Genomic DNA, 57,671 nt, shown 5'->3' with positions numbered 1-57,671 from the left:
GAGGTTCTGTTCGTGCCGCCGGTGTTCGCCTGACCGCCGTAAAGGTGCGCATGCAACGAACTTGCCGAAACGCGCTGCATCGAACCATGCACACTGAACAAACCACGCATTGAAGAAGGGAGTCACCCAGGTCATGTCGACCGATCACAGCTTTATCCTCAAACTGTCGTGCGCCGACCGGCCCGGCATCGTTCACGCCGTGTCGGGCTTTCTGTTCGAGCGGGGCAGCAACATTCTCGACTCCGCGCAGTTCGGCGACAGCCGCACGGGCGAGTTCTTCATGCGCGTGCATTTTCAGCAGGTGGGCGGCGATCCGGGTCTGGAGGCGTTGCGCACGTCGTTCGCGACGCTCGCAGAACAGTTCGGCATGCGCTGGGAGTTGCACGACGCGTCGGTCAAGCCGCGCGTGGTGATCATGGTGTCAAAGATCGGCCATTGTCTGAACGATCTGCTGTTCCGTTACCGCACCGGCCAGCTGGGTATCGAGATTGCGGCGATCATCTCGAACCACAAGGAGTTCTATCAACTCGCCGCCAGCTACGACATTCCGTTCCATCACTTCCCGCTGATGGGCGCCACGCCCGACGCGAAAGCCGCACAGGAAGCGCGCGTGCTCGAAGTGATCGACGAGCATCAAGCCGACCTCGTGGTGCTCGCGCGCTACATGCAGATTCTGTCGCCGAAGCTGTGCGAAGCGCTGGCCGGCCGCGCGATCAACATTCATCACTCGTTCCTGCCGAGCTTCAAGGGTGCGAAGCCGTATTACCAGGCGTTCGACCGCGGTGTGAAGCTGATCGGCGCGACGGCCCATTACGTGACGACGGATCTCGACGAAGGTCCGATCATCGAGCAGGAAGTGGAGCGCGTCGACCACAGCATGACGCCGGAGCAATTGACGGCGATCGGCCGCGACGTCGAATGCGTGACGCTCGCGCGCGCGGTGAAGTGGCACGTGGAGCATCGCGTCGTATTGAACGGCAGCAAGACGGTGGTGTTTCGCTAAAGCGGTTGATCGCTTTGCAGTAGAGGGTTGAGGGCAAATGGCGGCGGCCGGATCACTCCGGCGCCGCCATTTTGCCAACTAGGGTCGCGCCGCGGACCGGCCCGCATCCCGCGCGGCACCCGCGTTTTGCGCGGAACGGCGGCGCGCGTTCAGCTTCTTTAGCCAGATCAGCAGTCCGGTCGCGCTCAGCACGGCGACCGCAACGCCGACTGCACTAATCAGAATCCGTCCGCCGAGACCGAGGATACGTCCCGAGTGCAGCGGGAATTGCACCTGCAGGAAGACGTCGCCCGCCGTGCCCTTGCCGGGGATCTGCGCGGCGAGCTGCCTGCCGGTGGCCGCGTCCCAATACATCCACGGATTGCCGAGACCGATGTCGCCGTGGTCATTGCCGGTCGCGTAGAAACCGACGCCATACGCATGCATGAATTCAGCGTAGTAGATGCCGCCCGGCGCGACGCCGAGGTTCCGCGCTTTGCCGGCCTGCTCGGCCAATTGCACGATGCGCTCGCGGCTCAACACCGTGTCGCCGGGTTGCGGCGCGCGGCGGATTTCAGGGTTGTTGACCGGATCCGGCGTGAGCTTCGAGAACAGCGACACGATGGGGCGCACCACCGGCGCTGAAAGATTCATCGATATCGATGTCAGCGCAACGATCATCAGCAGGCCCCAGATCCATACGCCGCCTGAGCGGTGCAGATCGAAAGTGAGCGCATAGCCGCCGCGCCCAAAGCGGAACGCGAACGACTTGCGCCACACCTTGGCGCTCGGAAACGACAGCCACAGCGCGATCACGCTGTCGAACAGCCAGACGATGCCGACGATCCCCATCAGCCACGTACCGATATCGACGCCGCTCGTGAACGGCAGTTGCAGTGTGTAGTGGAGCTTGTAGATGAACGGGATCAGATTGAGCCGCGCGAGCGAGACGGCGCCCCATTCGCGGCGCCCCTGGATTTCGCCGGTGGCGGGGTCGACGGCGATCTGATTGAAGTCGAGCGGATAGGGTTGCCGCGTGGCCGGGTCGGTACGCGGCAGCACCATCATTTGCAGCGTGTGGCCCGGTTCGGCCGCGAGCGGCAGATAGGTCACCTGCAGACGCGGATCGGCGGCTTCCACGCGGCGCGCCAGTTCCAGGCCCGACAGCGCCGTGCCGGCGGTGCGCGCCTTGAAGAACGACGGGTTCAGCGCCGCATCGAGCTCATGGTCCCACGCGATGACCGCGCCGGTGAGGCCGGCGATGAACAGAAATAGCGCTGTGGCAACACCGAACCAGCGATGCAGGCGGACGAGCTGCCGCCTCATGGGCGAGCCGACGGAGCGGAATTCGAATGGCGTGTCACGATAGAGGCTTGATGTAAATGGGAATTGTTCGCATCTTATGGAATCATGCCACGCGCTGCAAGTTTGTCGTAAGTGCGGCGTAGCGACGCAACACTCCCCAAGCCTTGCGTTTTTCCAGGAGGTCCGGCCAGCAAGGCTTTCCTCACAGATAGGGCAAGCACATGCGACAAAATGTCGCATATCAAAGTTTACAATTCGCATAAATCTTCGGCATCATCGCGGCTCGGTGAATGGGAATTATTCTCATTTGATTGGGGATTCAGGGACTGCGGGGATCAGCGATGAACGTAGAAAACGGCCTGCGAGCGCCGAAGAAAAGAATGACAGTGCGACCATTGCAATGGGCGGCGTGTCTGGCATTTGCCGCGAGTCATGCGGCGTGGGCACAGCAGGCGTCGGGTACGCCGGTGTCGGAGCCGGCCGGCGAAGAAGCGCTGCCGGCCGTCAAGGTCACGGCGGCGCAAGACACCGCGCAGCATCTGAAGGAAGACGTCAGCAGCGGTGCGCTCGGCACGCGTTCCCAACTCGACACGCCGTTCTCGACCACTGTGGTTACGAGTGAAGACCTGCAGGATCGCCAGCCGTCCAAACTCGGCGACGTGTTCGCCACCGACGCTTCCGTCTCCGACAACGGCAACGCCTACAACGCATGGGCCACCTATCTGACGGTGCGCGGCATGCAGCTCGACTGGCAGTCGGGCTTCAAGATCGACGGCATGCCGTTCAACAGTTACGGCATCACGATGCCGTACGAACAGCTCGAGAAAGTGGAACTGCTCAAGGGGCTGACCGGATTCATGTACGGCTTCGGCGCCCCGGGCGGCGTGGTCAACTACGTGACGAAAAAGCCGCCGGTCTCGACGACGCCGGTGCGCAGCGTCGACATCGGCTATTTCACCGACGGCGTGTGGACCGAACATGCGGATCTCGGCGGCCGCGTCGGTCCGGCCGGCATGTTCGGCTACCGTCTGAACGCGACGCACGAAGAAGGCAAGACGTATAACGACGGCAACGTGCGGCGCGACTCGGTGTCGGTCGCGCTCGACGCGCGTATCACCCGCGACCTCACGGCCACATTCGGCGCGCTGTATCAGGAGCGTCATTCGAGCGGCATTACCGGCGCGATCTCGACGGCGCAATATCCGGGCACAGTCCTGCCGCATACGATGAGCGGCGGCACCGGCGACCTCTCCGGTCCCGACCAGCATCTGAACACGAACGTCCAGCTCTATACCGCGGGCTTCCAGTACAACCTGGGCCCGGACTGGACGCTGAATGCGAACTACAGCTACAGCAAAAGCTCACGTGATCGCAACGAGAGCACCTATTACCTTCAGAACAGCGCCGGCGATTACACCGACAGCCGCTTCGCCGGCAAGGAAGGGCATCAGTTGAGCTTGTGGCAAGTGTCGGCGCAAGGCAGCGTGAAGACGGGACCGTTCCAGCACCAGCTCGTGATCGGCGCGGCGTATCAGCGTCAAACGAACGACTACGGCGCGAACAGTTTCTTTGGTGACATCGGTAGCGGCAACCTCTATCAGCCGAACACCAATACCTTCTACAGCGTGCCGAACTACTACACCTATCGCGACAGCGACATCACGCAAAAAGCGCTGTTCGCGAACGATACGATCCAGTTGACGCAACGCTGGTCGGTACTCGGCGGCGTGCGTTACACGAACTACGAGCAGCACGGCTATTCCACCACTGGGGCGACCACGTCGACTTATAGCCAGAACGGCGTCGTGACGCCGACGGTGGCACTGATGTTCAAGCTCGCGCCGACCACGACGCTGTACACGAGCTACGTCGAGTCGCTGGAAGCGGGCACCGTGGTGGGCGACACGTACGCGAACCGCGGTGAACTGCTCAAGCCGTTGCGCAGCAAGCAGTACGAAGTCGGCATCAAGAGCGAGCATGAGCACTGGAGCGCGACGGCCGCGCTATTCCGGATCGAACGCGGCTCGGCTTACGCGAACAGCGCCAACGTCTATACGCAGGACGGCGAGTCGATTTTCCAGGGCGTGGAGCTCGGCGGCGACGTGCGCCTCGGCGCGAGCTGGAACGTCGGCGGCGATCTCATGTGGATCAACACCAGGTACGAGAAGGGCGCGGCCAATAACGGTAACCGTGTGGCCGGCGCGCCGCAGTTCGTGGTGGCGGGTCACGCAACCTACTCGGTGCCGTATGTGCCGGGGCTGCGCATCGGCGCCGACGCGAAGTTCACCGGCAACACCGGCATACGTCCGGCAGGCAATCTGGATGCGCCCGGCTACATGCTCGTCAATCTCGGTGCGAGCTACGCCACGCGTATAGGCGGCTACGATGTGACGTTCCGCGCGGCGATCGACAACCTGCTCAATCGCCGCTATTGGGAGTATCAATACGCGGATTATGTGACGCCGGGCGATCCGCGCACGTTGTCGCTGAATGCGCGCATCGACTTCTGAGCATGAAAAAAGCGGCACCGAAGTGCCGCTCTGGTTCGCCTGGCCGCTCCGCCTGCCGGCTCAAACCAGCCGCAAGTAGATCAATTCCCGCTTGATGTACGCATAGAAGATCGGCGCCGCGACCACGCCGGGAATGCCGAACGCCGCTTCCATGATGAGCATGGCGATCAGCAGTTCCCAGGCGCGCGCCTCGATCTGTCCGCCGACAATGCGCGCGTTCAGGAAGTATTCGAGCTTGTGAATCAGGATCAGGAACACGAGCGACATGACCGCCGCCGGAAAGCTCACCGAGAGCGCCACCGCGACGATGATCGTGTTCGAGATCAGATTGCCGACCACCGGCAGCAGGCCGACGATGAACGTGACCAGCACCAGTGTCTTCGACAACGGCAGCGTGTCGTGGAAGATCGGCAGGATCACCAGCAGGAAGATGCCCGTGAAGACCGCATTGATCGCGGAAATCTTCACCTGGGCGAACACGATACGGCGGAATGCATCGGCGAAACGTGTCACGCGCGTGACGAAGGCCGTGGACAGCGGCAGCCGCTGCATATGCTTTTGCGCGCCGACCGCAATGATCGCGCCGATGATCATGCCGATCAGGATATGCGTGAACGCGCGCGCCGCGGTCTTGCCGCTTTGCTGCAGCATGTTGGCGTGCGTCTGCATCAGCTCCGCCGCCTTGGCCTTCATCTGCTCGGTATCGACTGGCAGATAGTTGGCGACGAATTGCGGAATCCGGCCGCGCGCCTGGTCGATCAGCTGCATGGCCTGATCGAGCAGCTTCTGCACGCTCGGCACGTCGTTCTCGAAATGCTCGATGATGCCGAGCGTGAGCCCCGTCAGCGCGCCCACGATCACCGTGGCGAGAATGACCACTGCGAGCCAGCGTGCCCGCCTGCTCGACATGTGACGCTCGATGCGCGGCGCGATGGTGTGGACCAGCTGGAACACCAGCAGCCCGGCGAGCAACGCGCCGAGCAGTTTGAGTTCGATGACCGCCCACATGCCGAACAACATCACGACGTAACTGCCGATTTCGACTGCCGACAACCTCGGCAGGCTCATGTCGCTAGTCAGCCTGACCGGGCGTGGGCGCAGATCCTGCACTTGCCCGTCTTCGCTCGCCTGATTCCGCTTGGTCATGGCTTATTCCGTCCCCAACCCGAGTTGTGCCGCGTTACTTTTTGCTGGCCGCGCGTTTCAGCAGAGGCGCCAGGTATTTACCGGTAAAACTTGCTTTCGACTTCGCCACCTGTTCCGGCGTGCCTTGGGCAATGATCTGTCCGCCGCCCGCTCCGCCTTCCGGTCCGAGGTCGATGACCCAGTCCGCGGTTTTTATTACATCGAGATTATGCTCGATGATCACGACGGTATTACCCTGGTCCCGCAACCTGTGAATCACTTCGAGCAGCAGCGCGATGTCGTGAAAGTGCAGGCCGGTAGTCGGTTCGTCAAGTATGTATAGAGTGCGACCGGTATCACGCTTGCTCAGTTCCAACGATAGTTTGACGCGCTGCGCTTCGCCGCCGGAGAGCGTGGTGGCCGACTGGCCCAGCCGGATATAGCCCAGACCGACGTCCAGCAACGTTTTCAGCTTGCGCGCGACGACCGGCACCGGCTTGAAGAACTCATAGGCGTTCTCCACCGTCATGTCGAGCACTTCGCTGATGTTCTTGCCTTTGTACTGAACGTCCAGCGTTTCGCGGTTGTAGCGCTTGCCGTGACAGACGTCGCACGGCACGTACACGTCCGGCAGGAAGTGCATCTCGACCTTCAGCACGCCGTCGCCCTGGCAGGATTCGCAGCGGCCGCCCTTCACGTTGAACGAGAAGCGGCCGGCTTCGTAGCCGCGCTCCTTCGCCGCCGGCACACCCGCGAACAGTTCGCGGATCGGCGTGAAGAGTCCGGTGTAGGTGGCCGGATTCGAGCGCGGCGTGCGGCCGATCGGCGACTGGTCGACGTTGATCACCTTGTCGAAGTGCTCGAGACCCTCGATCGACTCGTACGGTGCCGGCTCCGTGGCCGAACCGTACAGGTGATGCGCGACCGCGTGATACAGCGTGTCGTTGATGAGCGTGGACTTGCCCGAACCGGACACGCCGGTCACGCAGGTCAGCAAGCCGACCGGCAGATCCAGCGACACATGCTTCAGATTGTTGCCATATGCCTCGACGATACGCAGACGCCGCTCGTCCGGCGCCTTGCGTTCGTCCGGGAACTCGATGTTGCGCGCGCCGGACATGTACTGCCCGGTCATCGACGCTGCGTTCGCCTGCACCTGTTTGGGCGTGCCTTCGGCGATCACCATGCCGCCGTGTTCGCCCGCGCCCGGTCCCATGTCGACCACGTAGTCGGCCATGCGGATCATGTCTTCGTCGTGTTCGACGACGATCACCGAATTGCCCAGGTCGCGCAGATGCTTGAGCGTGGCGATCAGCCGGTCGTTATCGCGCTGATGCAAGCCGATGGACGGTTCGTCCAGCACGTACATCACGCCGGTCAGGCCCGAGCCGATCTGCGAGGCGAGGCGAATCCGCTGCGCCTCGCCGCCCGACAGCGTTTCCGCGCTGCGCTCCAGCGACAGATAGTCCAGCCCGACATTGTTCAGGAACATTAGCCGCGCGACGATTTCCTTGACCACCTTGTCGGCGATCTCGCGCTTCGAGCCTTCCAGACGCAGCGTCTGGAAATAGCCGAGCGCGTCGCGCAACGGCCAGCCGCTGATTTCGAAGATGCCGCGCGCGTCGCCGTCCGTGCCGATCCGCACGAAGCGCGCTTCGCGGCGCAGCCGCGTGCCGGCGCAGGCCGGGCAGGGCTGGTTGTTCTGATACTTGGCGAGCTCTTCGCGCACCGCGACCGAATCGGTCTCGCGATAACGCCGCTCCAGATTCGGGATGATCCCTTCGAATACATGCTCGCGCACCGAAGTGCGGCCGCGTTCGTTGATATACGAGAACGGGATCTCCTGCTTGCCCGAGCCGAACAGCAGGATCTTGCGGACCTTCTCCGGCAGGTCTTCGACGGCGGTGTCGATATCGAACTCGTAAAACGCCGCGAGACTTTGCAGCATCTGGAAGTAGAACTGGTTGCGCCGGTCCCAGCCTTTCACCGCGCCCGCCGCGAGCGACAGCGACGGATGCGCGACCACCCGCTTCGGATCGAAGAAGGTGATCTGGCCGAGGCCGTCGCATTCCGGGCACGCGCCCATCGGATTGTTGAACGAGAAGAGGCGCGGCTCCAGTTCCTGCAGCGAGTACGAGCAGATCGGGCAGGCGAACTTCGAGCTGAACAGATGCTCCTTGTCCGTATCCATTTCGAGCGCGATCGCGCGGCCGTCGGCGAGACGCAGTGCGGTTTCGAACGATTCGGCGAGGCGCTGCTTCATGTCGGGGCGCACTTTCAGGCGGTCCACGACCACGTCGATGGTGTGCTTGTCGTTCTTCTTCAGCTTGGGCAGCGAGTCGACTTCATAGATTTTCGCGACGCCTTCATTGGCGGTGCCACCGCCCGAGCGCACACGGAAACGGATAAAGCCTTGCGCCTGCATTTCCTCGAACAGTTCGACGTGCTCGCCTTTGCGGTTCGCCACCACTGGCGCGAGGATCATCAGCTTCGTTTCATCCGGCAGGGCGAGCGCCGCGTCGACCATTTGCGAGACGCTTTGCGCTTCCAGCGGAATTTCGTGGTCCGGACAGTAGGGCGTGCCGACCCGTGCGAACAGCAGACGCAGATAGTCGTGAATTTCGGTGACGGTGCCGACCGTGGAACGCGGATTGTGCGAGGTCGCTTTCTGTTCGATCGAGATGGCCGGCGACAGGCCTTCGATCAGATCGACGTCCGGCTTCTCCATCAATTGCAGGAACTGGCGCGCATAGGCGGAGAGACTTTCGACGTAGCGCCGTTGTCCTTCCGCATAGAGCGTGTCGAACGCCAGCGACGATTTGCCCGAGCCTGAAAGGCCCGTGATGACGACGAGCTTGTGACGGGGTAGGTCGAGGTTGACGTTCTTCAGGTTGTGGGTGCGAGCCCCACGAATACGGATTTGTTCCACGGATTTATTCCATGAACTGGCGGAAAGAGGAAGAGGCTAAACCTGCTACTATAACGACTTTTCAAGACCGCCGTTACGGCTTCCTGACAGCCTGAAGAGGCGTCGAAGCGAGCTGTAAGGCAGCGATCCAGCGTCGCGGGCAAGGGGTCTAACTGGGGCCGTTTTCCGCGAGTACAAGGCACCGTGAGGCGTCAGCGGGAATGCCGGTCCGCCCGCCCAACGCCGCGCCGCATGCTGGCCCGCCGTCCTGCGGCAAGCCGCGCGGTCGTGGCCGCCTTGCCGCTGTGCCCGCCCGCGGTGTGCCGCCCAGCTCATTCAAAGAACGCTCCCGATGTCCAATCCGTCCGCCACTTCCTCACGCATGAGCGCGCCTGAACTGCGCGCGACCGTGTCGCTTGCCGCGATCTTCGCGCTGCGCATGCTGGGTCTGTTCATGATCATGCCGGTGTTCTCGATCTACGCGAAGACCATTCCCGGCGGCGACAACGTGCTGCTGGTGGGTATCGCGCTGGGCGCGTACGGCGTGACGCAGTCCATGCTGTACATCTTCTACGGCTGGGTCTCCGACAAGGTCGGCCGCAAACCGGTCATTGCGACCGGCCTCCTGATCTTCGCGCTCGGCAGCTTCGTGGCGGCGGGCGCGCACGATATGACGTGGATCATCGTCGGCCGGGTGATTCAGGGCATGGGTGCGGTGTCTTCCGCGGTGATCGCATTTATCGCCGACCTGACCGCCGAAGAAAATCGCACCAAGGCGATGGCGATGGTGGGCGGCAGTATCGGCGTGTCGTTCGCGGTGGCGATTGTCGGCGCGCCGATCGTGTTCCAGTGGGTCGGCATGAGCGGCCTGTTCACGCTGGTCGGCATCTTCTCGATTCTGGCCGTCGGCGTGGTGCTATGGATCGTGCCCGATGCGCCGAAACCGGTGCACGTGCGCGCGCCGTTCGCCGAAGTGCTTCACAACGTCGAGTTGCTGCGTCTGAATTTTGGCGTGCTCGTGCTGCACGCGACGCAAACCGCATTGTTCCTCGTCGTGCCGCGCATTCTCGAAGCCGGCGGCCTGCCGGTAGCATCGCACTGGAAAGTGTATTTGCCGGTGATGGGCCTCTCGTTCGTGATGATGGTGCCAGCGATCATCGCCGCGGAAAAGCGCGGCAAAATGAAAATCGTGCTGCTGTCGGCGATCGCTCTTATCCTGATCGGACAGTTGTTATTGGGCGTCGCTCCGCATACGATTCTGAGTGTGGCGGCGATCCTTTTTGTGTACTTTCTCGGCTTCAATATTCTCGAGGCTTCGCAGCCTTCGCTGGTGTCGAAGCTGGCGCCCGGAACCCGCAAGGGCGCGGCCGCCGGTGTGTACAACACCACGCAGTCGATCGGTCTTGCGCTGGGCGGGGTGGTCGGCGGCTGGTTGCTGAAAGCGGACGGTCAGAGCGCTGTGTTCTTCACTTGTTCGGGGCTCGTCTTTTGCTGGCTTATAATCGCCGCAAAGATGAAACAGCCGCCGCGCAAAGCGTAATACGGCGCATCCCGAACTCATCCAGAACTCACCCGGCGGCGGGCAGAGGCGCAGTTCCGGTCTCGGGCCCGCCGGCCCTGAAACGCGAACCGTGTATTGCCGCGCCGCCCGTAACGGAATCAACAGGAGAAACTCATGGCATCCGTGAACAAGGTCATTCTCGTCGGCAATCTCGGAGCCGATCCGGAAGTCCGTTATCTTCCGAGCGGCGACGCAGTGGCGAACATCCGCCTTGCAACGACGGATCGGTACAAGGACAAGGCGTCCGGCGAAATGAAGGAAGCGACTGAATGGCACCGTGTGTCGTTCTTCGGTCGCCTCGCGGAAATCGTGTCCGAATATCTGAAGAAGGGCTCGTCGGTGTACCTGGAAGGGCGCATCCGTACCCGCAAGTGGCAGGCGCAAGACGGCACCGACCGTTATTCGACCGAAATCGTCGCTGAGCAGATGCAAATGCTGGGTGGCCGCGGCGGCTCGATGGGCGGTGGCGGCGACGAAGGCGGTTACAGCCGGGGTGAGCCGTCGGAGCGTAGCGGCGGTGGTGGTGGCGGTCGCGCGGCGTCGGGCGGTGGCTCGCGTGGCGGCAGCGGTGGTGGTGCCGGCGGCGGCGCGAGCCGTCCGAGCGCGCCGGCTGGCGGCGGGTTTGATGAGATGGATGACGATATTCCGTTCTAAGCCTTTGCAGCCGAAGAACGTGAACATCAACCCCGCCTTCGTGCGGGGTTTTTTTTCTATCCGCTCAACACTCGCGGCAAGCGGGCTCGAACACCCCATCCAGCCATCGAACGCGTCGTCCTAACCGGTGTGCCTTCAATAAGCGTCCATCGGCGCCGCAAAACCACCCGCTTCTTCCGTCTCCGCCTCAGGCTCGCCGAGATAAGGACGGTCAGGGCGAATCCAGTGCGCGGCAATCGGTCCGAGCACGAGAAAGAACATCGACAGCGCAAACACCGGCTCCCATGAATGCATCGTATCGACCAGCCAGCCGACGAGCGGCGGCGAAACCGATGCCGCAATCCCAAGCCCGGTGTTCATGATGCTGCTCGACGTTGCCGCGTGATTGGGTGCGAGGTCCATCGCGACGGCCCACAGCGGCGCGGTCACGAGTTCGGAGAGAAACAGCGCGGCAGCCAGCGAGAACGCAGCGAGCGTCGACGACGGGTGCAGGAACATCGGCACGAAGAACACGATCGGTGCGAGAAACCCGATGGTGATCAGCGTCTGGCGCGATCGGCGGATGTTGCCGGTCTTCCTGAACATCAGATCGCTGAGCCAGCCACCCAGCGTGGTGCCGACAACGCCGCTCAGGAAAATTCCCGAACTGAAGACGGCCGAATGCCGGATATCCAGGTGATACGCCTGCGCAAAGAACGACGGCATCCAGTTCAGAAAGAACCACAGAATCCAGCCGTGACAGAAGCTCACCACAGTAGCCGGCCAAAGCGCGCGCAATAGCGGCGCCCAACGCATCGGCACGCGCGTCTTGCCGACCTTCGCGGGCAGCCGCGCAATATCTTCGGGCGTGATACCCGGATGATCGGCGGGATTGTCGCGGTAATACCAGACCCATAGGACGACCCACGCAAGACTCGCCGCACCGAGCAGGATGAACGCGATGTGCCACGAAAACGCGGTGATCAGGCCGGCGACGAGAATCGGCGTGGATGCGTTGCCGAGCCGGGCGCACGCATGCGTGATGCCTTGCGAAAATCCACGGCGCTCGGGCTCCATCCACGCGGTCAGCGCGCGGGCCGATGCCGGCACGATCGGGCTTTCACCCAGCCCGACGACGAAGCGCGCGAGCAGCAGCGTCGCCAGGCCGCCGGCGAAGCCGGTCAGGAGCGTGCCCAGACCCCACAGCACGCCGCACACCGCAAGCATCTTGCGGGCGCCGAGGCGATCGCCGATAAAGCCGCCCGGAATCATCGCGAGCGCGTAGGTCAGCGCAAAAGCGGAAAACACGACGCCAAGCTGCGAGTTGCTCAGATGCAGATCGCGACGGATCGCGAGTGCGGCAGTAGAGATATTCGTACGGTCCACGTACATCAGGAACGACATGATGCACAGGACAACCAGTACGCCTGTGGTCGCGGAAAAGCGGCTGCGCCGGCGGATCGATTCCATCGTGTCTCCTTCTTGCGACTACGCAACGACACGTGCCGTTGCGTCTTGTGTCGCGGCGTCGCGGGAATGGCGTCCGCGCCGCCGTACGTCGAACAGCTCGCTATGAATTGGTTTAATGCGAGCCGGAACGTCTTACTCGAGTACTTCGCCGTGCACGCCGGCCGCGAGCGTCTTCTTTTCCCAGCGCTGCATCGGCACGACTTCGGCAACCGGGCCGTTCGGCGAGCGGAACTTGACCGGCAGATGACCCGGCGCCGTGAGGATCTCGCCGCCGTTTTCCTTGATCTGCTCGATGAACGCGTCGAGGTCTTCCACTTCCATGCCGATGTGATGAATGCACGGCGCCGGACCGGCGAAATCGGCTTCATCGGAATCCGACGACTCATAGTGAATCAGCGTCAGATCCATATAGCCGTCGGTCAGGTGATGCGAAATGTGATCGCCGCTCTTGCCCTTGCGGCGCACCGTATTCACATGCTTGTAGCCAAACACGTTCTCATAAAACGCGCGCTCTTTCTCGACGTCTTCGACCTTGAATGCGATGTGCTTGATGAAATTCGGCATGGTCCATCTCCTTTGATGTAAGCGCGCGAGCCTGCGCGATGAAGATCAGTCTAGGACGACCCGCGTTTTCAGTCAATCGAATCATTCGAATGATTCGAATTAATGGATAGGTTCGGGTTGATCCCGATTGATTCCGATTGCCGCCGGGCGCCGCTTCCGATGGCGTCCCGGCACGGTCGCGGTGACGCATATAGGTGTCGATCCTGTATCCTTCGGAGAATTCGCCGTGCGGGCTGCGAATCGGGGCGGGGCGGCGCATGTCGTACGTGCGCTCGCGGCCATTTCATCGCGGTTCGAGCGGCTCGTTCCGACTTCTTTCTCTTCACTCTGACACTGACCTGAATGCCAGGATTTCGTACTCCGGGAGAGCAACCGCTCTATGAAATCGTCCGCGCCCGTATTCTCGAGCGCCTGCGTACCGGCCAATGGACGGCCGGCGACAAGATCCCCGCGGAGCCGCAACTGGCCGAAGAATTCGGCGTGGGCATCGGCACGATCCGCCGCGCCGTCGAAGAACTGGTGGCCGAGCGCCTGCTGATTCGCCGCGCGGGGCGCGGCACGATCGTCGCGAAGTTCGCCGACGAACACGCGTTCGACCAATACTTCAGCTTTGTCGATACGACCGGCGAGTTGATGAAGGTGACCGCGCGCCTGCTGCGCTTCGGCAAGGAGCGCGCGAGCCCGGCGCTCGCCTCGACGCTCAGGCTCGAGCGCGGCGCACGGCTTGCCACTGCGGATAATCTTCGGCTGCATGACGACGTTCCGGTCATGCTCGATCGCTTGTGGATGCCGCTCGACGTGTTTCCGGACCTCGACGCAGGAAAGTTCGAAGCGCGGCGCGGCTCCATCTACGGTTTTTACCAGGAGCACTTCGGGATTTCAGTCGTGCGCGTGGTGGAAGACCTGGGCGGCGCGGCCGCCGACGAAGAAGCGGCGCGCGCGCTCAACATCGAAGTGGGCGCGCCGGTGCTGCGCATCGAGCGCACGGCTTACACGTTCAAGGACCAGCCGGTCGAATTTCGCGTGCGCCTTGTCGATTCGAGCCGCTGTTCTTATCGGAACGTGCGCGGCTTGCAGGATTGATCGCATACGCGGCCCAGCCGCGTCGCGCGCATACAGGAACCGTCGCGCCTGGCAATCCGCGCGCGTCTCCACGCGCCTACTTCAGCGCGTCCGCGCCCGCCTTGCAGATATCCGCATCCTGATCGCCGCTGCCGCCGCTGCATCCGATCGCGCCGACGATCTTGCCGCCGATCACGAGCGGATAGCCGCCGGGCGAGGCGACCACCGAAGGATCGAGCGTCGCCGAATAGGTGTGGCCGGTTTCGAAGCCGTTATAGAACGTGCGTGTATCGCGGCGGAAGCGCGCGGCGGTCGCGGCTTTGCGCAACGCGATGTTCGGCGACGAGTTCTGCGTGTCGTCCATCTTCGCGAACGCGACGAGCTCTCCACTGGGATCGGTCACCGCGATGGCTTCGGGCCAGCCGTGCCGGGCGGCTTCGGTTTCGGCGGCTTCGAGCGCCTGGTTGGCGTTTTGCAGGCTGATCGGCATGCCGTATGGAATGTCGAACGGCGAGCGCGCCGGCAGGCCGCCGGCCGAAGGCTGCGAGGCGGGCGTCTGCGCGTTGGCTTCGCTGAGTGCCCCGCTCAGTGCCGCGCTCAGCGAGAACAGCGCGAGCAGCGAGGCTTTGATCATTCGCTTGGTGGTCATATCGGGTTTTCCATGTTGTGGCCGATCAGGCGTCGAGCGCATTCAGCAAGACGGCGGGTAACAACTTCGCCCGCTGTGTCCGGCACACCGGGCGAAGCGCGTCGCTCAGTCGAGCGAAGTCCAGCGCGTGCCCAGCGCGTCGGTAATGGCGGAGGCGTCGAAACGATACGCCATCAGCGCGGCAAAGCCACGCCGTCCGTCGATCGACGCGGCCGCGCTCGTGAACCCGTGCTTCGCGATCATCGCGGCTTCGAGCGCGTCCGCTGCGGCCTTGCCGATCTCGATCGCCTCCATCGCGTGGTCCGCATTGCGCGCGAGTCCCGCTGCCTGGGTTGCCGCGATGCCGAGCGCGTGACGCGTATGCGCTTCGTCGAGTCGCAGCAGGCGCGATACCGCCAGCACCGCACCCAGCAAGCCCACCGACGACGCCACGTTCCAGCGCGCGCGGAACTCGTCGCTATCGACCGCGGCGAGAATGCGCGTGGCGGCTTCGGTACCGATCGCGACGGCGGCGATCGCATCGCTTTCGGACGAACCGAGCTTGTCGCCGGTGGCGATCACGGCGGCGAGCACCGGCATTACCGGCGACGCGGCGGCCTGCGTCGCGAGCGATGTGCCGAGAATCCATGCGCGGGTGCGCGAGTCGGTCGCCGCGCTGCCCTGCGATTGCAGCAGCGCGGTGATCTGCGCGGTGGAGCGCGTCGCCGGATCGGTGAGCAGGCGGGCGTGCGTGAGCGCGTCGCGCGCGGCGCCGAGTGCAGACTCGGCCGAAGCGGGCAGCGCGGCGACGGCGAAGCCGGCGAGCGCGTCGGAGACGACGGAATGTTGAGCGGCGTTATGCATGATCAGTTTCCATTGCGAGAGCGTGTCGGCGCGCACAGGGCAAAGAGCGTGTCGAGATTGGCGGCGGTGTCCAGCGTCGCCACGGCGGCGGCAAGCTGCGCGGCGGTGCCGTCGCCCAATTGCGAATCCACCAGCAGACGGACCTTGTGCATCAGTTCGTCGTTGGTCAACGGGCGCGCAAGGCTGCCGCGCGCATGTTCGACGTGATGTTCGACGACCGTGCCGTCTTTCAGCGTCGCCGTGATAAAGACTTCGTCGCGGTTGACCGCTACGTCGGGCGCCAGCTTCGTCAGCGCGCGCACTGCGGTGACGTCGTCCCGCACCACGCGCGCGTCTTCGTATTGCGCGAGACCCACCTGGCCGTCGCACAGCGCGGCCGCCACGCCGTGAATCGCGCTGAAGCGCGCCTGCAGCCCGTCTTTCGGCTGCGGGTTGCCCATCAGCTCGGGCACGAGCGGATGGCAGCGCAGCGTGATCGACTGGATCGACTGCGCGTCGGCGATCCGCGGCGCGAGCGCGAGGCCCGCATCGATCGCCGGATGCGCGACGATCCCGCACGGATACGGCTTGTACGTGTTGAAAAGCAGTTCCCAGCGCTCACCGAACGCGCCGTTCATCAGATCGAAATCGACCTTGGTCGACAGCGAATGCGAATAGCCGCCGGCGGCTTCGAAAATGTCGGCGGCGGCGCGCTGGCCCTGCTGTGCGAGACGCGCGGCCGCAATGCCGTTCGCCGCCGCCTTGCCGGGGTGATAGGGCTTGGTCATCGTGCCGAACGCTTCGCGCTGGCCGACGAACATCGAGGCGGCGATCGACACCGCTTGCGCCAACTCCGCTTCGTCGAGACCGAGCAGCAGCGCGGCCGTCACCGAGCAACCGATCACGCCGCACGTGCCGGTGATGTGCCAGCCACGGTCGTAGTGTTCCGGCGAGATCGATACGCCGACCCGCAACTGCGCTTCGCAGCCGAGCGTGAACGCCGTCAACGCGGCCGCGCCGGTGGGCCGTGTTGACGGCGCGAGAGCAGTCAGCACGGCGAGCACCGAGGCGGCCGGATGGATGACGGTCGCGAGATGCGTGTCGTCGAAATCGTCGAGGTGGCCGGCAAAGCCGGTCGCGAGTGCCGAAAAATGCAGGTCGACCTTTTCGCTGCGGCCCGGCACCGGCGCGACCGGGGCCACGCCCAGTTCCGCGGCTGCGGCGAGGATCGCGTCGACCCCCGGATGCCGCGACGCACCGATCGAGGTGCCGATGACATTGATCAGCGAACGCCTGGCTTCCTCTGCGACCGGAACCGGCAGCGGACGCTGCGCCAGTGCGAAAAGGCCGTGCGCGAATGCGGCGGCGATGGAACTCATTGAGACAACTCCTCCAGACGAATGCCGTTGGTCTTCGGCCCTAGCAGCCCGACCATCACGACGATCACGAACATGGCTGACGAAATCAGCACGAACACGGCGGGCACGCCCGAATGCTTGAGCAATGCCGCCACCCAGAAACCGACGAAGATCGAACTCAGACGGCTCCAGCTAAACACGAAACCGACGGCGCGAGCGCGAATCCGGGTCGGATACAGCTCGGCCTGATAGGTGTGAAAGATGCCGATCAGCCAGTTGTTCGCGATGGTCACGGCGCTGCCGAACAGCAGGATCAACACCGGCTCGCGCACCATGCCGAACAGTACGCCGGCCACCGCCACGACGATCGCGCAGCCGACCAGTTGCCACTTGCGCTGGATGCGCTCGGCGCACGCCATCGCGCCGAGCGCGCCAAGCGGTGTCGCGAACGCGATCACCATCGTGTAGAGCAGCGAATGCGTGATCGTGATGCCCTTCGTGTACAGCAGCACCGGCACCCACGCGCCGAAGCCGTACACGCCGAAGGTCTGGAAGAAGTTGAAGAACGACAACATGATCGTGCGGCTCAGATAGCGGCCTTTCCACATCTCCGACCAGGAACCGCCGTGCTCTCCGGCCGGCGGTTGCGGCGCACGTTGCGCCGGGGCCTGTAACGCGCGGCCGGTTTCCGCGACCACGCGGGCTTCGATCGCATCGACGATCGAGCGCGCTTCGTCGAGCCGGCCTTTGCTTTCGAGCCAGCGCGGCGACTCCGGCAGGCCGCGCCGCATGAACCAGATCAGCACGGCGCCCGCCGAGCCGATGATCATCACCCAGCGCCAACCCTCGAGCCCGAGGATGGTGTGCGGCACGAGCAGAAACGACAGCACGGCGACGGTCGGCACGGAAGTCAGGATCACGAGGATGCTGAACGCGCTATATCGGCCGCGGGTGTGATGCGGCGTGAGCTCGGAAATATAAGTGTCGACAGTAATGAGCTGCACGCCGATGCCGAGGCCCGCGACGAAGCGCCAGAGATCCATCGCTTGAGGCGAATGCTGGAACGCGGCGGCGAAGGTCGCGACCGAATAGATCAGCATCGCGCAGGTGAACACGGCGCGGCGTCCGAGGCGGTCGGTGAAGCCGCCGAGCGCCACCGTGCCCACGAACATCCCCGCAAAAAACGAGCCGAGAAAACTGGCGAACCCGTCGACGTCGAACAGGCCGGCCGTGGTGGCGCGATACAGGCCGCTGCTGATGAGTCCCAGTGAGATATAGGCCGCCATGAACATTTCATAAAACTCGAACCAGCCGCCGATCGCAATGCGTGCGACGAGGCCGCTGAAATAGCGCGTCGGGGGCAGGCGGTCGAGCCGCGCCGAAACGCTCGCTTCCACGCCGGCGGTGCCGGCGATCTCCTTTTCCATATACATGCCGTCTCCTGGCTGGACTGATGTCCTATATTGATAGTGTCGACACTTTATGTAAGTGTAGGGCGAATGATCGATATATTTCAAGAGAAATTCAATTAACTGTACACACTTAGTGGAATTGAGCGGGGAGCTGGACGGATCTGGCTGGGCGGCGGTTTGCTAGAATCCGTCCACGCAGCGAGGCGGCACGCCAACGGATATCGAGGAATAACGGGATGGACGAAACTGTCGACACACGCGACGACGAGGAGCAGGGCGACGCATCGCCGGTCGGGGAGATCGTCGACTGGGTGGCGCGCGGCATTATCGAAGGCCGGCTGCAGCCGGGCGACGACCTGAATTCGGTCGATCTGGCAAAACGCTTCAACGTCAGCCGCACGCCGGTACGCGAAGCGCTGTTCGTGCTGAACCGCGAACGTCTGGTCGACTGGTCGCCGCGACGGCGACCGCGCGTGTCGTCCATGAGCCTCACGGAAGTGCGCGAGATCTATCAGCTGCGTGTCCTGCTATACGGCCAGGTGTCGCTTGCGATCGCCGAGCATGCCACCGCCGAGGACATCGATTCGTTATGGCGCGCTCACGCGCGTCTCGCCGACGCGGCCGCGCGCGCTGACGTGGACGGCTATTTCTGGGCCAACGTCGCATTTCGCGATGAAGAGCTGCGAGTAAGCCGCAACGGCATCTTCAAGGAAGTGCTCGATTCGATGCGCATGCGCACCAACCGGCTGCGGCACCTCAGCACGTCGCTGCCCGGCCGGATGCAGCGCTCGTGCTCCGATCATCAACGGCTGTGCGAAGCGTATGCGGAGCGCGACGGCACGCTCGCGGCGGCGCTGAACCGCTCGATCGTGCTGACTGCGTTACAGGCGATCGAGCAGGTGTGGGAGTCGGAATCCGGCAACGGTTGATGCACTTGCGGCGGCGCCGCGCGCATCGCTTCTTCTGCACCCGAAACGTCTGCCAGGGATAAACCTGGTCATCAGTCCTGGCGTGCCTCAGCGGCACGTTTGACCGCCCTCACCAATCGGTTCGACGAATGTCGTCTTGACATTCGTCCGCTCGCCGACAATACTCGCATCACAGTTTGTACGGACAAAGTAACAAATAGAGATAAAGTTGGTCGATACAGGAGACAGGCATGGAATCTGACGTCGCAGTCAAAACCCGCATTCGCGCCAGTTACGGGCGCTATCTCGAAGATTTCCAGGTGGGCGATATCTACGAACACCGCCCCGGGCGCACTATTACCGAAGCCGACAACATCCACTTCTCGCTGCTCACGATGAATTTCCATCCGATGCATTGCGATGCCGCCTACGCCGCCAAAAGCGAGTTCGGCCGTCTGCTCGTGAATAGCGGTCTGACGGTTGCCGTGGTGCTCGGACTCTCGGTGAACGACGTCAGCGGCAAGGCGATCGCCAACCTCGGCTGGAAAGAAATCCGCCTGACCGGCCCGGTGTTCTGCGGCGACACGATCTATGCGGAGTCCGAAGTACTCGACAAGCGCGAATCGAAGTCGCGTCCGGGGCAGGGCATCGTCACCGTGCAGACCCGCGCGTTCAAGCAGGACGGCACGCCGATCATGGACTTCGTGCGTAGCGCGCTGGTGCCGGCACGCGGGCATGGCGTCGGCGATTGATTGAAGCCTGGACGCTGCATCGTGCCGATCGCCGCATGAGCGGGCTGAGCGCTCGGGCAGTGTGAAAACGACAAGCAGCACATAGCGCGCAGCTGCCGGCAAGAGCAGTCCGCGCGCGGATTCCGGCGGCGCCCGAACAGGCGCCGCGATGCGGCAAGCGCCTACGCGCACCGCATGCACACCAAGGAGACAAAGGTGGCTATCGGTATCGTCAACTCGGGCGCGCGACTCGATCGCCTGCCCATCGCGTCCTTTCACTGGAAGATTCTCGGGCTCATCAGCGCGGGCGCCTTTCTCGACGCCTTCGACATCTATCTCGCGGCCGGCGCGCTCGGCGCGATGGTGAAAGCGGGCTTTTCGGATCTGAAGCTGAACGCGCTGTTCATCTCGGTGACGTTTCTCGGCATGCTGATCGGCGCAGGCCTTGCCGGTTATCTCGGCGACCGCTTCGGCCGCCGCTCGTCGTACCAGACCAATCTGCTGATCTTCGGTATTGCGTCGATTGCCGCGTGCTTCGTGCCGAACATGATGTGGCTGATCGTGCTGCGGCTGATCATGGGCGTCGGCCTCGGCGCCGAACTGGTGGTCGCGGCCGGCACCTTGTGCGAATTCATCCCGCCCGCATCGCGCGGACGCTGGACGGCCTTGCTCGCGCTCATCATCAATTCCGGCCTGCTGGTGTCGACGGCGGTGGGTTACGTGGTGATTCCGCATCTGGGCTGGCGCTATATGTTCGCGATTGCCGGCATCGGCGCGATTATCGTGTGGGTGCTGCGGCACCGTATGCCGGAGTCGCCGCGCTGGCTCGAATCGGTCGGGCGCAGCGACGAAGCCGAGGCCACCGTTTCCACCATCGAGCATGAGGTGCAGCGACAGAAAGGTCCGTTGCCGCCGGTCGAGCGCATCGAAAATCTGGAAGTGCCGAAAGCGCCGTTCTCCGCATTGTTTTCTCACGCCATGCTCGGCCGCACGCTGGTCGCCATTCTCACGGCGGTTGCCGTGAATATTTCGGTGTACGGCTTTGTTGCATGGCTGCCCACCTTCTTCGTCAAGGAAGGTCTCACCATCGTGCAATCGCTCGGCTTTACGACGCTGATGGCGTTCGGCGCACCGGGCGGCGCGTTGATCGGCTTTCTCTGCGCGGATCGTGTGGGCCGTGCGCGTGGTCTGGTGATCTTCGCGATCGCCACGATCGTGGTCGGCTTCATCTATCCGAACATGCATGCGGGTTGGGCGATCAGCAGTGTCGGCTTCGTGCTCGTCACCTGCATCTATACGGTCACTACGCTCGGCCTGTTCGCCTACATCCCCGAGCTCTTTCCGACCGAACTGCGCCTGCGCGGCACGGGCACGGCGGGCGTATGCGGCCGCGCTGCCTCGATGACCACGCCGTATCTCGCGGTGGTGCTCTACAACTCGTTCGGTGTATCCGGTGTGCTGGCGATGGTGAGCGGTGTTCTCGCGCTGCTGGTGCTCGGCATTCTGCTGCTGCGCGTGGAAACCAATCAGCACGCGCTCGAACGGATCTCGCCGAGCCTCGACACCGATTCCGATCCGATGCCCGCTACCCAGCAAGGTTAAATCACCATGACTTCACTCGACTCCTCCGTCACGCTGTCCGGTCAGTACGCGCGCTTCGGCGTCGGCCTGCAATTGCGCGACGTTCCGCATGCGGTGCAGACGCGCGCCAAGCATCTGATTCTCGACGCCGTAGGCATTGCGCTCGCGTCGCGTGGCTATCCGTATGCGGATGTCTCGTTCGCCGCATTCTCCGAGTTCGGCAACGGCAGCTCGCCGGTGATCGGCTACGGCCGGCGGCTCGGCCTGCGCGATGCCGCGATGATGAACGGCGTGCTGATTCACGGTCTCGACTTCGACGACACACATTCGCGCGGTGTCATCCATTCGACCGCCAGCGCCTTGTCTTGCGTGCTCGCGCTCGCCGATCGCGACGCCGTGAGCGGCGCGGATCTGCTGGCCGCGTACATCGTCGCAATGGAAGTGTCGACGCGCGTGGCGTCGGCGGCCAGGGGCGGATTCCACGACGCCGGTTTTCATCCTACAGGCCTAGTCGGCGCGTTCGGCTGCGCGGTTGCCGCGGCGCGTCTGTTGCAACTGGACGAGGCGCGGGTCGCGCACGCGCAAGGCATCGTGTTGTCGATGGCGGCCGGCAGCCTCGAATTCCTCGAAGACGGCGCGTGGACCAAACGCGCCCATCCGGGTTTCGCGGCCGCCTCGGCCGTCACCGCAGCGACGCTCGCGAAGCACGGCTTCACCGGCCCGCGTCTGGCCTATGAAGGACGCTTCGGGCTTTACGCAAGCCACCTCGGCAAGCCGCTCGACGCGGCCGATCGCGAGATCGCCAGCGAAGGCCTCGGCAGCTCATGGCAGATCGATGAAGTGGCGATCAAACCGCTGCCCGCCTGCCACTTCACGCATGCGGTGGCCGATGCGGCGATGGCGCTGCATCGCGAGCATCGTTTTTCCGCCGAATCGCTCGACTCGATCCGGCGCGTGGTCGCCAGGGTGCCGCGCGGTACGGTCGAGATCGTGTGCGAACCGGTCGATGCGAAGCGCAAACCGGTTACCGCCTACGACGCGCAATTCAGCGTGCCGTACATCGTCGCCACCGCATTGCTCAAAGGCCGCTTCACGCTCGACGAACTCGAGCCGGCCGCGCTCGCCGACCCCGCGGTGCTGGCGCTCGCTGCACGGGTCGATTACGAAATCGACCCCGACACGACCTTCCCGCGCCACTACACCGGCGAAGTCGTGGTGGAGCACAGCGACGGTTCGCGCGTCGCGCATCGCGAGGCGATCAATCGCGGTTGCGCGGACCGGCCCGTCAGTAACGACGACATCGTCGCCAAGTTTTACGCGAACGCGCAACGCAGTGTTTCGCGCAGCGCCGCCGAACAGATCGCCCGTGCCGTATTGCAACTCGACGAACGGCCGGCCCGCACGCTTGCCGACACGCTCGCCGGACACACCGCATCCTAAGGACGTCATCATGACCGCAACTGAACTCGACACGCTGGAAAACGATCAACTGATTCTCGACATGCTGGACCGCTTCCTCGAAACCGAGGTGCGCCCATACGTCCACAAGTTCGATCACGACGATATCTACCCGGCGGAGATCGTCGAGAAGATGAAGGAGATGGGCCTGTTCGGCTGCATTATCGATCCCGAGTATGGCGGGCTGGGTCTGTCGACGCGGACCTACGCGCAGATCATCGCGCGCATCTCGCGGGTCTGGATGTCGGTGAGCGGCATCATCAATTCGCATCTGATTCTCGCGATGCTGGTGCAACGCAACGGCACGCCGGAGCAGAAAAGCAAATATCTGCCGAAGTTCGCCACAGGCGAGTGGCGCGGCGGCATCGGCCTCACCGAGCCCGATTGCGGCACCGATCTGCAGGCGATTCGCACCACCGCGAAACGCGTGGGCGACGAATACGTGGTGAACGGCAACAAGACGTGGATCACCAACAGCAAGCATGGCAACACTCTGGCGCTGCTGGTGAAGACGGATACGACGGCGCAGCCGCGGCATCGCGGAATGAGCTTGTTGCTGGTGCAGAAAGGGCCGGGATTCGAGGTCAGCCGCCAGTTGGAGAAGCTCGGCTATAAGGGTATCGATACCTGCGAGTTGTCGTTCAACGATTACCACGTATCGACCGACGCGTTGATCGGCGGCGTGGAAGGCCGTGGCCTGCAGCAGATACTCGGCGGCCTCGAACTCGGCCGGATCAATGTCGCGGCGCGCGGCGTCGGCGTTGCGCAAGCCGCGCTCGACGAATCCGTCAGTTATTCGCAGCAGCGCAAAACCTTCGGCAAACCGATCTGCGAGCACCAGGCTATCCAGCTGAAGCTCGGCGAGATGGCGACGCGCGTCGAAGCGGGCCGCCTGCTGGTCGATGCCGCCGCGCAGAAATACGACCGCGGCGAGCGCTGCGATATGGAAGCGGGCATGGCGAAATACTTCGCGACCGAAGCCGCGCTGGAAAACAGCATCGAGGCCATGCGCATTCATGGCGCGTACGGCTATTCGAAGGAGTACAACGTCGAGCGCCTGTATCGCGATGCGCCGCTCCTCACCATCGGCGAAGGTACCAACGAGATGCAGCGCATCATCATCGCGAAGCAACTGATCGAACGGAGTCCGGTATGAGTTTGCCTCTTTCGGGGGTGCGGGTGCTCGCCATCGAACAATATGGCGCAGGGCCGTTCGCTACCCAGCATCTCGCAGACCTCGGCGCGGAGATCATCAAGATCGAGCATCCGACCACTGGCGGCGATGTCGGCCGCGCAGTCGGCCCGTACTTTTTCGGCGACGGCGATAGCCACTTTTTCGAAGCGTTCAATCGCAACAAGTGCAGTCTCACGCTCGACCTGAAGAAGCCCGAAGCGCGCGCGGTACTGCTCGACCTCGTCGCGAAGAGCGACGCGGTGTTCAACAATCTGCGCGGCGATCTGCCGGCGAAACTCGGGCTCACGTACGAGCAACTGTGCGAAGCGAATCCGAAGATCGTGTGCGGGCATCTGTCTGCCTACGGACGCACCGGCAGCCGCGCGGCATGGCCTGGCTACGACTATCTGATGCAAGCCGAGGCCGGCTATCTGTCGGTCACGGGCGAACCCGACAGCCCGCCGGCGCGCTTCGGCCTGTCGATCATCGATCTGATGACCGGCACGACCGCGGCGATGGCGCTGCTCGCCGGACTCGTCGATGCGAAGACCTCGGGCAAGGGACGCGACATCGACGTGAGTCTCTTCGACGTCGCGCTGCATAACCTCGCGTATGTCGCGACGTGGTATCTGAACGGCGGTGTGGTGACGGGGCGCGAGAACCGCTCGTCGCATCCGTCGCTCACGCCGAGCCAGTTGTACAAGACGCAGGACGGCTGGATTTTCCTGATGTGCAACAAGGAAAAATTCTGGGGCGTGCTTGCCGAAGTGCTCGACAAACCGTCGTGGGTGACCGACCCGCGCTTTTGCAACTTCCAGGCGCGTCTCGCGAATCGCGAGCTGGTGCAGACCGAACTCGACGCGGTGCTCTCCGGCGCCACCACGGCGCAATGGCTCGAACGCTTCGGCGGCCGCGTACCGGCGGCGCCGGTGTTCAACGTGAAGGAGGCGCTGGAGAATCCCTTCGTGGTCGAGCGCGAATGCGTGGTGAACGCCGAACATCCGCGTTTCGGCACGGTACGCGGCGTGGCCGCGCCGGTGCGGATCGACGAGCCCTTGCCGACGCGCGCCGCGCCGGATCTCGGGCAGGACACGCAGCGTCTGCTCGACGAGCTGGGCTACGGTGCGGAAAGGATCGCTTTGCTGAGAGAGGCGGGTGTGGTGCAATAAGGCCGGGCGGGCAACCGTCCGCTCTTCCACTTTTTTGCACACCAAGATGGCCACGACAGTCCTCGGGCAACAGCCGCGCTACATGCAACTGGCACAGACGCTCCTCAACGAGATTCAGGGTGGGCAGTTTCCCATCGGCACGTTGCTGCCGACCGAGTTCGAGCTATGCGAGCAGTTCGGCGCGAGCCGCTTCACCGTGCGTCAGGCGATCAAGCAACTGGAGCAGCGCGGTCTGGTGGACCGGCGGCCCGGCATCGGCACCCGCGTGAAGGCCACGCAGAGCGAGACCGCGTACCGTCAGGTGATGGAGCGCCTGAGCGATCTGCACCGCTATACGTCCGACACGGAGCTGGAAATCGCATCGACGCAGACCGTCGAGATCGATGACCCGGATCTGATCGGGCGGCTCGGCGCAAAGCCTGGCGAAACCTGGCTGCTGGCCGAGGGCATTCGTCTCTCACCGGGGAGTGTCGAACCGATCTGCCATACCGAAGTGTATATCCACCCGGCGTTCCGTTCGTTGACGGGTTTGAGCGGCCGGACGCACGTGCCGATCTACACGCTGATCGAAAAGCAGTTCGGCGAGCAGATCGCCGAAGTGCAGCAGGAAATCCGCGCGGTCGCGCTGCCGGCGGCGTTGGCGCAGCGTTTGAACGCAAAGCCGCGTTCGCCCGCGCTGTGGTTGTGCCGCCGTTATCTGAACCGGCGGGGGCAGGTGGTCGAACTGACGATCAGCGTGCATCCGGCGGATCGCTACAGTTATTCCGAAACGTTTCAACGCGACTGGCACGCGAACTAGCAATATCGCGCCGCGTGCCGTTCAGGAGAACAACATGGACGCACGCAGTTATCTGTTCGTGCCGGGCGACCGCCCCGAGCGCTTTGCCAAGGCGCTCGACACTGGCGCCGACGCGGTGGTGATCGATCTCGAAGACGCGGTTGTGCCGGCGGCGAAGCTTGCCGCGCGCGACGCCCTGCAGCGCTGGCTGCCAAAGGTGGGTCCGGCGCGGCTGATCGTGCGCGTGAACGCGGTCGGCACACCTTGGCATCTCGACGATATGGAGATGGTGCGGGCTTCGGGCGTCTCCGTGATGATGCTGCCGAAGTCGGACAGCGCGCGGCAACTCGCCGAGGTCGCCGCGCGGCTGCCATCAGCGGTCCGGATCGTGGCGCTCATCGAAACCGTAGCGGGCGTGGTGGCGATGCGGGAAATTGCCGGCGTGCCGTCGGTTGCGCGGCTTGCCTTCGGCACGGTGGATTTTTGCGGCGACGCCGGCATTGAAGGGCTCGGCGTGGAACTGAATTATGTGCGTTCGCAGATGGTGATCGAATCGCGCTATGCGGGCCTCGCCGCGCCGATCGACGGTGTGACGCTGGAGCTCGACCATCTGGAGCGCCTGACGGAGCATGTGGCCGGCGCGCGGCGTTTCGGCTTCGGCGGCAAGCTGTGCATTCACCCGCGGCAGGTGGATCCGGTCAACCGCGGTTTCGCGCCCAGCGAGGACGAACGCCGGTGGGCGGCGCGGGTTCTCGCTGCTTGTAGCGAGCATCCGGAAGGCGCGTTCGCGGTAGACGGCAAGCTGGTCGACCGGCCGGTTATCGAGCGGGCGAAGAAGATCGCGGAATTCGACACGCTCATCCACTGACAATGTGGGGCGTTTGGGCCGGCGGCAAGGCGAGCCATGCGGTGCTCACCGGCTTAAGTGGTCCAGCGCATCTCTCATGGGCGAACTGGAGATTACTAGCGGCCCGGTAAACGGCGTATCCAGATCGACGATCACATAGATCGCCGAAGCAATCGACACCGCGCCCAGCGAAATGGTGACCAACGCCAGCGCGTTGCGCGGCGCGATCAGGCCGAAACTCAGAAAAATCACGCCCAGCCAGAATGTCAATGTCTTGAGGAACGGCTGGGAAATCGAGCTGTGCGCTTCCTCGATGAGCTTCCACCGCGCGTCCACCACGCGCCGGTATTGCGCCAATCCGTCGTTGAGCGCGCGCTGTTGCAGCGGGTCATGCGCCCGTAGTTGCCGCAACTCCCTGCCCACGGCGGTCAGCATGTCGCCGAGCCGCGTGTTCTCCAGTTTCTGCGAGTTGCCCTGCGATGGTCCGATGTCTTTCGGATACTCGCCAGTGGGCGGCGTTTCGGTGGGCCACGTCGAGGCAATCGCCGCCGCGGTGTACTGGCGCAACAGGCGCCGGGCCGGATCGGTATCCGTGCCGTATTCGCGCAAGGTCGTGTCGAATTCGATCAGATCGGCCGCGTAGCTGCGCAGATCATTCGATGCCGTGTCGAAGCTGGACTTCGCGGACGCCGTCATCAAGCCGAGTACCAGCGCGGCAAACGTCACCAGCATGCCGATCACCAGCTGGATCAACTGCACGGTTTCATGCGCCTTGTGCTCTTCGGGCAACAGCGGCCGCACCCACACGCCGACACCGGTCGCGGCGAGCAATAGAACGAAAACCACCAGGGTCGAGCCGACTTCAGACATATGAATGCTCCGCAGACGAACCCCCGTCACTTTCCATCAACCGCCTGCCGCTGAAAACCGGGGTAGTCCCGCCACGCCCGGCGCGGGTCGCCGTTCATGTTGGCTCGTATGTTGATGTATCACAAGCGTCGGCGTTATCGACCATCAAGTTTTCGATTATCGCGCCGTAGTCCTTACATGTGGCATTCACTTACATTCGGACAATAGTTGCGGACCTGGTCGATTCGGCTTGGGCGCAGCACGCGTGGCCGAGGCTTTTATCGAGCGTTCGGTCAGGCAGCCCAACGGAGACAAGCCGATGTTGAAAAATCTGTCGATTCGCACCTGTCTGACCATGCTGATCGTGTTCTTCGGTCTCGCGCTGCTGGTCGGCGCCGCCGCTGGCCTGCTGTCGCTGCGTTCGAGCAACGCCTCGCTGCAGCAGATGTACACCGTCGACACACCCGCTGTTGCCGACCTCGAAGGCAGCGCCGGGCAGTTGTTGCGCCTGCGTCTCGCGCTGGCGACATATGCTTCGCTCGTCGACCTGAACGATCAGGACGGCGCGAACGCCGTGCTCAAGCGTTTCGATCAGTACCAGCAAGCCTCCAACGACCGCCTTGCCCACTTTGTGAGCCGCGCGGGCACGGACGCCGACGAACAGCGTCTCATCAAGGACATGCAGGACAAGCGCGATGCCTTTCTGCATGAGGGCGTCGATCCGGCTCTTGCCGCGCTCAGGTCGAACGACAGGACGGCCTTCCAGCAATTGCAGGCGCACAAGCTGCCGTCGCTCTATAGCGGGTACGAAAAGGCCATGCTCGCGCTCGAACAGTTGCAACTCGATCACGGCGCGCAACGCTATCAGGCTGCGCAGGATCTGTTCTACGTGATCTGTGTCGTGGTGGCGGTCGGCATGGTCGTATCGCTGCTCGGCTCGTTGATCGGCCGCGCGGTGCTGGTGCGCGCGATCGTCAGTCCGGTCGACGCCACCATCGCGCAGTTCCAGCGCATGTCCAATGGCGACCTGACGGGCCAGATCGTCGTGAGCAGCAATAACGAAATGGGCCGTCTCGCGGCCGCGTTGCAAAAGATGCAGGAATCGCTGATCGCGACGGTGAACTCGGTGCGTCAAGGCACGGAATCCATCGACACCGGCGTGAGCGAGATTGCCGCGGGCAATACCGATCTGTCGCAACGTACCGAGGAACAGGCCGCGTCGCTCGAAGAGACGGCGGCAAGCATCGAACAGCTCACGTCGACGGTCAAGCAGACGGCGGATAACGCGAAGCAGGCCAGCTCGCTCGCGCAGGGCGCATCCAGTCTGGCCGCGCAAGGCGGCGATCTCACCGGGCAGGTGGTGGGCACGATGCATGGCATCGTCGACGACTCGCGGCGGATTGCCGACATTGTCGGCGTGATCGAAGGGATCGCGTTCCAGACCAATATTCTGGCGCTGAACGCCGCAGTGGAAGCCGCGCGCGCCGGTGAGCAGGGACGCGGCTTCGCGGTGGTGGCGAGCGAAGTGCGCTCGCTCGCGCAGCGTAGCGCAGCGGCGGCGAAGGAGATCAAGGGTTTGATCGACGAATCGACGGCGCGCGTGCAGGCCGGCTCGCAACTGGTTGAACGCTCGGGCTCGACGATGACCGAGATCGTCGACGCGATTGCACGCGTGAGTTCGATCATGGGTGAAATTGCGGCGGCGGCCATCGAGCAGAGCACCGGCATCGATCAGGTCAATCTCGCGGTCGCGCAGATGGACGAGGTGACTCAGCAAAATGCCGCACTGGTGGAGCAGGCCGCGGCGGCGGCGAGTTCGCTGGAGGAGCAGGCACGGCGGTTGACTGCCGCCGTCTCGGTGTTCCAGACGGGGAGCGGCGCGGTGTCGTCTTCTGGGTCTGCCGGGCGGCGTAGCGGCTCGGCGGCCACGCCGAAGACGGCCGATACGGGTGAGTTCGCTACGGCCTGATATGGATGGATGTTCGGCGTTGCGACGCATTTCGTGTCTGGAACATGCGCCGCAGCGCGGCCGATACATCCGTTACTGCATGGCCGCGTAGTACCTGGCCAGGCTGTCGATCTCGGCGGGCGTCATCTGCCGCGCGACGTTGCGCATCTGTTCGTTGATATCGTTGTGTCGTGCGCCGGAAGCAAAGGCGCGCATCTGCGCCGCCAGATAGACCGACGACTGTCCGCCCAGCCACGGCGCCGCACCCTTGCGATCCAGTTGCCCGTGGCATGCGGCGCAAGGCGCGATATTGCGCTGCGGATCGCCCTGCATGGCAAGCTTCACGGCGTTCGCATCCGGTTCCGTGCCGGTGGCCGGCACCTCCGCCGCGGGCGCTCTTGGCAGGGACGCATAGTAAGCGGCCAGATCGTGCAGATCCTGGTCGCTGCGCGCCGCGATGATCGGTTGCATGATCGCGTTCTGGCGCACACCGTTCTGGTAATCGCGCAATTCTTTGTAGACCACGTCGGCATACTGCCCGGCGAGTGCGGGCGCCGTCACCTGCACCGTGCCCAGCACGCCGTGACACATCGAGCAATTTTGCGTGGCAATGGTCGCGCCGCGGCCGATTGAAATCGCGTCGGCGCGCACGCGCCGCAAAGGCGGCAGGACCACCACTTCGCTCGGCGCGGGGCCCGTGAGATTGGTGCCCCCATACCAGCTCGACGGCGCGCCCGCGGCGCTGCAGATCGTCGCCCACAGGCCGCGGTCGCCGAATGCGTTGCTCGCCGAAGGCAGCCAGATGAAGCCGATCAATATCGACACGACGGCAATCGCAATCGTGCCGCCCACGCTCAACGTGAACCACGGGTTGCGCAAGCTGAAGACGCGTTCCTGATTCATCGCTGCGCTCCGACGACGACTGCCGGCACGGAGGTCTGCGGCAATCTGAGCAACTGCACGATCGGCACACTGTAGTTGACGACCGTGAGGCCGATCATCAGCGCCACCCATAAACCGAAGCTGTTGAGCGCGGCCGGCACGCGCTCCACCGGCTGCGTCGCGCTGGCAAAGCGGAAGCTTTGCTGCTGCACCACCGGGCCGAATTGCGACCTGGCGAGGATGTAGACGAACAGCACGCCGGACACCACGAGGATCAATCCGCCCACCGCCGACATGCCGACCCAGAACGCCTGGGATTGCATGCCCGGCGTGTTGTAATCGTAATAGGCCATGCGGCGTGGTGCGCCAAGCAGCCCGACGTAGTGCCACGGCAGTGTCACCACCAGCATGCCGATGAACCACAGCCACAGTTGCGTGCGCACCAGCTTCACTGAAGCGAGCGCGCGGCCTGTCAGTTGCGGCCACAATTCGTAGGCGATCGCGAAGTACATGATCACGATCGCGCCGCCGAAGATCAGATGGAAGTGCCCGGTCACCCACTGCGTGTTGTGCACGGTCGAGTTCAACTGATAGCTCATGTTGATCAACCCGCCCGCGCCGCCCAGACCGAGCATCACGAACGAGAACGCGAGCACGAGCATCATCGGGTTCTGCCAGGGCAGCGCGGTGAGCCAGCCGAACGCGCCTTTGCCGCCGCGCAGCCTGCCGGCGATTTCAACCGACGCGCAGATCGTGAACACCGTGAGCAGCGTCGGCACCGACACCATGCCGGTGAACACCGCATGCAGGAACTTGAAGCCGGAGCCGACCTGCGGATCCGCGAACAGATGGTGGATGCCGATCGGCATCGCGAAGACGAGGAACAGGATGAACGACACCCGCGCCATCGAATCGCTATAGAGCCGTCCGCCGATCGCGCGCGGCACCAGCGTGTAGTACGCGATATACGCGGGAATCAGCCAGAAGTAGACGATCGCGTGCAGCGTCCAGGAGAACAGGATGCGCGACAGGCCGGCGTCGATCGTGTTGGTGAGGCCGAACGCGACCGGCAGGATCTGGAACAGGATTTCCAGCGCAGCGCCGATGGCGGTCCATGCCCACAGATACGCGCCCGCCACGTTGGCGAACATCGCGAGCGGCACCGGCTTGCCGGGGTTGGCGCGTTTCCAGATGCGCAGATTCACATGCATCAGCGCGACCCAGATCCACGAGCCGACCACCACCAGCACCACGCCGAGGTAATAGAAGGGACTGCCGATCATCGGCGGATAGAAGGTGTAGAGCACCGAGGCCTGGCCGAGCGCCACCGGCACCATTGCCATCACCGCGCCGACCGCCAGCATGATGAAAGCGGCCCATGCCCATTTGAGACCCACGAGGCGCTGCGCGAGCGCGAGTTCGACGATTGCGTAGCCGAAGCCCATCGACACCAGAGTGGGCAACACATAAGCCATCACCGTGCCGTGCGCGGTCACCGAACGATAGTAGAGCTCGGGGTCGCCGACCCACGGCAGCAGCGGGCTGCGCACCAGCATCTGCCAGGCGCCGAGCAGCAGCGCAATCAGAAACGCAATGAAGGCGAGCCAGAAATGCGCGAGAACGAGTCGCTTAGCGTGAAACACAGCTCAGCCTCCGTGATTGTCGGGCTTGCTCGAAGAAGGTGGCTTTGTCGATGACTTTCACGTGTGCCCACATGGTCTGATGTCCGAAGCCGCAGAACTCGTGGCACGGCATGGTGTGATCGGCGGGCGCGTCGAAGCGCGTGTTCAGCGTGGCGACGTAGCCCGGCACGACCATCGTGTTGATGTTGGTGTCGGTGACGAGCAGGCCGTGCACGACATCCGCGCTGGTGGTGCGGATCGTGATCGGCGTGTCGGCCGGCACCAGCAGGCATTGCGGCGTGAACGAGTATTGCTGTGCGATGAAGCGCACCACGACCGAACCGTCCGGCTCGACCGCGCTGCCCAGGTTGTCTTCGACGAATTCGCCGGACAGTTGCAGGCGCGACGGGTCGATCGTTTCGACGCGCGAGGGCGGCATCATCGCCCAATGAAGCCCGGAGTACACGATCACGGCCAGCATCAGCACGATCAGCGCGACGGCGAAAATGGCCCAGCGGCGCTCGGCGCGTAAGGCGACTGCGTGGCCGCCGCCCGATTGATGATTGGAATCAGTCGACATGATCAGTGAACGACGCCGCGTGGCAGAAACACGAGAAAGTAGAAGCCGAACCAGATCGCCATGACGATCAGCGTGGCGACGCCGGCCACGGCGATCGCGCCATGCGGGCCGGCCGCGACGACGCGTTCCACTTCGTCGTCCGTGGGTGGGGCCGCGCTACCGGTATCGTTTGCTTCCATCTAAAGGTTCTCCAGTGCGGCGGCTCAATGCAGCGGTGCGTTGCGCAACTCGTTGACCTCGCGGGGCGTCACGGGCTGGCCGTGATTGCCCCACGCGGTGCGGATATAGGTGACCACGGCGGCGGCGTCGGTGTCGTTCAGTTCCTGGCCGAAGGGCGGCATGCCGTACGGTTCCGGATTGCGCATCGTGCCCGGCGGAAACCCGCCGTTCAGCACGATGCGAATCGGGTTGACCGAGGAGTCCATTTCGATTGACTGATTGCCGGCGAGCGGCGGGTAGTGCTGCAACTTTCCTTCGCCCTTTGCGCCGTGGCAGAGCGCGCATTTGTCGGCGTAGATTTTTTCGCCCAGCGCGAACACGTTGGTGTTGGTCGGCGCCGACGGCCCCGACTTACGGCCGCTCTTGTCCGGCAAGGTCTTCAGATAAACGGCCATCGATTTGACGTCCTCTTCCGTCATGTACTGAAGGCTGTGGTACGTGACTTCGGCCATTGGGCCGTACACGGCGCCGCGATCGGAAATGCCCGCTTGCAGCAGATCGACGATGTCCTTGATGCTCCAGTCGCCGAGGCCGCCGTCCTTGTCCGAAGTCAGCGACGGCGCGTACCAGTTCTGCACAGGGATCAGGCCGCCGGCAAACTGTTCGCTTTGCGACGAACCGCCGAGCATGTTGATCTTGGTGTGGCACATCGTGCAGTGACCGAGCCCTTCGACCAGATACGCACCACGGTTCCATTCGACCGATTTGGTCGGATCGGGCTGGAATTCGCCTTCGCGGAAATACAGCGTGCGCCAGCCGTACAGCAGGTTGCGCTGATTGAACGGGAAACGCAGCGTGTGCTTGCGGTTCGGCTCGCGCACCGGCGCGACGGTTTGCAGATAGGCGAAGATCGCGTCCGAGTCCTGGCGCGTGACCTTGGTGTACTGAGCGATCGGCATGGCCGGATAGATGAGCGTGCCGTCCGGCGTGCGGCCGGTGCGCATCATCTTGAAGAATGCGTCCTGACTCCAGGTGCCGATGCCGTACTGCGCGTCCGGGGTGATGTTCGGTGAATACAGCGTGCCGAACGGCGTTTCCATGGCGAGGCCGCCCGCGAACAGTTTGCCGCGCGGCGCCGTATGGCAGGCAACGCAGTCGCCGGCGCGCGCCAGATACTCGCCGCGTTTGACGATGTCGGAGCGCGTGTCGGCGCTGGCGCCCGGCGCGGATGCTGCGGTGTCGGCGGCGCGTGCTTCGGCGATCAACGGTGTATGCGATGCGCGCAGAAGCGCGGCGCTGCCGGCCACGATCACGCCGGCTATCAGCAGGCCGGACACGAACGGTGCTCGCGTGCGTCGGCTCTTCGTCGTGGCGAGCCAGGTGTTGAGCAAAGTGTTGCGCAGCGCGCGCAAAGAACCCGGAGAGCGAAGTGTCGGCTTCATTGCGGTTGGCTCCCGCATGCGAGAGGCAGCCGCTCTCCGGAGGCCGGCGCGGGCCGAGGATCAGCCGGACGCGGCTGACGCGCGAGCCAGCTCGATACGGCGGTGATGTCCTTGTCGGAGAGCTTGACCGCGATCGAATGCATGCAGTCCGGCGCGAGCGCGTGCCGCGTGCCCGAGCGCCAGGTGCCCATCTGCCCGGCGATATAGCTCGCGTGCAGACCCAGCAGGCCGGGGATGCCCGGCTGCGTGCCGGTCATGCGCGCGCCGTGGCACGCAATGCACGCCGGTATCTTGCGGGCCGGGTCGCCTTGCGTGACGAGGCGCTGCCCGGCGGCGAGCACCGCAGGCGCGACGTTGCTTTGATCGGCGTTGGGGTAAGGCGGTTGCAGATCGGCGAAATACTGGCTGATCTTGCGCAGATAGTCGTCGGGCAGGAAGGCGAGCAGATAGCCCATCGGCGGATAGGTACGGCCGCCGTCGCGGAACGCGGTCAACTGATTGAACAGATACTCGGCCGGTTTGCCGGCAATGCGTGGAAAGTAGTCGTTGTTCAGGCCTTGGCCCTGCACGCCGTGACATGAGGTGCAGGCACGCACGCGTTCGTCCATTGCCGAAGGCATGGCACTGGACGCGTCGGTGGCGGCAAGCGCCACGCCGCTCCACAGGACGTAAAACACTAACAGAACCGACGATCCGATAGTTCTACGATGCACGCCAGGCCTCTATTGGGAACGTTCTTTCTTTTCGATTATTTCTCGCGCATTCGCTCGTGGATTTGCTCCTGAATCCGCGTGCGGCGCGTGGCAACTCCGCCAGTTTTTTTCTCGTATAACAACTGCAAAAAGAGCAAATCGAAAACGGACTTATTCTTGAATGGCGAGTGTTGATTTGCTGCGGCGATGCGATTGCTTTCTAGAACGATGATCTGCCTGAATGCACCAGTGGTGGCGGCTTTCGGGCTGCGGGATTAACGCTTGAAACGTTGAGCAGCGTGTGTGAGGTTGCAGGAATTCATTCGGCGCGTCAACAACAAACCAAAGCTTGCTTGACCTAACTCATGTTTATGATAGGCGTCGGCCGGAGGGCTTTCAACGTTTCATTGCAGATCGTCTTGCCCGCCGGCGGTATCTTGCGAATGTGATTGTTTGATGATGGATCACGGGCCTCGGCGAAACTGCGTGGGCCTTGTCGTCCGCGCGGTCGATCGCCGTCAACTGAAGAGCCGCATCAAAGCCGTGCGAGCATTGCTCACACGTTCGCTTTCGCCGATCCGTCCAGGCAACAGATGAAACTCCACGGCGGGTAACGTGGGCAAACCCTCGCTTGCTGGACAGGCCACGACACCGCCGCCGATCGACGAGTCGTTCAGACAGGAAATGCCGAGCCCGGCTTTCAGCGCGAGTTGCAAGCCGGCGACGCCGGAAGCTGAATGCGACACCACATACGGCACTTTGTGCTCGTCCAGCAACTTCACGACGAAACGCTGCAACTGGCAGCTCGACGGCAGCAACACAAGCGGATAAGGCGTAGCGGGCCGCGGAGCTAAATCGGCTGCACTGACCCACAGCAGTTTTTCGCGCCGTACCACAGTACCCGGCGCACCGGTGCGCCGGCCGGCGGCGCGTGTGTTGTGCGTGACGAGGCGCAGCGAGAGACCGATGTCGAACGACGCATCGTCGCCCGCACTGCTGTCGATCACCGCGCTCGGCAACACGGTGACGTGCAGCTTCAGGCGCGGGTGCTGTTCCGAGAACGTTTTGAGAATGCGCGCGATGTCGTGCGGACGGTAGTAGTCCGTAATGGCGATGCGCAACTCGCCGTCGAGCGAGCGGCCTTGCAGGTCTTCGAACGCGGCTTCGCTCATCGCGATGATGCGCCGTGCATGGTCGAGCAGGCGGGTGCCGGCGGGTGTGGCGCTGACGCCCTGCTTGCTGCGTATGAAGAGCGGCTGGCCAGCGCGCTCCTCGAGTTTCTTCAACTGCTCGCTGACGGAAGACTGCGACAGGAACACGCGCTCCGCGCCCGCCGAGACGCTGCCCGATTCGGCGACCGCGACGAAGGTCCGCAACTGCGTCAGATCGAATCCGCGTTGGCTCATGATTCGGTATATCCGATGGACGTCATCTGGATTTCCGGCTTTTCCGATAGAAGGCCCAGCCGTAGGATACCTCCAGATTCTTTGCGGAGGGTGAGATGGGAAACGAATCAATGGCGGCCGTAGGGTTATCCGGCGGGCGTACGGCAAGGCATCGGTGGAAAGTGCTCGGAGTCGGTTTCGCTGCTAACGCGAGCTTTTCGGCGGCATTTTCGGGAATTCCGACTACGGCGGTTTTCCTGCGCTCGGGCTATCACCTGGGCAACGACGGGTTGGGTCTCGTGCTCGGCATGCTCGGCCTCGGCATCGCGGTCAGCGAATTGCCGTGGGGACTGCTGACCGACCGCTGGGGCGATCGGCGCGTGCTGCTGCTCGGACTGCTTTCGACCGCCGCCGCGCTGGCCGGGCTGGCGCTGTTCGTCGTGCCGTCCGCTACGCATGTGCCGGGCGTGACCACGCTCGCGCTCGGCCTGTTGCTGGTTGGATTGCTCGGCGGCAGCGTCAACGGTTCGAGCGGCCGCGCGGTGATGGCCTGGTTTCGCGAAGGTGAGCGTGGGCTCGCCATGAGTATCCGGCAGACCGCAGTGCCTGCGGGCGGCGGTCTCGGTGCGTTGCTGCTGCCGGTGCTCGCGTCGCACTTCGGTTTCGCGAGCGCTTATGCCGTGCTCGCGCTCGCATGCGCGATGACCGCGGCATTCGCGTGGCGCTGGCTGCACGAACCTTCTCATACGGACGCGGACGGCGCGCGTGAAATCCACGACACGGCAGCGGCGAGCGGCGGGCGTACGAGGGTCTCGCCGTTGCGTGACATCGGCATCTGGCGTGTGGCGCTCGGCGCCGGAGCGTTGTGCGTGCCGCAACTTGCGGTGGTGACGTTTGGAACGGTGTTTCTTCACGACTTCAGCCGCGCCGGGGTGCTGGCGATCAGCGTGACGATGGCTGCGGTGCAAGCAGGCGCCGCGATTGCGCGGGTGTGGAGCGGCGGTTGGACCGACCGCCGCGGCAACCGGCGCGCTTACATGCGCGCCTGTAGCTTGCTGACGGCGGTGCTGTTCGCCTCGCTCGCGCTGCTAACGGGTCTCGCCAGCATGCATCGCGCGGCACTGACCGCGGTGTTTGCGCTGACGGTCGTGCTGGGCGGCGTGAGCGCGTCGGCATGGCACGGCGTCGCCTTTACGGAACTCGCCACGCTGGCGGGGACGAACCGCGCGGGTACGGCGCTGGCGATCGGCAACACCTGTGTCTTTCTCACGCTGTTCGTGACGCCGCTGGCGATTCCGCCGCTGTTGACCGCAGGTTCGTGGCCGATGGTGTGGGCCGTGGCCAGCGTGTGCGCATTGATCGCGTTACCGGTGTTTCCGCGTGCAGCGCGTGAACGCAAGCTGAGCGCGGCGCGCATTGGCGATGCAACCCGATGAAATCACGGCGCCGCCTGGCGATATGGCGTGCGGCGCGCTTTTCTCACGCGAGGGGCGCTGCATCGAACTTCGGCGATGAGTGCTGAGCCGTCGAACTTAGGACGGAAATGGGTCGTTTGAAAAACAAAAAAATATCCATTTTGCGTATTTATTCGCTGGTTCCTTGATAAATCCGCAATGGGCAATTGGTTTTCTACCGGATTCGGAACGTTCCGATTTTCGTGAAGTTGTGGTGATGGTTTTATGGCCGCCTTGGCACGCCACGCCTCGTCAAGGGGCCGTCGAAGAATGCGTAAAGGGTGTCAGATTTTTTCCGCGCATTTGAAAATAATCCTACAACAAACGAGAGAAAATCCCGGTGAAACTTCGAATTATCCTGGCGGACGATCATCCATTCGTTCTGCTTGGCATTCGCGCGACGCTAAAAATGCATGCCGGCGTCACCATTGTCGATGAGGCGACGAGTCCCGATTCGCTGCTCGAACGCTTGCAGAACACGCCCTGCGATGTACTCGTCACCGACCTCGCCATGCCGGAGCACACGGGCGCGATCGAGGACGGCCTTGATCTTGTCCGGCGAATCCGCTGCGACTGGCCGCAGTTGCGCATCGTGGTGATGACGACGCAGACCAACGCCGCGATTCTTCGCGCCATTGTGTCGGACGGCGCCGTGAGCATGCTCGGCAAGGCTGAATCGATGGACGAGCTTTGGCAGGCGATCGCCGCGGCCCGGCACGGGGAAGCCTACCTCGGACGTTCCATCATCGAAGCGCTGGCGCGCCCGCAGGACCGCGCGTGCGAACGACCGTCAGCGCCGCGTTTATCGGGCATTCATGCCGAAGTCGTCAGGTTGCTTGTAGACGGCCAGTCGATTGCTGAAATCGCAGCGGCGCTCGGCTGCCATCGTCGCACGGTCAGCCGGAAAAAACGCGAAGCAATGGCCCGACTCGGTGTCACCAACGACCCCGGTCTTTTCTCTTACGTTCGTGCATATGGAATTCTTAGTTTTGAATCGTATATCTAAGCAATTTACTTTTTGAATGGAATGAGGTTGTTTCGGACCGATCTTATGTCCATTTTCTGAAAAATGTTTAATGATCGGCACAAGAGCTGGTTTCACTGAAAAGGGCGGCAGCAATCAAGGTATGGAGGAAAAATAGAAGATGCGCGACACCGCAGAGGTAAGCACGCCCGTCCGAGCCATCATCGCGGACGATCATCCCCTGGTGTTACTGGCGATCGAAAATCTGATGGGCGGTTATCCGAATATGCAGATTGTCGGCCGCGCAGCCGACGCCACCGAACTCTTCACGGAAGTCGACCGCAGTTCATGCGATCTGGTGCTCATGGATCTCTACATGCCGGGCGGTTCCGACGGCAGCGGACTGGAAGTCGTCAGGCAGTTCAAGATGCGCTACCCCGGCATTGCGCTCGTCGTGCTGACCATGGAAACCGTGGCGGCCGAACTTCAGAAGGTGATTTCGCTCGGCGCCGACGCCCTGGTGAGCAAGCGCGACCGGATCGATCTGATTCACGTAGCCGTTGTCACGGCGCTGGCACGCGAGTGCTATGTCGGGCCGGCAGTGCGTGCATTGATCGCTGACGCAACGGTGACCCAGCGGCTCGATTTTGTCCGGCAGATGCTGTCGCGCCGCGAACTCGAGGTGTTCACCCAGTATGCATCAGGGTACGGGGTGACCGAGATCGCCGCGCGCCTGGGGCGCAGTGTCAAAACCATCAGCGCGCAGAAATGCACCGCAATGCGCAAGCTTGCCCTGCACAGCGACGCGGAGCTGTTCCGCTTCGCCGTCGAGTACGGTGTGGTTCCAGAGGAGCGCGTGCAGAACCGGTGATGAGCCGGCGGCGTGTCGCGCCGTGGCGCGACGAATATAAGATGCATTGGCACCGCCTGGGGACGCACATCTCGTGCAGGGCATGCCAATCGATAAGACAACAAAAATGAGACAAAAGATTCGCGTCATCGTGGCGGACGATCACGACTGCGTTCGTGTCGGCGTCAAGCAAATGCTGCAATCCGTGCCGCACATCGAATTCATCGGCGAGGCGGCCGACACCCACGGCCTCGCTGAATTGCTCGACGCCTGTGCGTGCGACGTGGTCATTTCGGATATCAACATGCCGGGCATTCACGGCGGCAGTAACGCGGTGCCGTTTCTGCGTCGCCTGTTGCGGGGCCGGCCGCACCCTTGCGTCGTGGTCCTCACCATGATCTGTCATGCGCACATGCTCTCCGGTCTCTTGCATATCGGCGTGGGCGGCATCGTCGATAAACGCGAGACCGTCACCGCGTTGATCGACGCGATCGAGGCAGCCTTTAGCGGCCGCGTCTATTTGTCGGAGTACGCGCGTGCCGCGATCGAGACGGCGGACGCGCCGCCGCAGCTTCGCGCCGGCATGTTGAGCGCGCGCGAGTGGGAGATCTTCCAGCTTTATGTGCAAGGTCTCGCCGTTCACCAGATCGCGGCGCGTTTGCAGCGCAGCGGCAAGACCATCAGCACACAGAAACGTAGCGCGATGCGCAAGCTCGGGCTCGAAACGGAAGCTGACCTGATCGACTATGCACGGCAGATCGGACTGACCTGAAAACACGTGAGCGTATTGCATCGCGCCGCCGAAAAAAAAGGTTTCGGAGAGCGGCGAATTTAAGAGTCTTCCGATTGGTTGCGAGACGTTGCCGTCTCATAGTTCTGAGTTCACTGCGGCTTTATTCCATGCTCCTGTGACGAACGCAGACATTTCGTCGCACTGAGCAATGCCCGAGCCGAGAGAATTCAGGCAGATGTCTTATGGCAGCCATGCAATGCCGTCTGCCCCGTAGACAGAAACAGGAGGCGGGATGGTCGCGTTAGGTAAACGGTTGTTGGTCGAGAGTGCGGGCACGGCGTGGCTGGTCTTCATCGGTTGCGGGAGCATTGTGTTGAACGTCGGTGTGATCCCGCAGGCGGGCGGCGTGCTGGAAGCGGCGTTGGCGTTCGGCCTTGCACTCGCCACGGCCAGCTACTGCGGCGGCAGTCTGTCCGGCGGTCACTTCAATCCCGCCGTCACTGTGGGCTTTACCGTCGCGCAACGTTTTCCGGTCAGGGATCTGCTCCCCTACATTGCCTCGCAGATTCTGGGCGCGATCGTTGCCGCAGCGCTACTCCTATATGTGGCGGGCGGCCGTCCCGGTTTTGACCTGCACGCGACCGAGTTCGCGGCGAATGGCTTCGGCGACCATTCTCCGGCTGACTATCAACTGCATTCGGCGCTGGCAATCGAGTTCGTGCTGTCCTTCTGCTTTGTAATGGCGATCCTCAGGATTTCCCGTCGGCCCGACATGGAGCCGATTGCGCCGCTGGTAGTCGGCGCCTGCATGGCGCTCGTCTATCTGGTGTCGATCCCGGTCACCAACGGCTCCGTCAATCCCGCCCGCTCCACCGCCCAGGCGCTGTTCGTCGGAGATTGGGCGCTGGATCAACTCTGGCTGTTCTGGGCTGCGCCTCTATCGGGTGGCGTTGCTGCCGGCGCTCTGTTTTCGTTTCTGCACGATAAGCCCGACCACAATACCGCCGCGCTCGCAGACGGGCGAGGCGAAGTTGTCTGAGTGTTGCCGGGTGTCATTGTCATGTCTTCCGTCAATTTGCCGCCGGGCGTTGCGATGAGGCGCGCGCTTGAACGCGTGCGGCTCTGTCTGCTCGCATGGTTCCTGTTTGCCGCCGCCCAGACGGCAACGGCAGTCCAACTTTTCGACAATCGTTCGAACAGCCAGGCTGTTGCGGCTTTTCCCGCGAAACTGACTGTCGGCATTCTCGCCGGCGGCTGGATGCCGCTCGACGCACTGCAAGACGGCCGTCTCACCGGTATGAGTGTCGACTATTTGCGCGCACTCGTCGGGCCGAATGTCGTCATCGAAGCCAGGGCGTTTCCAGACGTGTCGCAATTGCTCGCCGCCGCATGCGCCGGAAACGTCGATCTGTTGACGAGCGTTGCGCGCACACCGGAGCGTGAGCGGTGCCTGAGTTTTACCGCACCGTATTTCCGCTCTTCGTCGTCGGCCGTAGTTCGCCGGGACGGCGACAGTTACGCGAGTCCCGCTCTGGTCGCCGGAGCTCGCATTGCGGTAGAAAAGGGCTTTGCGCTCGAGCGCGTGGTACGCGAGCGTTTTCCGCATGCACAGATCAGCGCGTTCGCCACGACGCACGCGGCACTCTCCGCCGTGGTCCGAGGCGACGCCGACGTCTATCTCGGCTTCACCCCGGCTGTGCAATACGCGTTGGCCACCGAGGAGTTTCGCGGCCTGCACGTCGCCTTCGAAGAGAGCAGCCGGGCCGCCAACCTGCGCTTTGCGGTGCCACGCGGTCACGCCGCATTGCGGGACCAGCTCGACGAGGCGCTCGCGTCGATGAACCCGGCCGACGACGCGGCGATTCGTGTGCGCTGGCTATCCGGCAACTTCGACGCGAAGCCCGTGCCCACCGCGCCGCGTCTCGTGCTGACGCCGCAAGAGCAGGCCTGGCTGCGTTCATTGCCGCCGTTGCAGATCGGTTTCGACAACGGCTGGTCGCCGTTCAGCTACGTCGACAGCTCCGGTCGGCCTGCCGGCATTGCCGCCGACTATCTGGCGTATCTGAGCCGCACACTCGGCGTCGTATTCAACCGCGCCCGCACGGCCGACTGGCCCGCCGCTATCGAAGCATTTCAGCGCGGCGAACTGGCCATTCTCGCCACGGCATCGATTCACGATCCACGACTCAAGGGGGCGCGGCATACCGTCGCCTACGAAAGCTATCCGCTGGTGATCGTCGGGCGTGAGGACGAGCCGGCGGCCAGATCGCTGAGCGATTTCGCGTCACGCCGCGTCGTCGTTTCTTCGCACGTCGCCGGTTCGATTCCGCTCGCGTTCGAACGAATTCCGGCAGACCACATTGTTGTCGCGCCCAGTCTCGATGACGCGTTCGAGATGGTCGCGGCCGGCGAGGCGGACGTTCTGGTGGGCAACGTGGCCGCTATCGACGTTCTGCTCAAGCAACGGTACGACGGCGTCCTGAAAATCCTCGGCACGGTTGGCGAATCCGACGCGCTCGACTTTGCCGTGCGCGCGGACCTGATGCCGCTTGCCGGGCTGATCGACCGCGCGTTGCTGGCCATGCCGCCCGCGGAAAAGCAGCGCATCCGGCAGAAGTGGGTCACCGGCAGTGCGCCGGAGTCCGGCATATGGAGCGTTACCGCGGTGCGTCTGCTGCCTTTGCTTATCGGTATCGGCGTCGCGCTGCTGATCACCCTGCGTGCCTATCTGCTGCTGCAACGGGAAGTCAGACTGCGCAAGAAAACCGAACTCGAACTCGAATTGCAACTGAATTTCCAGGAAACCATGATGAAGATGGTGCCGTATCCGCTTGTCGCCATGGACCTCGACGGCCGCTATATCGCCGTCAACGAGGCCTATGAGCAAGCCTGCGGAATGAGTCGCGAGGCGGTGATCGGACGAAACACCATGGACGTTCAGACATGGGGCGAGGCCAACAGCCGGATCCTGACCGACATGACTCGCGAGATGCTGAACGGCCGGGAGACCGCGCAACTGGAGTTGCAGTTCGAGCGCGGTGCGGGCAACGTGCGGCATGGCCTTTTCTGGGCCAGTGTCTGCCGCGGCAGCGACGGTCAACCGGTGTGCGTGCTCGGCACAGTGGTCGATATCACGGATATCCGGCGCGCCGAGATGCGCGCGCGCGAAACCGAACGGCGCCTCTTCGACGTGACGCGCTCGCTGCCGGCGGTGGTGTTTCAACTGCGCCGCACTTCGGACGGCGCGTATTCGTTTCCGTATATCGGCGGTGATACGCGCCATCTGCTCGGCGGGAAAGACGGCTCGTTGAGCAGCAGCGACCACGTCGATTTCCAGCGCGTGTGCGAGGAAGACAGGGCGTTCGTGCTGGCGGAGCTCGAACGCTCGGCTCTTTGCGAGACACCGGTGAACATGGAGTTCCGTTTCGAAGGCGACCAGGAGATCAAGTGGGCGCGCGCGGAACTGGTGCCGCGTCGGGAACCGGATGGCAGCGTCGTTTGGAGCGGCTACTGGGTGGACGCCAGCGTTGAGCACGCCCGCTCCGACGAGCTTGCGCGAGCCCGCGACCTCGCTGAGGCCGCAGCGCGTGCCAAAGACGACTTCTTCGCGATGATGAGCCATGAAATCCGCACGCCGATGAACGGAGTGCTCGGTCTCGTGGAGGTGCTGGAGCGCACGCCGCTCAACACGGACCAGGGTGAAATGCTCGGCATGATCCACGAATCGGCGGGCGCTTTGCTGCAGATCCTCGACGACTTGCTCGACTATTCGAAAATCGAAGCGGGTCGGTTGACGATCGAGGCCGAATCCATCGACATACGTGAGCTGGTGGACAACGCTGTTGGCCTGCTGGCTGGCCGGGCCCACGAGAAGGGTCTGAAAGTGCGCGTGGATATTGCGCCGGATGTTGCAGCCGCCCTGCGGGGCGATAGCGTCCGGTTGCGGCAGATTCTCTTCAATCTGCTTGGCAATGCCATCAAGTTTACGCCGCAAGGCGAGGTCGACGTGCGCGTGTCGGTGTTCGCAGAGGCCGATGACGTCCAGACGCTCGAAATGACTGTCGAGGACACCGGCATCGGTATCGCGCCGGAGGTGCAGAACAGGCTGTTCGAGCCGTTCGTGCAGGCGGAGTCGTCCACCACGCGCCGGTTCGGCGGTACGGGCCTTGGCTTGACGATCTGCCGCAAACTGATCGACCTCATGGGCGGTTCGCTGGCGTTGCACAGCGAACCGGGCCGCGGCACGCGCATGATCGTGCAACTGAGCATGGCTGTCGAGACTCAGCGTTATTCTGTCAACGGTTTGCGTGGCAAGCGCGGGCTCGTGGCAACCGGCGACGCACGCATTGCTCAGGCTCTGATGCACTTCGGCGAGGCGCTTGGACTCACGTTGCGCCGCGTGTCGCCCGACGCGCCCGAACTGCGCGATCGCGTCGCGTTGGCGGATCTGGATTTGCTGTTCGTGAACGAGGACGTGACGTTACCTGCGGGCGTGCGCCCGCGCACACGCGTTATCTGCCTGACCGAGAAGCCGAAGCCGACGGGCTACCGCATTCTCGACGACAACGTGCGCGTCAGCATCAACCCCATTTCATGGCGCGGCCTCGGTGCCGCGTGCGCCGCCGCGATGACAGGGCTGCCTTCGGTGCCGCGTTCGGCGGCCACGCCACGTGCGCCCGAGGGCGGCGCTCCGCCGCCGGACCGCGAGCGGGCAATCGCGAGTGGCCGGCTGATCCTTGTGGCGGAAGATCATCCGGTCAATCAGGAGTTGATCCGGCACCAGCTCGCGTTGCTGGGTTTCGCCTGCGACGTGACGAACGACGGAGCGGAAGCGCTGGCTGCATTGCAGCGCACGAGCTACGGTTGTCTGATCACGGACTGTCACATGCCGAACGTGTCGGGCTATGAACTCACGCGGCGTATCCGTGAAGGTGAAGAGGGGGGCGCGCATCGGTTACCCATTCTGGGTATCACGGCTAATACCGCACCCGAAGACCTGAATCTGTGTCGCGACGCCGGCATGGACGACAGCCTCGTGAAACCAACCCGGCTGGCCACGCTGCGCGACTATCTGAGCCGTTGGTTCGGCTCCGACAGCGCGGGGCACGCCGCGCCTTCGGAGGTCGCCGGAGCGCCGGTGCTTGCCACACCGGATGTTCAAGGTGGCGCCGACCCGTTCGTCCCGGTCGACCTGGGGCACATGACTCAACTGTGGGGTAGTGAATCGACCGTCAAGGCGTTGCTCGACTCGTTTGTGTCGTCGGTGCGCGAAGACGTGCAGTCCTTGTCGCCGTTGCTCGAGCGCGTCGGCTCCGAGCGCACGGAACTGGAGCGCGTGCGCGAGTGGCTTCATCGCGTGGCGGGGGCGGCGAGCGTCCTGCAATATCCGCCGCTGCTCATGGCGCTTGAAGATTACCGTCGCGAAATCAATGTCAAGCCGCCGGAACGTGTGCGCAATGACGGGATAGTTTTAATCAACAAGTGCAACGCCATGCTGGACGGAATCGAACAGCAGGCCGCATTGCTCGTATAACGGTTCGCCGTTCGTCGACTGTTCGAAAGACGAGCCGCATCTATTCCGCATAAATATGACCGCTTCGCAGCGGAGCGGTCCAATGTGGACGCGAACGAGAGGTTCAAACGAAAAAAACGCGGCCGAAGCCGCGTTAAAGATTTGGAGACATCCTTCGATGAAGGAGTCACTTCTCGCAGTCGGAAGCATAACCGGGATAGTGCGATTGATTCATTACGAAATCCACAATTAACTGTTTGAGAAAATCGCTTAAAACGCCTCCGACGTATCACGTCGGTGTCACGTTTTCATGGGCACTCGTCAGTAGCGACTTCCCGCTGCGGCACTTTCCGAGCGATATCGTGAACGTTTTCTGCTCGTCGGCAGCCTCCAGAGTCACTATGGACAACTACGAAGTCGCCGCGTTTCATTGCCCGAAGGTAGCGCAACCGCACCGCAAGTGGTTCCACGGGCCGAAGCGCGGAGCGTCCGCGCTGGCCATGCATGGTCCCTGCTCACCCCGCTACAAACAGGCTCAACGGATTTGAACTAGTATGTGGTGGCTCCGCGCGACCGAAGTGTCGGTACGGTGGGGCATCAAGTCCGGAGAAGACCATGATTGCGCTTCGAAAAATGAATCTCGCGGTGGTGCTGTGGACATTGGCATCGGGCGTCGCTTTCGCGGATACGGTGGCCTTGAAGGCGGATCTCGAACCGTCGAGCGAAGTACCTCCACGCGTGAGCCACGGACACGGCATGCTGAACGCCACTTTCGATACATCGACCAAATCCCTGCAATGGACGGTCACCTATGAAGGCTTGAGCGGCCCGGCAACCGCCGCGCATTTCCACGGGCCGGCGCCGGTAGGCCAGAACGCGAAGGTTCAGGTGCCGATCGACAAGGGGGCGCTTGCCAGCCCGATCAAAGGATCGGCGGCGCTCACCGAGCAGCAGGTGACGGATCTGATGGCGGGGCAGTGGTACTTCAACGTGCATACCGCACAGAACCCGATGGGTGAAATTCGTGGGCAGGTTTTGCCGGCGAACTAGCGCGGAAAGTCTTACCGGGGCGGCGCCAACCTTTTTGAGATCTTTTTGAGATTAGAAGCCGACGTCCACCGGCGCTGCCGCGAACGCACGTAACATGACAGGACACATTCGAAGGAGCGTGTCCTGATGAGCTGGCAAAGCGCACTCGCGTGCTGGTATCTGCGTAGGCAGTTTCGACCCGAGACCCTCAAGCCGGGCATTAATGTAGAAAGAGCGCGCGCGTTGACCTCCAAACGCGTCTGGTCGCCGCGCGTACCTCGCGGCTGGCATCTGCGTGAGCTGTATGGCCCTGACGATGCGCCGTTACGCGGCGAATGGATCGAGCGCGCGGACGGCGCGCCAGTCGCGGGCACCGGTCCGACCGTGTTGTACTGCCACGGCGGCGGCTACTACTTCTGTTCACCTCGCACGCATCGCTCGCTCGTGTTCGGTCTGGCGACGCGCGCCAACGCGGCAATCTTTTCGCTCGATTACCGCCTCGCGCCCGAGCACCGCTTCCCGGCTGCGTTGAACGATACGACCGCGGCCTATCGTCGGTTGATCGGCGGAGGGATCGCGCCGGAGTCGATCGTGATAGCGGGCGATTCGGCTGGCGGCGGCCTTGCGCTTGCCACGCTCGTCGCACTGCGCGACGCCGGCGACCCCTTGCCGGCCGGCGGCCTGCTGTTCTCGCCGTGGACCGATCTGGCCGCGACCGGCGCCAGCATCCGCACCAACGACGGTTTCGATCCGATGTTCAGCGGCCCCGCGATCGCGCTGGCGGGAAAAATCTATCTAGGTGACACGCCGGCCACGCATCCCTACGCCTCGCCCGTTTATGCCGACCTTCACGGCTTGCCGCCGCTCTTCATCATGGCCGGCAGCACGGAGGTGTTGCTCGACGACTCGCAGCGCGTGGCCGACAACGCGCGCGCGGCAGGCGTCGACTGCGAACTGGAAGTGTGGAAGAAAATGCCGCACGTCTGGCCGATCTTCGCGCCGTTCATCCCGGAAGGAAACCGCGCGCTCGGCCGTGCCGCCGGCTTCGTGCGGCGTGCGACGAGCCGCGCGGCTCAGCCGTCGAGCGCGATGTCGATGGTCTGATACGCGGCCTCGACCGTTTGCTGGCCGTATTGCCGCTCCAACCGCCGCACGGTGAAGTGCGCGTGCGCGACCTGCTGGAAGTGGTCGATGAAAACGGTATTGACCATCGCGCCGAGCACTGCGCCGATCGCCGGAATCGACTTGGCGGCGATCTGCTCGCTCACCTGCACCGAAAAGCGCGCCGCGATCGTGTTGACGAGGCGCAGCAAGGCCGCGGAGCCGTGTGTGGTGAAACCTTTGGTGGCGATCTCGGACGACGCTTTCGACACCGCCTGCGCCAGCGCGCCGCGCATGATGAAGTAGCCGAAGTCGGCGTCGTCGTCGGCGCTCGACGTGCTGCCCATGCCGAGCACCGTCAGACATTGCAGTTGCGTGTCGATCGAGCTCAGATCCTCACCCTCGCTGCGCGCGATGTCGCAGATCGAGCGGAACATCAGCGTGGTCGTGACCGGCAGTTCGACGGGCAGCGCGAACAGTCCGAATGCGCCGCCGGCCGCGCCGGTGGTCGCCACGGCGAACTTGTGCAGCAGGTTGCTCGGCCTCTCGGGCGCCACGAGCGGAAGCGCGCTGTCCCTTCGCCCCAGCGTGCGCAGCGCGATCGCCAGGCATTTGCGCAATGCCAGCTCGGTCGCGTCCGCGACTTTTTCGTTGGCGAACGCCGGCATGCGCGAAAGCAGCTTTTCCAGCGGCGCGCCGACGATGCTGGCCAGTTTCATCGCCAGCGCGGGGCTCTCCAGTTCATGTTTCGCGCGCCGCAGCGCCTTCAGGTCGTCGTCCGATAACGATTGTGCTGCGAGCGAACTCGGCTCCATGTGCCTCCCTGGCGTCATGTGATGTGTGTTCTTCAGTTGTTGCCGCGACGGCGTACCACAGCGGTATGTGCCGATTAGAGCGTCTCGCCGTGGTATGATTCCCGATCGTTTGACGAGTCAACAGTTGCGCTATCAAAAATGGCTGTCCATACCGCGGCCCATCACTCGAGTGGGCAAGTTTTACCTTTCCGTGAATCGCTGCTGGCGATGCTCGGCATCTCCTTCGTCACGATGCTGGTCGCGCTCGACCAGACCGTGGTCGGCACCGCGTTGCCCACCATCGTCGCCGAACTCAAGGGTTTCGAGCTGTACGCGTGGGTCGCCACGTCATATTTGCTGACCTCGGTGATTACCGTGCCGATTTTCGGCCGGCTTGGCGATTATTACGGGCGCAAGCCGTTCGTGATCGCATCGATTATCGTGTTCACGGGCGCCTCGGTGCTGTGCGGCGCGGCCAACAACATGCTGTTCCTCGTGCTCGCGCGCGGCCTGCAGGGCATTGGCGGTGGCATGCTGGTCGGCACGGCGTTCGCGTGCATTCCCGATCTGTTTCCCGACTCGGTCGTGCGTTTGCGCTGGCAGGTGTTGATGAGTTCGGCGTTCGGTATCGCGAACGCGGTGGGGCCGTCGCTCGGCGGTTTCCTCACGCAGTACTACGGCTGGCGCTCGGTTTTCTATGTGAATCTGCCGGTCGGTCTGCTGTCGCTGTTTTTTGTCTGGCGCTTTCTGCCGCATCTGCGCCATGTCGAACACGAAGGCAAGATGCGGCTCGACTGGCCCGGCGCCGTGCTGATCGCCGTGGCACTCGGCTCGCTGCAATTGTTCGTCGAGTTGCTGCCCAAGCATGGCGTGACCTTGAGCGTGGCTGCGCTGCTCGCGTTGAGCGCCGCGTCGGCTTACGCGCTGTGGCAGTGGGAAAAGCGCTGTCCGACGGCGATCCTGCCGGTCGACATGTTCCGCAATCGCAGTCTCGCCGCGCTCTTCACGCTGGCCGTGCTGGGCGGCTTCACGATGTTCTCGCTGCTGTTCTACGCGCCGCTGCTGTTCCAGGGCGGCTTCGGCATGTCGCCGAAAGAGGCGGGGCTCGTCATCACGCCGCTGGTCGTATTCATTACGATCGGCAGTATCGCCAATGGGCGCATCGTCTCGCGCGTGCGCAATCCGAATCTGATGCTGTACGTGGGCTTTACGCTGCTCGCGCTGGCGTGTCTGGGCGTGGTCGTCGCGACGCGCGCCATGCCGCAATGGCTGTTGATGTCGTTCATGGTCGTCGGCGGATTGGGACTCGGTTTCGTCATGCCGAACCTGACGATCTTCGCGCAGCAAACGGCCGGCCGCGAGCACCTCGGCATTGCGACGGCGTTGCTGCAGTCGCTGCGGATGATCGGCGGCATGCTCGGCACGGCGCTGACCGGCACGCTGGTCAGCCACATGTACGCGAGCGGCGTGCGCAGCGCGCTCGAAAACGATCACGCGTCGCACTGGTTCGCGGATCTCGGCGACCCGCAAATCCTCATCAATCGCGACGCGCAGACCACCTTGCTTGGCCAGTTGGCGCACGCGGGCCATAACGGCGCGATGCTGCTCGAAAGCGCGCGCGAAGCGCTCGTGTCGGCGATTCATCTGGGACTCGCTATGGCGGCGATCATCGCCGTAGTATCGGTCTGGCAAAGCCGCCGTGTGCCGCCGATCAAGCTCCAGCGCAAGCTCGAACCCGTGATTCACGCGGACTGATTCTTGGACTTATCGTTTTACTGACAGATCATGGAAGAACAGGATCGCGTCGCCGTCATGCAGCAATTCGGCCGCACTTATCGGACGTTCATGTCGGCCTTCGAGGCGCACGTCGGCCACCCGCTGCCGCGCTGGCGCATTCTGCTCGCGTTGCACGAGCAGGGCGGCGAGTCGTCGCAGAAGCGGCTGGTGGAGCGCTTGCGTGTCGACCCGGGCGCGCTGACGCGGCAACTGAAAACGCTGGAAGGTATGGGCTGGATCGCTCGCAGCATGGACACGCGCGACAACCGCGTGACCAACGTGCGGCTGACCGAAGCGGGGCAGTCGGCGACCGAGGCCAGTTTGCCGCGTCGCAATGCGTTTCTGCACGACACGATGGCAGGGTTGCCGGACGAGGCGTTGGGCGCGCTGTCGGAGGCGTTGACGTTGCTTGAGGTGAGAATTGGCGAAGTGGCGGCGATGGCTGGCGCCGCCGGAGCAGGCTCCGCTGATATTCCGCCGCTACCCGGGGCGATGGCGGCCGAAGCACCGCGCCAGCCTTGACTTGCTGCTGGATGCAGATGAACACGGGCGGTTCTTTGGGACCGCTGCGCGATCATTCGCTCCGCGCGTGACGCCACGAAATGCCACAAAATGCCACGAAAGGCGCGCCCCGCTCCCTCAGAGCGTACCCTTCGCAAGAACAATCAGAAAAACGTTTCGATCACTTCCGTGACCCGATACGCCGGATCGACCACCAACACCTGACGCCACTTGTCGAACGTCAGACACGGATGCGAGATGTCGAACGCGATCATGTCGCCCACTTTCAGATCAGCGCCCGCGGGAATCCGCAGATATGCATGCTGATCCATCAAGCCGAAAATCTCCCAGCCTTCGCTCGCCGCGATATCGCGCGGTGCTTCGTTACCCGGACGATAGTGGCGTGCCGGCTCCGGCATGCCCGCATCAAACGCGGAATCGCGCTTGCCCAGACCGATGATCGCGCGATCCGGTTCGGGAATCGACTGCACATACGCCCACAATTGCAGCGCGGGAAGCAGCCCTTCGCCCATTTTCTTCGCGACCGGATTGCGCGCGAAGATGTCCGTCTGCGCCTTGCGATAGATACCGACGTCGTGTGTCAGATAGCAGCCTGGACGCAGCACGACCTCGACCTTGCCGGTCTCCGAGCCCTTCACGAATTCCTCCGCAACCACGTCGTACCAGGCCGACCCCGCGCCTGACAGCACGGCCGGTGTACGCGCAAAGCGCCCTTGCTCGACGAGTTCGCGCGTAACCGCGACCGCGCTTTGCAGGAACTCGCGCACCTCGTGCTCTTCCTTGAGCACGCCTTCATACAACTCGACGCCGGCGAGCTTCAGCGTATCCGGATAGCGTGCAATCTCCTCTAGCACGGCATTGCGTTGCGCGGCGTCGCGCACACCCGTGCGGCCGCCCGGCACGCCGAGTTCGAGCAGCACCTGCAACTGCTTGTTCACCGACTTGAAAAACTCGCCCAACTGCTCGACGCCTTCGACCGAATCGACGAGACAGAAGAATTCGAATTCCGGATCGCTCAGCAACTCGGCGACCATCATCATGTTGCGGCGGCCGACCAGCTGATTGGCCATCAGCACGCGCGAGACGCCGCCGTGATAAGCCGCGCGCACCTGATGCGCGGTGGCGAGCGTGATGCCCCACGCGCCGGTTTCGAGCTGGCGGCGAAACAGCTGTGGCGCCATCGTAGTCTTGCCGTGCGGCGCGAGTTTGACGCCGTATTCCGCCACGAATGCCTGCATCCACTTCAGGTTGTGTTCCACCCGGTCTGCGTACAGCACGGCGGCCGGCAGGCTCACGTCTTCGTTCAGCAGGTTCCACTCCAGGCGCGCGGCATCCGTGAGCTGGATGCTGGTGCCCGGAACCATGCCCAAGCCCTTGCTATAAGGATCAATCGTCGCGCCCTGATAGTTTGTAACTTTCATGTCTCCTTGCTCCATCGTCCAGTTAAATTGAATCAAAGTTGACTTTACCATGTTACAGAAAGTACGATGGATGAAGAAATGTTATTTAGTACCACGGTTTGCCGAAGGCGCGTTGTTAGCCTTTGTTCAGCCTTCGCGCCACATCCACAGTCTGCAATGAATTCAACCGCCGAACCGCTGGCTTTCGATATCGTCGCGCGCATTGCCGAATGCGCGCCCGAGCTACGCTCGGCCGAACGCAAGGTCGCCGCGCTGATTCTCGACGATCTGACCGGCGCCTCGCGCGCCAGCATCGGCGCGCTCGCGCAGCAAGCCGAGGTGAGCGTTGCGACCGTGACGCGCTTTGCCAAGGCGGTAGGTTGCCGCGACGTGCGCGAGCTCAAGCTGCGGCTGGCGCAGGCCGCGGCGGTCGGTCAGCGCTTCCTGCAGCCAGGCCCGAGCGACGCGCCCGAGTCGATCGCGACCCGGGTGTTCGACGAATTGCAGACCACGCTGGCGCACAACCATCAATTGCTGCGCCAGGCGCCGCTCGGCGAAGCGGCGGCCGTCTTGCGCGCCGCGCGCATGATCTACGTGTTCGGCATGGGCGGCGGTTCCACCGCGCTCGCCGACGAGATGCGCTTCAGGCTCGTGCGCCTCGGCCGGCCTGTCGCGACCTATCAGGACGGCTTGCTGCAACGCATGGTGGCCAGCACCGTATCGCGTGACTGCGTGGTGATCGCGCTGTCCACCACCGGGCGTGTGCCCGAGATGGTCGAGAACTGCAAGATCGCGCGCAGCTACGGCGCGACCGTGATCGCGCTGACCGCGCCGGCTTCACCGCTCGCCAGGCTTGCCGATTGGGTGATCCCGATCGTCGCGTTTGAAACCGATTTCATTTACAAGCCGTCGTCGTCGCGCTACGCGATGATGATGGCGCTCGATGTGCTCGTCACCGAACTTGCCGTCAGTCAGGGCGACGAGAGCCGCGAACTGTTGCGCCGCATGAAGCATGCGCTCGACACGCACCGCGGCGGCGGCGATCGACAACCGTTAGGAGACTGATCCATGCATTCGCATCCCGAAGCCGCCGATACGCTGATCGTCGGCGCGCAACTGTATGACGGCACGGGCGAGCCGCCAGTCGAGCGCGATGTCGCGGTTCGTGACGGCCGCATCGTCGCGATCGGCAATCTGTCGAACTGGCTGGCCGAAGAGGTGATCGAGGCCGAAGGCCGCGCGCTGGCGCCGGGCTTCATCGACGTTCATACGCACGACGACACGCACGTGATCCGCTCGCCGCAAATGCTGCCGAAGATCACGCAAGGCGTGACGACGGTGATCGTCGGCAATTGCGGCATCAGCGCATCGCCGGTTGCGCTCAAGGGCGAACCGCCCGATCCGATGAACCTGCTCGGCGAGCGCGACGCGTTCCAGTATCCGACCTTCGCCGCGTATGTCGCAGCGGTCAATGCGGCGCGGCCGGCGGTGAACGTCGGCGCGCTGATCGGACATACGGCGTTGCGCAGCAACCAGATGGACCGGCTCGATCGCGCGGCGACCGGGCAGGAAATCGAAGGCATGCGCGCTCAACTTGAAGAAGCGTTGGCCAACGGCGCGCTGGGTCTGAGTTCGGGGCTTGCCTACGGCTCGGCGTTCGCCGCGCCAACTGAAGAAGTGATGGCGCTGGCCGAACCGCTCGCCGCCGCCGGCGCGCTGTACACCACGCATATGCGCACCGAATTCGATGCGATTCTCGACGCAATGGATGAAGCGTATCGCGTGGGCCGTCACGCGCACGTGCCGGTGGTGATCTCGCATCTGAAGTGCGCGGGGCCGTCGAACTGGGGCCGCAGCGTCGAAGTGCTGAAGTCGCTGGAAAGCGCGAGCCGTTTGCAGCCGATCGGTTGCGATTGCTATCCGTACGACCGCAGTTCGTCGACGCTCGATCTGAAACAGGTGACGGGTGATATCGACATCACGATTACGTGGTCGGAGCCGCATCCGGAGATGGCGGGCAAGCTCGTGAAGGAGATTGCCGCGCAGTGGGGCGTCACGCAGCAGGAAGCGGGCAAGCGCCTGCAACCGGCGGGCGCGGTGTATCACAACATGTCCGAAGACGACGTGCGGCGCATCCTTTCGCATCCCGCGACCATGGTCGGCTCGGATGGTTTGCCGAATGATCCGCTGCCGCATCCGCGCTTGTGGGGCGCATTCCCGCGCGTGCTCGGCCACTATGCGCGCGACGCGGGTTTGCTGCCGCTCGAAGAGGCGGTGCGCAAGATGACCAGCCTGTCGGCGCGGCGCTTTGGGCTGGCGCAGCGCGGCGAGGTGCATATCGGCTATTACGCTGATCTGGTGTTGTTCGACCCGGCCAAAGTGCGCGATGCGGCGACGTTCGAAAAGCCGCAGCAGGCCGCCGACGGTATCGACGCGGTGTGGGTGAACGGCGTGCTGTCGTACCGCGATGGCGAAGTGACGGGCGAGCGCGCCGGTCGCTTCGTGGCGCGTGGGGCGGCGTCGAAGGGTGACGCGCACGGCGCGTTCTGAATTTTTGATCGATTGATTGCGGCGCGCGGGGCGATTCTGCCGAACGCGCGTCGGACCATTTAAGGAGTGGAGTGATGAAGCGATATGGTGTTGAAGGCGGGAAGGGAACGGGCGGTCAGCATATGCCGTTTGCACGTGCGGTCGAAGCGGACGGCTGGCTGTTCGTGTCCGGCCAGACGCCGATGGAAAACGGCGAAGTGATCAATGGCGGCATCGTCGAGCAATCGCACAAGGCGATTCAGAACGTGTTCGCGATTCTGAAGGAAGCCGGCTATGGCGCGGAGCATGTGGTCCGCTGCGGCGTGTGGCTGGACGATCCGCGCGACTTCGCGTCGTTCAACAAGGTGTTCCGCGAGTACTTCGGCGAGAACCCGCCGGCGCGCGCCTGCGTGGTTTCTTCGATGGTGATCGATTGCCGGGTCGAAGTGGATTGCGTGGCTTATAAAAAGCCCACGGCGTGACCCTGAAGATTTAACTGGTTTTCGCTGTTCGCCGCGGATTTGCACCGGCATCCGCGGCGAACAGCCTGCTGCTTCTTACTGTCGAGCCAGCCGCATATTGTCCGGCATCGGCAAGTTGTAGTTCGTGCGGAACGGATTGATGTCCAACCCGCCGCGACGCGTGTAGCGCGCATACACCGCAAGCTTCACCGGCTTGCAGGCCTTCAGCACGTCGACGAAAATCCGTTCGACACACTGCTCGTGAAACCCTGTGTGATTCCGGTACGAGATGATGTAGCGCAGCAAGCCCGCGTGATCGATCTGCGGGCCCACGTAGTGAATCTGCACGCTGCCCCAATCGGGCTGCCCCGTTACCGGGCAATTCGATTTCAGCAAGTTGGAGAACACCGTTTCTTCGACCGGCGCTTCATGCAGCGCCGCTTTCAGCAAAGACGCGTCCGGCTGATAGATATCGGTATCCAGATCCAGCCGGTCCAGCGACAAGCCTTCGAATTCTTCCATTCGCAATTTGCCAAACTCGTACGGCGCCGCCAGATGAACGGAAACCGTCGCGCCGCACGACGCGGACACGTCGCGCCTGATCGTGTCGCGCACCGCGTCCATCGACTCGAATGCGGTCTGCGCGAACGAACCGAGATACAGCTTGAACGACTTCGACTCGACGATATTCGGCGAATCCGCCGGCACGAAGAAAGTCGCCACCGCGATTTGCGGCTTGCCGCGCGCGTTCAGCCAGGACAGCTCATAAGCATTCCAGATGTCCGTGCCGAAGAACGGCAACTGCGCGCCGATGCCGATCGCCTCGCGCGCATTTTTTCGCGCGATCGGAAACAGCAGCGACGCGTCGTATTGTTCGGTGTAAGTGGAGGCCTTACCCAGCGGGGATTGTTCGGGTGTCATGATGCGTTCACGATGCCACTCATCACATGCCCCGTCGCCGTCACGACGCGGGCCGATTCGCAGTGGCCAATTTGGTCGTCGAAGAAAAAGTCCGGCTCGAACTCGCGCAGAAATGCGCTCTTGTCGAGGCCGCCGAGGAACATCGCTTCGTCGATTTCGATGTTCCACGCCATCAGGGTACGGATCGCGCGCTCGTGCGCGGGCGCCGAGCGCGCCGTCACCAATGCCGTACGAATATGCATGGGCGCGGCTTCGTCCGCGAGTTTTTGCAGCCGGTGCAGTGCTTCGAGCAACGGCTTCAGAGGGCCGTCCGCGAGCGGCAGATCCTTGTTGTGAATCTCGTGGCCGACAAAGGCGCGCAAACCGTCTTTCTGGAACACGCGCTCGGCCTCGTCGGAAAACAGTACGGCGTCGCCGTCGAAGGCAATGCGGATCTCGTCCGGATACTTGCTCGCCATTTTCGCCGATTCCGGCAATACGCGCGCGGCGGGAAATCCGGCGGCGAGCGCGTCGCGCACGTCCTGCTGATTCGCCGATAGAAACAGCGACGCGTTCAGCGGCTTCAGGTAGCCGAACGGCGCGCGCCCACGCGTGAACACGCCGCGTTCGATGGCAAGCCCATATTCGCGGCACGAATGGAACGCGCGCAGTCCGCTGATCGGATCGCTGCGCGAGAGAATCACCACTTCGACGCGGTGGCCGCCCGCGTTCAATGCCAGCAGCTTGCGGATTAGCGGGAATGCCACGCCCGGTTTGGCGGGTACGGCGAGGCGGTCGCGCTGCAGCGCTTCATAGGCTTGCAGGTTGCCTTCCTCGTACACGCTGTTCTCTTCCTCGAAGTCGAACAGCGCGCGCGACGAGATTGCCACCACCAATTTGTCGACAAGCGAAAGAGCCATCTGCGCGTTTCAGTCCTAAGTGCGGTTAATCAAGCGAGAAACAGGCGATACACCGGATTCCGCGTCTCTTCCCAGTTCGGATAACCGAGCGTGGCGAGAAACTGTTCGAACGCCGCGTTCTCGCTCTCCGGCACCTGGATGCCGACCAGAATCGAGCTGT

General features: G+C 63.3%; 49 protein-coding genes (1 of these 49 running past the window's edge). 28 read left to right on the top strand and 21 right to left on the bottom strand.

The features are described from left to right. Positions 1 to 33, top strand: the 3' portion of a protein-coding gene (locus NE850_RS29175; protein WP_007179400.1) for an NUDIX hydrolase family protein. It extends 816 nt beyond the left edge of the window; only the last 33 of its 849 coding nucleotides appear in the window; the start codon falls outside the window, past its left edge; it ends in the stop codon at positions 31 to 33. A 100-nt stretch (positions 34 to 133) separates the two neighbouring features. Beyond that, entirely contained in the window at positions 134 to 1,003 is an 870-nt protein-coding gene (gene purU / locus NE850_RS29170) for a formyltetrahydrofolate deformylase (RefSeq protein WP_007179399.1), read from the top strand. A 78-nt stretch (positions 1,004 to 1,081) separates the two neighbouring features. Here purU and NE850_RS29165 read toward each other — a convergent pair whose 3' ends face one another. Further along, positions 1,082 to 2,308 (bottom strand): PepSY domain-containing protein, encoded by a 1,227-nt coding sequence (locus tag NE850_RS29165; RefSeq protein WP_007179398.1) that lies wholly within the window; start codon positions 2,306 to 2,308, stop codon positions 1,082 to 1,084. A gap of 320 nt (positions 2,309 to 2,628) precedes the next feature. Here NE850_RS29165 and NE850_RS29160 point away from each other — a divergent pair, with 320 nt between their 5' ends. Further along, complete coding sequence (locus NE850_RS29160) at positions 2,629 to 4,797, top strand: TonB-dependent siderophore receptor (protein ID WP_165184388.1); 2,169 nt, start codon at positions 2,629 to 2,631, stop codon at positions 4,795 to 4,797. Positions 4,798 to 4,857: 60 nt separating this feature from the next. On the opposite strand, the gene NE850_RS29155 is transcribed toward NE850_RS29160, so the two are convergent. Both NE850_RS29155 and uvrA read right to left on the bottom strand, forming a co-directional pair. Next, positions 4,858 to 5,943 carry an AI-2E family transporter gene (locus NE850_RS29155; RefSeq protein WP_007179396.1) on the bottom strand — a complete coding sequence of 362 codons (1,086 nt, stop codon included), beginning with the start codon at positions 5,941 to 5,943 and terminating at the stop codon, positions 4,858 to 4,860. Between the two features lie 34 nt (positions 5,944 to 5,977). Next, entirely contained in the window at positions 5,978 to 8,851 is a 2,874-nt protein-coding gene (gene uvrA / locus NE850_RS29150) for an excinuclease ABC subunit UvrA (protein WP_007179395.1), read from the bottom strand. A gap of 331 nt (positions 8,852 to 9,182) precedes the next feature. On the opposite strand from uvrA, the gene NE850_RS29145 reads away from it, so the two are divergent. Both NE850_RS29145 and NE850_RS29140 read left to right on the top strand, forming a co-directional pair. Beyond that, positions 9,183 to 10,370 (top strand): MFS transporter, encoded by a 1,188-nt coding sequence (locus NE850_RS29145; protein ID WP_041743926.1) that lies wholly within the window; start codon positions 9,183 to 9,185, stop codon positions 10,368 to 10,370. 135 nt (positions 10,371 to 10,505) lie between these two features. After that, positions 10,506 to 11,045: a single-stranded DNA-binding protein gene (locus NE850_RS29140; RefSeq protein WP_007179393.1), complete on the top strand. Its 540-nt coding sequence runs from the start codon at positions 10,506 to 10,508 to the stop codon at positions 11,043 to 11,045. Between the two features lie 135 nt (positions 11,046 to 11,180). Here NE850_RS29140 and NE850_RS29135 read toward each other — a convergent pair whose 3' ends face one another. After that, entirely contained in the window at positions 11,181 to 12,494 is a 1,314-nt protein-coding gene (locus tag NE850_RS29135; protein ID WP_007179392.1) for an MFS transporter, read from the bottom strand. A gap of 132 nt (positions 12,495 to 12,626) precedes the next feature. After that, positions 12,627 to 13,058, bottom strand: a complete 432-nt coding sequence (locus NE850_RS29130) for a VOC family protein (protein ID WP_007179391.1) — start codon at positions 13,056 to 13,058, stop codon at positions 12,627 to 12,629. A gap of 342 nt (positions 13,059 to 13,400) precedes the next feature. On the opposite strand from NE850_RS29130, the gene NE850_RS29125 reads away from it, so the two are divergent. After that, positions 13,401 to 14,141 (top strand): GntR family transcriptional regulator, encoded by a 741-nt coding sequence (locus tag NE850_RS29125; RefSeq protein WP_007179390.1) that lies wholly within the window; start codon positions 13,401 to 13,403, stop codon positions 14,139 to 14,141. Between the two features lie 76 nt (positions 14,142 to 14,217). On the opposite strand, the gene NE850_RS29120 is transcribed toward NE850_RS29125, so the two are convergent. From NE850_RS29120 to NE850_RS29105, 4 genes are all read right to left on the bottom strand, one after another. After that, positions 14,218 to 14,769 carry a heme-binding protein gene (locus NE850_RS29120; protein WP_310699732.1) on the bottom strand — a complete coding sequence of 184 codons (552 nt, stop codon included), beginning with the start codon at positions 14,767 to 14,769 and terminating at the stop codon, positions 14,218 to 14,220. A gap of 105 nt (positions 14,770 to 14,874) precedes the next feature. Continuing rightward, positions 14,875 to 15,612, bottom strand: a complete 738-nt coding sequence (locus tag NE850_RS29115) for an MmgE/PrpD family protein (protein ID WP_310699731.1) — start codon at positions 15,610 to 15,612, stop codon at positions 14,875 to 14,877. A gap of 2 nt (positions 15,613 to 15,614) precedes the next feature. Beyond that, on the bottom strand, positions 15,615 to 16,970 hold the full coding sequence (locus NE850_RS29110; protein WP_007179387.1) for an MmgE/PrpD family protein: 1,356 nt from the start codon (positions 16,968 to 16,970) through the stop codon (positions 15,615 to 15,617). Further along, complete coding sequence (locus NE850_RS29105; protein ID WP_007179386.1) at positions 16,967 to 18,382, bottom strand: MFS transporter; 1,416 nt, start codon at positions 18,380 to 18,382, stop codon at positions 16,967 to 16,969. Before NE850_RS29105 ends, NE850_RS29110 begins: the two co-directional genes overlap by 4 nt. A 215-nt stretch (positions 18,383 to 18,597) precedes the next feature. On the opposite strand from NE850_RS29105, the gene NE850_RS29100 reads away from it, so the two are divergent. The 8 genes from NE850_RS29100 to NE850_RS29065 all read left to right on the top strand — a co-directional run bounded on the left by NE850_RS29100 (position 18,598) and on the right by NE850_RS29065 (position 27,028). Further along, positions 18,598 to 19,290, top strand: a complete 693-nt coding sequence (locus NE850_RS29100) for a GntR family transcriptional regulator (protein WP_007179385.1) — start codon at positions 18,598 to 18,600, stop codon at positions 19,288 to 19,290. 230 nt (positions 19,291 to 19,520) lie between these two features. Further along, the gene (locus NE850_RS29095; protein ID WP_165184398.1) at positions 19,521 to 20,021 is read left to right on the top strand and encodes a MaoC family dehydratase; all 501 of its coding nucleotides are present in this window, start codon (positions 19,521 to 19,523) and stop codon (positions 20,019 to 20,021) included. A 174-nt stretch (positions 20,022 to 20,195) separates the two neighbouring features. Further along, the gene (locus NE850_RS29090) at positions 20,196 to 21,602 is read left to right on the top strand and encodes an MFS transporter (RefSeq protein WP_165184400.1); all 1,407 of its coding nucleotides are present in this window, start codon (positions 20,196 to 20,198) and stop codon (positions 21,600 to 21,602) included. 6 nt (positions 21,603 to 21,608) lie between these two features. After that, entirely contained in the window at positions 21,609 to 23,021 is a 1,413-nt protein-coding gene (locus NE850_RS29085; RefSeq protein ID WP_310699730.1) for an MmgE/PrpD family protein, read from the top strand. A gap of 10 nt (positions 23,022 to 23,031) precedes the next feature. After that, a complete protein-coding gene (locus tag NE850_RS29080; RefSeq protein ID WP_007179381.1) occupies positions 23,032 to 24,195 on the top strand; it encodes an acyl-CoA dehydrogenase family protein in 1,164 nt (387 codons plus the stop codon). After that, positions 24,192 to 25,382 (top strand): CaiB/BaiF CoA-transferase family protein, encoded by a 1,191-nt coding sequence (locus tag NE850_RS29075; RefSeq protein WP_007179380.1) that lies wholly within the window; start codon positions 24,192 to 24,194, stop codon positions 25,380 to 25,382. The genes NE850_RS29080 and NE850_RS29075 overlap by 4 nt, the downstream gene beginning before the upstream one ends. 46 nt (positions 25,383 to 25,428) lie before the next feature. Next, the gene (locus NE850_RS29070) at positions 25,429 to 26,181 is read left to right on the top strand and encodes a GntR family transcriptional regulator (RefSeq protein WP_007179379.1); all 753 of its coding nucleotides are present in this window, start codon (positions 25,429 to 25,431) and stop codon (positions 26,179 to 26,181) included. Positions 26,182 to 26,215: 34 nt separating this feature from the next. After that, positions 26,216 to 27,028 (top strand): CoA ester lyase, encoded by an 813-nt coding sequence (locus NE850_RS29065; RefSeq protein ID WP_310699729.1) that lies wholly within the window; start codon positions 26,216 to 26,218, stop codon positions 27,026 to 27,028. Between the two features lie 45 nt (positions 27,029 to 27,073). Here NE850_RS29065 and NE850_RS29060 read toward each other — a convergent pair whose 3' ends face one another. Next, a complete protein-coding gene (locus NE850_RS29060; protein ID WP_007179377.1) occupies positions 27,074 to 27,877 on the bottom strand; it encodes a hypothetical protein in 804 nt (267 codons plus the stop codon). A 298-nt stretch (positions 27,878 to 28,175) separates the two neighbouring features. Here NE850_RS29060 and NE850_RS29055 point away from each other — a divergent pair, with 298 nt between their 5' ends. Continuing rightward, entirely contained in the window at positions 28,176 to 29,825 is a 1,650-nt protein-coding gene (locus tag NE850_RS29055) for a methyl-accepting chemotaxis protein (protein WP_007179376.1), read from the top strand. 72 nt (positions 29,826 to 29,897) lie between these two features. On the opposite strand, the gene NE850_RS29050 is transcribed toward NE850_RS29055, so the two are convergent. From NE850_RS29050 to NE850_RS29020, 7 genes are all read right to left on the bottom strand, one after another. Then, a complete protein-coding gene (locus NE850_RS29050) occupies positions 29,898 to 30,707 on the bottom strand; it encodes a c-type cytochrome (RefSeq protein WP_007179375.1) in 810 nt (269 codons plus the stop codon). Then, positions 30,704 to 32,329, bottom strand: coding sequence for a b(o/a)3-type cytochrome-c oxidase subunit 1 (locus NE850_RS29045; RefSeq protein WP_007179374.1), 1,626 nt, complete (start codon positions 32,327 to 32,329; stop codon positions 30,704 to 30,706). Before NE850_RS29045 ends, NE850_RS29050 begins: the two co-directional genes overlap by 4 nt. Beyond that, the gene (locus tag NE850_RS29040) at positions 32,316 to 32,888 is read right to left on the bottom strand and encodes a cytochrome c oxidase subunit II (RefSeq protein ID WP_007179373.1); all 573 of its coding nucleotides are present in this window, start codon (positions 32,886 to 32,888) and stop codon (positions 32,316 to 32,318) included. Before NE850_RS29040 ends, NE850_RS29045 begins: the two co-directional genes overlap by 14 nt. 2 nt (positions 32,889 to 32,890) lie before the next feature. Continuing rightward, positions 32,891 to 33,067, bottom strand: coding sequence for a hypothetical protein (locus NE850_RS29035; protein WP_007179372.1), 177 nt, complete (start codon positions 33,065 to 33,067; stop codon positions 32,891 to 32,893). 24 nt (positions 33,068 to 33,091) lie between these two features. Then, positions 33,092 to 34,489: a cytochrome c gene (locus NE850_RS29030; RefSeq protein ID WP_310699728.1), complete on the bottom strand. Its 1,398-nt coding sequence runs from the start codon at positions 34,487 to 34,489 to the stop codon at positions 33,092 to 33,094. Continuing rightward, positions 34,486 to 35,202 (bottom strand): c-type cytochrome, encoded by a 717-nt coding sequence (locus tag NE850_RS29025; protein WP_007179370.1) that lies wholly within the window; start codon positions 35,200 to 35,202, stop codon positions 34,486 to 34,488. The genes NE850_RS29030 and NE850_RS29025 overlap by 4 nt, the downstream gene beginning before the upstream one ends. Before the next feature lie 497 nt (positions 35,203 to 35,699). After that, a complete protein-coding gene (locus NE850_RS29020) occupies positions 35,700 to 36,587 on the bottom strand; it encodes a LysR family transcriptional regulator (protein ID WP_007179369.1) in 888 nt (295 codons plus the stop codon). Positions 36,588 to 36,682: 95 nt separating this feature from the next. Between NE850_RS29020 and NE850_RS29015 the strand changes: the two genes are divergently transcribed. The 8 genes from NE850_RS29015 (at position 36,683) to NE850_RS28980 (ending at position 48,212) form a co-directional block, all read left to right on the top strand. Then, positions 36,683 to 38,002, top strand: a complete 1,320-nt coding sequence (locus tag NE850_RS29015; RefSeq protein WP_165184405.1) for an MFS transporter — start codon at positions 36,683 to 36,685, stop codon at positions 38,000 to 38,002. A gap of 358 nt (positions 38,003 to 38,360) precedes the next feature. Further along, positions 38,361 to 39,026: a response regulator transcription factor gene (locus NE850_RS29010; RefSeq protein ID WP_007179367.1), complete on the top strand. Its 666-nt coding sequence runs from the start codon at positions 38,361 to 38,363 to the stop codon at positions 39,024 to 39,026. Positions 39,027 to 39,165: 139 nt separating this feature from the next. Further along, a complete protein-coding gene (locus tag NE850_RS29005; protein WP_007179366.1) occupies positions 39,166 to 39,855 on the top strand; it encodes a response regulator transcription factor in 690 nt (229 codons plus the stop codon). A 106-nt stretch (positions 39,856 to 39,961) separates the two neighbouring features. Then, positions 39,962 to 40,606 carry a response regulator transcription factor gene (locus NE850_RS29000; RefSeq protein ID WP_165184408.1) on the top strand — a complete coding sequence of 215 codons (645 nt, stop codon included), beginning with the start codon at positions 39,962 to 39,964 and terminating at the stop codon, positions 40,604 to 40,606. A 253-nt stretch (positions 40,607 to 40,859) separates the two neighbouring features. Beyond that, on the top strand, positions 40,860 to 41,606 hold the full coding sequence (gene aqpZ, locus NE850_RS28995) for an aquaporin Z (RefSeq protein ID WP_007179364.1): 747 nt from the start codon (positions 40,860 to 40,862) through the stop codon (positions 41,604 to 41,606). A gap of 21 nt (positions 41,607 to 41,627) precedes the next feature. Further along, the gene (locus NE850_RS28990; RefSeq protein WP_007179363.1) at positions 41,628 to 46,100 is read left to right on the top strand and encodes an ATP-binding protein; all 4,473 of its coding nucleotides are present in this window, start codon (positions 41,628 to 41,630) and stop codon (positions 46,098 to 46,100) included. A 594-nt stretch (positions 46,101 to 46,694) separates the two neighbouring features. Then, a complete protein-coding gene (locus NE850_RS28985; RefSeq protein WP_007179362.1) occupies positions 46,695 to 47,129 on the top strand; it encodes a CHRD domain-containing protein in 435 nt (144 codons plus the stop codon). Between the two features lie 126 nt (positions 47,130 to 47,255). Then, entirely contained in the window at positions 47,256 to 48,212 is a 957-nt protein-coding gene (locus NE850_RS28980) for an alpha/beta hydrolase (RefSeq protein WP_007179361.1), read from the top strand. On the opposite strand, the gene NE850_RS28975 is transcribed toward NE850_RS28980, so the two are convergent. Continuing rightward, the gene (locus NE850_RS28975) at positions 48,182 to 49,024 is read right to left on the bottom strand and encodes an EcsC family protein (RefSeq protein ID WP_007179360.1); all 843 of its coding nucleotides are present in this window, start codon (positions 49,022 to 49,024) and stop codon (positions 48,182 to 48,184) included. The genes NE850_RS28980 and NE850_RS28975 overlap by 31 nt on opposite strands. A 138-nt stretch (positions 49,025 to 49,162) precedes the next feature. Here NE850_RS28975 and NE850_RS28970 point away from each other — a divergent pair, with 138 nt between their 5' ends. Next, positions 49,163 to 50,758 (top strand): MDR family MFS transporter, encoded by a 1,596-nt coding sequence (locus tag NE850_RS28970; RefSeq protein ID WP_007179359.1) that lies wholly within the window; start codon positions 49,163 to 49,165, stop codon positions 50,756 to 50,758. A 30-nt stretch (positions 50,759 to 50,788) separates the two neighbouring features. Further along, positions 50,789 to 51,301, top strand: coding sequence for a MarR family winged helix-turn-helix transcriptional regulator (locus NE850_RS28965; protein ID WP_007179358.1), 513 nt, complete (start codon positions 50,789 to 50,791; stop codon positions 51,299 to 51,301). A 143-nt stretch (positions 51,302 to 51,444) separates the two neighbouring features. Here NE850_RS28965 and NE850_RS28960 read toward each other — a convergent pair whose 3' ends face one another. After that, positions 51,445 to 52,722, bottom strand: a complete 1,278-nt coding sequence (locus NE850_RS28960; RefSeq protein ID WP_007179357.1) for an amino acid deaminase — start codon at positions 52,720 to 52,722, stop codon at positions 51,445 to 51,447. 156 nt (positions 52,723 to 52,878) lie between these two features. Here NE850_RS28960 and NE850_RS28955 point away from each other — a divergent pair, with 156 nt between their 5' ends. The 3 genes from NE850_RS28955 to NE850_RS28945 all read left to right on the top strand — a co-directional run bounded on the left by NE850_RS28955 (position 52,879) and on the right by NE850_RS28945 (position 55,712). Beyond that, entirely contained in the window at positions 52,879 to 53,766 is an 888-nt protein-coding gene (locus tag NE850_RS28955; protein ID WP_007179356.1) for a MurR/RpiR family transcriptional regulator, read from the top strand. Positions 53,767 to 53,769: 3 nt separating this feature from the next. Continuing rightward, on the top strand, positions 53,770 to 55,251 hold the full coding sequence (locus NE850_RS28950; RefSeq protein ID WP_007179355.1) for an amidohydrolase family protein: 1,482 nt from the start codon (positions 53,770 to 53,772) through the stop codon (positions 55,249 to 55,251). A gap of 74 nt (positions 55,252 to 55,325) precedes the next feature. Beyond that, the gene (locus tag NE850_RS28945) at positions 55,326 to 55,712 is read left to right on the top strand and encodes a RidA family protein (protein ID WP_007179354.1); all 387 of its coding nucleotides are present in this window, start codon (positions 55,326 to 55,328) and stop codon (positions 55,710 to 55,712) included. A 75-nt stretch (positions 55,713 to 55,787) separates the two neighbouring features. On the opposite strand, the gene queF is transcribed toward NE850_RS28945, so the two are convergent. Next, positions 55,788 to 56,612 (bottom strand): NADPH-dependent 7-cyano-7-deazaguanine reductase QueF, encoded by an 825-nt coding sequence (gene queF / locus NE850_RS28940; RefSeq protein WP_007179353.1) that lies wholly within the window; start codon positions 56,610 to 56,612, stop codon positions 55,788 to 55,790. Next, on the bottom strand, positions 56,609 to 57,511 hold the full coding sequence (locus NE850_RS28935) for a 5'-nucleotidase (RefSeq protein WP_007179352.1): 903 nt from the start codon (positions 57,509 to 57,511) through the stop codon (positions 56,609 to 56,611). Before NE850_RS28935 ends, queF begins: the two co-directional genes overlap by 4 nt. Between the last annotated feature and the right edge of the window lie 160 nt (positions 57,512 to 57,671).

Origin of the sequence: Paraburkholderia sp. USG1, assembly GCF_031570135.1 — a bacterium.
In the GTDB taxonomy this organism is placed as follows: domain Bacteria; phylum Pseudomonadota; class Gammaproteobacteria; order Burkholderiales; family Burkholderiaceae; genus Paraburkholderia; species Paraburkholderia dioscoreae.
This window is presented reverse-complemented; position numbering and strand designations above follow the sequence as displayed.

What these genes read in the sequence shown, in the direction of transcription:
- purU (WP_007179399.1), top strand. Translation starts at nt 134, where the DNA reads ATGTCGACCGATCACAGCTTTATCCTCAAACTGTCGTGCGCCGACCGG.
- NE850_RS29165 (WP_007179398.1), bottom strand. Translation starts at nt 2,308, where the DNA reads ATGAGGCGGCAGCTCGTCCGCCTGCATCGCTGGTTCGGTGTTGCCACA.
- NE850_RS29160 (WP_165184388.1), top strand. Translation starts at nt 2,629, where the DNA reads ATGAACGTAGAAAACGGCCTGCGAGCGCCGAAGAAAAGAATGACAGTG.
- NE850_RS29155 (WP_007179396.1), bottom strand. Translation starts at nt 5,943, where the DNA reads ATGACCAAGCGGAATCAGGCGAGCGAAGACGGGCAAGTGCAGGATCTG.
- NE850_RS29145 (WP_041743926.1), top strand. Translation starts at nt 9,183, where the DNA reads ATGTCCAATCCGTCCGCCACTTCCTCACGCATGAGCGCGCCTGAACTG.
- NE850_RS29140 (WP_007179393.1), top strand. Translation starts at nt 10,506, where the DNA reads ATGGCATCCGTGAACAAGGTCATTCTCGTCGGCAATCTCGGAGCCGAT.
- NE850_RS29135 (WP_007179392.1), bottom strand. Translation starts at nt 12,494, where the DNA reads ATGGAATCGATCCGCCGGCGCAGCCGCTTTTCCGCGACCACAGGCGTA.
- NE850_RS29130 (WP_007179391.1), bottom strand. Translation starts at nt 13,058, where the DNA reads ATGCCGAATTTCATCAAGCACATCGCATTCAAGGTCGAAGACGTCGAG.
- NE850_RS29125 (WP_007179390.1), top strand. Translation starts at nt 13,401, where the DNA reads ATGCCAGGATTTCGTACTCCGGGAGAGCAACCGCTCTATGAAATCGTC.
- NE850_RS29120 (WP_310699732.1), bottom strand. Translation starts at nt 14,769, where the DNA reads ATGACCACCAAGCGAATGATCAAAGCCTCGCTGCTCGCGCTGTTCTCG.
- NE850_RS29115 (WP_310699731.1), bottom strand. Translation starts at nt 15,612, where the DNA reads ATGCATAACGCCGCTCAACATTCCGTCGTCTCCGACGCGCTCGCCGGC.
- NE850_RS29110 (WP_007179387.1), bottom strand. Translation starts at nt 16,970, where the DNA reads ATGAGTTCCATCGCCGCCGCATTCGCGCACGGCCTTTTCGCACTGGCG.
- NE850_RS29105 (WP_007179386.1), bottom strand. Translation starts at nt 18,382, where the DNA reads ATGTATATGGAAAAGGAGATCGCCGGCACCGCCGGCGTGGAAGCGAGC.
- NE850_RS29100 (WP_007179385.1), top strand. Translation starts at nt 18,598, where the DNA reads ATGGACGAAACTGTCGACACACGCGACGACGAGGAGCAGGGCGACGCA.
- NE850_RS29095 (WP_165184398.1), top strand. Translation starts at nt 19,521, where the DNA reads ATGGAATCTGACGTCGCAGTCAAAACCCGCATTCGCGCCAGTTACGGG.
- NE850_RS29090 (WP_165184400.1), top strand. Translation starts at nt 20,196, where the DNA reads ATGCACACCAAGGAGACAAAGGTGGCTATCGGTATCGTCAACTCGGGC.
- NE850_RS29085 (WP_310699730.1), top strand. Translation starts at nt 21,609, where the DNA reads ATGACTTCACTCGACTCCTCCGTCACGCTGTCCGGTCAGTACGCGCGC.
- NE850_RS29080 (WP_007179381.1), top strand. Translation starts at nt 23,032, where the DNA reads ATGACCGCAACTGAACTCGACACGCTGGAAAACGATCAACTGATTCTC.
- NE850_RS29075 (WP_007179380.1), top strand. Translation starts at nt 24,192, where the DNA reads ATGAGTTTGCCTCTTTCGGGGGTGCGGGTGCTCGCCATCGAACAATAT.
- NE850_RS29070 (WP_007179379.1), top strand. Translation starts at nt 25,429, where the DNA reads ATGGCCACGACAGTCCTCGGGCAACAGCCGCGCTACATGCAACTGGCA.
- NE850_RS29065 (WP_310699729.1), top strand. Translation starts at nt 26,216, where the DNA reads ATGGACGCACGCAGTTATCTGTTCGTGCCGGGCGACCGCCCCGAGCGC.
- NE850_RS29060 (WP_007179377.1), bottom strand. Translation starts at nt 27,877, where the DNA reads ATGTCTGAAGTCGGCTCGACCCTGGTGGTTTTCGTTCTATTGCTCGCC.
- NE850_RS29055 (WP_007179376.1), top strand. Translation starts at nt 28,176, where the DNA reads ATGTTGAAAAATCTGTCGATTCGCACCTGTCTGACCATGCTGATCGTG.
- NE850_RS29050 (WP_007179375.1), bottom strand. Translation starts at nt 30,707, where the DNA reads ATGAATCAGGAACGCGTCTTCAGCTTGCGCAACCCGTGGTTCACGTTG.
- NE850_RS29040 (WP_007179373.1), bottom strand. Translation starts at nt 32,888, where the DNA reads ATGTCGACTGATTCCAATCATCAATCGGGCGGCGGCCACGCAGTCGCC.
- NE850_RS29035 (WP_007179372.1), bottom strand. Translation starts at nt 33,067, where the DNA reads ATGGAAGCAAACGATACCGGTAGCGCGGCCCCACCCACGGACGACGAA.
- NE850_RS29030 (WP_310699728.1), bottom strand. Translation starts at nt 34,489, where the DNA reads ATGAAGCCGACACTTCGCTCTCCGGGTTCTTTGCGCGCGCTGCGCAAC.
- NE850_RS29020 (WP_007179369.1), bottom strand. Translation starts at nt 36,587, where the DNA reads ATGAGCCAACGCGGATTCGATCTGACGCAGTTGCGGACCTTCGTCGCG.
- NE850_RS29015 (WP_165184405.1), top strand. Translation starts at nt 36,683, where the DNA reads ATGGGAAACGAATCAATGGCGGCCGTAGGGTTATCCGGCGGGCGTACG.
- NE850_RS29005 (WP_007179366.1), top strand. Translation starts at nt 39,166, where the DNA reads ATGCGCGACACCGCAGAGGTAAGCACGCCCGTCCGAGCCATCATCGCG.
- NE850_RS29000 (WP_165184408.1), top strand. Translation starts at nt 39,962, where the DNA reads ATGAGACAAAAGATTCGCGTCATCGTGGCGGACGATCACGACTGCGTT.
- aqpZ (WP_007179364.1), top strand. Translation starts at nt 40,860, where the DNA reads ATGGTCGCGTTAGGTAAACGGTTGTTGGTCGAGAGTGCGGGCACGGCG.
- NE850_RS28990 (WP_007179363.1), top strand. Translation starts at nt 41,628, where the DNA reads ATGTCTTCCGTCAATTTGCCGCCGGGCGTTGCGATGAGGCGCGCGCTT.
- NE850_RS28985 (WP_007179362.1), top strand. Translation starts at nt 46,695, where the DNA reads ATGATTGCGCTTCGAAAAATGAATCTCGCGGTGGTGCTGTGGACATTG.
- NE850_RS28980 (WP_007179361.1), top strand. Translation starts at nt 47,256, where the DNA reads ATGAGCTGGCAAAGCGCACTCGCGTGCTGGTATCTGCGTAGGCAGTTT.
- NE850_RS28975 (WP_007179360.1), bottom strand. Translation starts at nt 49,024, where the DNA reads ATGGAGCCGAGTTCGCTCGCAGCACAATCGTTATCGGACGACGACCTG.
- NE850_RS28970 (WP_007179359.1), top strand. Translation starts at nt 49,163, where the DNA reads ATGGCTGTCCATACCGCGGCCCATCACTCGAGTGGGCAAGTTTTACCT.
- NE850_RS28965 (WP_007179358.1), top strand. Translation starts at nt 50,789, where the DNA reads ATGGAAGAACAGGATCGCGTCGCCGTCATGCAGCAATTCGGCCGCACT.
- NE850_RS28960 (WP_007179357.1), bottom strand. Translation starts at nt 52,722, where the DNA reads ATGAAAGTTACAAACTATCAGGGCGCGACGATTGATCCTTATAGCAAG.
- NE850_RS28955 (WP_007179356.1), top strand. Translation starts at nt 52,879, where the DNA reads ATGAATTCAACCGCCGAACCGCTGGCTTTCGATATCGTCGCGCGCATT.
- NE850_RS28950 (WP_007179355.1), top strand. Translation starts at nt 53,770, where the DNA reads ATGCATTCGCATCCCGAAGCCGCCGATACGCTGATCGTCGGCGCGCAA.
- NE850_RS28945 (WP_007179354.1), top strand. Translation starts at nt 55,326, where the DNA reads ATGAAGCGATATGGTGTTGAAGGCGGGAAGGGAACGGGCGGTCAGCAT.
- queF (WP_007179353.1), bottom strand. Translation starts at nt 56,612, where the DNA reads ATGACACCCGAACAATCCCCGCTGGGTAAGGCCTCCACTTACACCGAA.
- NE850_RS28935 (WP_007179352.1), bottom strand. Translation starts at nt 57,511, where the DNA reads ATGGCTCTTTCGCTTGTCGACAAATTGGTGGTGGCAATCTCGTCGCGC.